Origin of the sequence: Streptomyces sp. NPDC102437 (assembly GCF_044765565.1) — a bacterium.
GTDB lineage: Bacteria > Actinomycetota > Actinomycetes > Streptomycetales > Streptomycetaceae > Streptomyces.
The window spans coordinates 1-50335 of sequence record NZ_JBIWKI010000041.1; the positions used below are offsets into that span (position 1 = coordinate 1).

Below are 50335 nucleotides of genomic sequence, written 5' to 3' on the forward strand. Positions count from 1 at the left end.
CGACCGAGAACCTTGCTCACACAAGCGGTTTGGACGTGAGCTCAGTGATCAGCGTGAGCGTGTCGTCGAGCCGCCCCCGCAGTCGCTCGACGAGCAGGATTAACCCTGGTTCGCCGAGGGCGGCCAGATCCGCAGTGCGCGCCTCGTCGAGGTCGCGGTAGGCGAAATCTCGGCGGGAGTTCTGCGCGGGGGTGAGCGTGATCGGATCGGGGGGCACTCTTATCATCACCTGTCCGGGATGCTCGGCGATCCTGACTCGGGAGTCAGTCCGAGGCAGAAGCAGAACATGAGGAACGTTCGGTATACAAGCGATAAGCCGCGACGTCACTCGAACGTATGGACGAATGAACATCGGGTTCCGGTTCCCCGGGAAGTACGGTAACTCGGCCACGTCAGCACCCGGACCGATCGGCTGATTCGCATCGCGGCGGCACTCGGCATGCCACTCGCAGAGCTCGTACAGGAATGAGCGCCCGGTGGGAGCGAAAGGCCCGCTTGGCCCCGGGCCGCCGACGGCTTCGGGGACAAGCGGGAGTAGGACCCGCCCGCGGCTGGTCGGCGCGATGAGCAGCCGCGAGCGGGAGATCAGGGCCGGCCGCTCGGCTCCGGCTCGGCCGGCCACCGCGTGCCGGGGCGATCCCACGACGGCCGGTGGTACGGGTCGTAGTGGTCGCCTCTATGCCCAGGTTCCCTCGTGCACCGGGCGTTCGTCTGAGGGTGCACGTCCCAGCAGTAACAGGGGATGATGTCCGACGACTCGTCCCTCACCGGCGTGCCTCCCGCCATGCGCGGGTGAGGCGAACTGCGGTCGGGCAAGGGGCGTGACGGCAGGATGCGCATTCGTAGGTGTGGCCCACCAGGGTTCGGTACGCCTCGTCGCCCGGCGTCCGGGCGAGATTCGTGAGGGTGATCATCGTGTCCCCCTCGACGAGCCCATGACCGCGATGGCGGACGCATACGCGCCGTACAAGTCGGCGGCGTCGGCGAGCCGCGGTTCGATCCGGGGGGCGACGATCCACGTTCGCGAATCCTGCGTGTGAGGTGCGACGACGCTCGGGTTCGGGACGAGCAGCACCTCGCCCGGACCGAGCACGCTCGCGTTCGGCAGGTCCCAGTCATTCGCCGCGTCGACCGCAACAAAGAAGTGGACGCCCATGGGGGTGTGCAGCAGCACGGGTCCGAGCGGCGACTCGATCGTGTCCATGTGCCGCACAACCTCCCACCCTTCCTGGCAGGGCAGGCGTACGACGTCCCACGCGCGGCCGATGGGGAGCTCGGCGAGCTGTCCGGACTGCCACGCTCTGAGTGTCTCGCCGACGTCCGCGCCGCACGCGCGAACCCAGTCGACAGCGGGGTACGCATCGAAGCCGGACGCCGCGTCGGCGATGTTCGCGCGCCGGATGTGGTCGCCGACCGCGCGGGTTGGTGGCGCTGAGTCGCTCATGATCCGGCTCCGTCCGCTGCCGAAGGTACGGCGTGCGCGAGCAGCCGGCCGAGGTCGGCGTACAGGCTGCTTGCAGCGTCGTAGGTCAGGACGAGATCCCCCTCGCCCAGGCGCGCGCCGTTGTGCGCGACGAGCAACGGCAGCGCGATGCGCCCCGCTGCGGTCTGCCGTAACTCGCCCGATCGATCGATCCGTACGCCCTGCGTGGGGTTCGCCGTCACCATCGCCCCTCGCGCCCGTCGCTGAGTCATCGTCATGTGACGGACCGTAGAGGCGAAACGCCAAAGCGACCCGGAAAAATATTCCGGGTCGCCTCGGGTTCCGGGTCCGTCAACTACGCGAGAACCCCAACGTGTTCAGCAATCCGGTGCAGCTCAGAACGCATCTGCGGCCGCGGTCGCTTCATGAGCGCCTGCACCGTCTCGCGGACGAGCGGAAAGTACTTGATCTCTTCGGGTGACGCCTGCATGACCTGTTGCAGCATCCACATGGCGCCGAAGTCGTCCCCAGCGAGGCGGTGCGCGTGCATCACCTCAACTTGATACCGGGTCGTACGCTCCAACGGCAGCACGCCGCCAGGCTCGGGGACCGTGACGTCATCGGCGAGGCGCAGCGCTTCGTGAGTGTCGCCCTCCTCGGCAGCGAGGTGCACGCCGTGCATGGCGACGTTCGTCGGGCCGAAGCTCGTATGGAAGTGGTTGTGGTCGGAGCCGAGCCGGTTGGCAACCGTGCCGGCCGCGTTCAGAAGGTCCCATGCCGTCGGCGCCTTGCTGTCGCGGACTGCGGCAATGACGCCGGATAGGTGCAGCGCACCGTACGCCGACAGATGCTCGGGCGACGCGTCGTCGTCCGGCCGGCACCGAGCCATCGTCTGTCGGGCGAGGTCGAGCGAATCGGCTACCTCGCCCGAGCTCGTGAGGATGCCACAGACGTTCCAGACGGATGCGGCGATCAGTGCAGGGTCGCCGGTCTCATCCGCGATCTGCATCGCTCGGTCGGCAGCGCGTAGCGAGAGCCGCCGCTCGCCGATGCGCCGCAGGAACAGCTGATGCAGATGCAGCAGCGAGACAAGCGCGCGGGTCGCGTCGAGCTCGGCCTCGCCGGTCGACTGCCTGATCGTCGAGTACGCCTCGGCGAGCAGGCCGGGCAGCATGTCGCCGACCGGGGCGTACCGGGTTGTCTGTGTCTCGTAGATGTTCCACGCCTCGACGACCCGCTCGCCGAGCTGCGCGGCCGTGAGGGGGTCGCCGGGCAAACCGAGCCCGAGGTGCGATGGGGGCGTGTTCAGCGCTCGTCGGATACCGGGGACCGACGGGTGTTCGGGGCCGACGAGACTCAAGTCGACGGCCGGCCCGATGAGATCGCCGACGTTGTCGAGCCCGAGCTCGCGCGCGAGGCGGATGAACATGTTGACCGAGTCGACCACGATGATGTTGCGCTCGACCTTGGATAGCCAGTCCTCGGAGCGGCCGACAAGTCCGGCGAGGGCTGCCTGCGACTTGCCGGTCTTGAGGCGGTAGTACCTGATCCGCTCCCCGCTGGTCATGGCAGTTGGGTTGATCATGGGTTCCCCTTGATGGGTGAGAGCACTCAAATCCCAGAGTACGGCCCACGGTTCGAGACAGTGTCGGTCATACTGGGAACTGCCCCGTATGGGAGCACTCGCGACCCCCGCCGCACCCCCGTCGGCGGGGGTTGCTCCGTTCTCAGGCACACAAAAACCGCCCCCTGCACCGGCCGAAGCCAGGCAGGGGGCGTGTCATGGGGGCGCATCGGTCAGGAACGGCGGCGTTCGGCTGGTAGACCGGCGACGGTCGGCGACGGCGAGGAGTCCGGGTTGCTCGGTGCGCTGTCACGGCGGCATACCAGTGCATCCGGGTCACCCGGCGGCGGCTGCAGGCTGTACCCGGCCGGGCACGTCTGGCCGTCCCGACCATCCTTGCCGTCCGTGCCATCCTTCCCGTTCGCGCCGTCCTTCCCGTTCGCGCCCGCCGGACCGGGCGGCCCGGTGACCGTCGCCCCGGGGGGACCGGTCACCGTGGCACCGGGAGGCCCCTGCGGGCCCGGAACGGCTGACGATGTCGGCGCGTCCTTGCCCGCGGGCCCCGTGGCGCCCCGCTCGCCCCGCGGACCGGCCGGGCCGGGTATCGGTACCGGAACCTGCGCCCGGTCCGGCAGATCCGCCACAGCACGGCCGGGATCCGGTGCCGCAGGTGTCTCACCCTTCGCTTTGATCTGCGCGCGCAGCACCCGCACGTCGCCCGCCAGTGTCGACACCGCCGACCCGCGCCGGTTCGCCTCGGTTGCAAGGTCGTCGGCACGGCGGTCTGCAGCGCCGATCCGCAGCCACACCAGGACAACCGCGCCGGACAGTACGAGCAGCGCGGCGGCGAGCGCGAACGATCGCCACTGCCGTATCAGGACATCGGGGAGACGGTGCATCACAACGGGGTTCCTCCCAGCTCGGCTATTCGCGCGTGCAGCCGGACGTTTTCGGCAGTGAGTTCGGTGATCTGCGCGAGCAACTCGGCTTTGGCTGTGCGCTCGCCGGCGAGCTCGGCGTACGCCGCGGCGAGGCGCAGCTCGTTCTCGGCGAGGCTCTGTTTTGCCTTGTCCCGCTCTTCCTGCAGGTTGTCGACGAGCGTCGAGTACCCGCCGAGCACAGCGCCCGACTGTGCGGCGCGGTTCTCGCCCCGCTTCCCGACGAGTGCGCCGATGGCTGCTGCGAGCCCGACAGCAATGGTTCCGACGGCGCCGAGCGTCGCAGCGTCCACGCGGGATACCTCCGGTCGTACAGATGGGACGGTCGCGCTACGCGGGGAAGGTGAGGTTCGGCGGTGTCGCCGGATCCTTGCCCGCCGGGAGCGTCGACGCGGTACCCGACCGGCCGACGAGCCGACCGGCGACCCAACCCTTTGCCGACGCGAGGACGAGCCCGATCGGGGCAGCCCACCACAGATCGATGCCTGCGACCTCGACGATCAGGATGCCGAGCGCAGCCTGCACACCGGTCCAGCCGGCGCGCTCCGCAGCGTCGGCGAGCAGCTTCGTGTTCATGACGTCTATCCCTTCGCGATCATGCGGTGACGGTGAAGCCGTGCGCCTTGCCGAGCCGGGTGAGCGTCGTCTTACCCGGCTTGCCGTCCGCGTCGCCGCCGGGCTGCGTCCCGTGGAACCCGAGCCGCTGCTGATAGAGGCTGTACGCGCTGAGCGTCGCCGTGCCCCAATGCCCATCCGCGTAGCCAGCACTGAGCAACTTCTCGGCGACGAGCGCCTGCTCGACGATCGCGACGCCCGCATACGAAACGGGCGTGCCCTTCTTGGGCGGGTCCACCTTCGCCGCCTGAATCAGCTTCGCGAGGGACACCTGCGGCCGCTTCGAGCCCGAGCTGCTACCCGCGGTCGGCGCAGCCGGCTTGTACTTCGGCCGGCCGAACCCGGCGATCTCGTGCACGGTGCGGACCCGTCGGGCGCACACGTTCGCCGTGTTGCCCTCAATCGTGTAGACGTAGCCGCCCGAGACTGACGTGACGATGCCGACGTGATCGATCTTGCCGATCTCGGACGAGCCGCCCCAGTCGAAGAACACGATGTCGCCGCGCCGGATCCCGCTCGCCTTGATCCCGTTCGTCATCGCCGTCCACTGCCCGGCCGCCTTGAACCGGGCAGCGTGCGCCACGGTGTACGCGTAGTCGGTGCCGAAGCACACGGCGTCGTGCTCGCCCGCCTCGACTGCAGCGCGCGTGATCGTCGCATCGCACCAAGGGAAGTTGTAGGCGTAGTCCCGGCCGTTGCGCTGCCGGTACCACTCCTGCACTGCGTTCGGCTCGCCGGTCCCTATCCAGCGCTCCATTGCCCTGATCATGCCGTCGACGCTCATACGGACTCGCCCCCGTCCCCGGTGTCGACTGCGGCCGAGTCGGCGACGTCGAGGGGCACCTCGGCGTCGTCCTGGTCGGCGAGCTCGGGCCCGGTGTAGTAGCCGGCCATATCGGGTGTGCCGTGCTGCGTGGCGAGCAGCGCCTGCTCGTCGTCGACGGTGGGCCCGTTGCCGGTGCGCGTGAGGTGCTGCGCCTGCTCGTACTGATCGCCGAGCCGGTCGGGGATCGGTCGTGCGGTGTCGCCCATGGGTGAGCCCCTTTCGTGGGCATGAAAAACACCCCGGCCGGTTGGCTCGGGGCGTGCGCGGTAGTGAGGTCAGATGCGGTTGTGGCCGGGGCTCGTCGTGCCGCCGGCCCAGTCGAGTACGGCACCGGACCCGGTGACGACCAGGGCGACCGCAGCCGTCCAGCCGTTCCCGCTCAGGTCGTTGCCCGTGATGACGGCGCCGGTCGCGGTTGGGGCGGCCGAAACCCCGTTCACCGTCGAACCGGTTCCCTTGCGGACCTTGTTGCCGGTCACGGTGCAGCGCACCGCGTTGTCTGAGAGCCGGATACCGGCCGACGCCGCAGCGACGACGTGATTGCCGGTGATCAGCGCGTCCCCCAGGGTGCCCACGAAGATGCCGTGGTTCGACGTCGTGGTGTCGACCTGGTTTCCGGTGACCGTGGCCCCGGCGCTGCTCGTGATGTTGATCCCGTTCGAGCCGACCGCCCGCACGGTGTTGCTTGCGAGCACAGCCCCGCTGCCGGCCTGTACAAAGATCCCTGTGCTGCTCGCCGTGTCGACCGTGTTCGCGGTGATGCTCGGGGAGGTGCAGTAGTCGCATCGAATGCCGGTGTTGCCGCTGCTTCGCACCACGTTGTCGGCGATCTTGACGCCGGACACCTGTGCGGTGGTGTACCCGAACACGGTGATCCCGGCATCGGTTGCCGGGGCGTCGATGGTGTTCCCGGTGATGACCAGCGAGTGCGGGGTGATCGAGAACCCGGCGGTGGCGGGGTTCGGGTGCGTCAGCCGGATACCGGTCGCACCTGTTCCACTGATCACGTTGTCCGCGATGACCGAGCGCCGCCAGCAATACCCGTGCACACCCTCGGCGGCCGCGCCCTCGACGCGGTTCCCAATGACCTGGATACCGTCGAAGTACACCCCGGCCGCAGCCGCGTGTGAGCCGACCGCGCGACCGAAGACGCCGAGCCGGTCGGACGGGCCGAAGTAGCAGCCCTGCACCAGGATGTTCTTCGCCGGGGTGTTGTCGAAGTCGCCGATGGAGCTGCTGCCGGCTTTGGCCATGTCGAGTTGGATTGCCTCGGACGTACCCCGATTCTGCTCGGGCGACGTGTCCTTGAACCCCAGGAAGCGGCAGTTGATTGCCCGGCCGCCGTCCACCGCGTTGAACTCCAACGCGTGTGCGCTGGAGGTGTTGGTCACGGTTGCGTCCCTGATCGTGATGTCCCGGGCGTGGATGAAGTTCAGCACGTCGGTGACCGCGGTTACGGTGCCGGACGCGCCGTCGGCCGCGTTGCCGTCCCACGTGCCGCCGAGGACCGTGATGTGAGAGTGCCCGCTGTAGCCCGCGAACGTCTCGGATGACAGGAAGTTGCGCAGCAGCCCGGCGCCGGTTCCGATCGCGCGGAGCGTCGCCCCGTACGCGTAGATCGTGGTGTTGTCGTAGACGACCAGGAACGTACCGACGCCGTACGTGCGCCCGGCGGGGATGACGACGGTGCCGCCCCCGGCCGTGTGGGCGGCGTCGAGTGCGGCCTGAATCCCTAGTCGATCGTCCGCGATGCCGTCGCCGACCGCGCCCTCGACGACGAACAGCCGGGCGGCGCCGAAGTCCGTCAGACCCGGGGCGGTGATCGGCTGACTGAAGACGACCGGCCCCTCAACCGTGCCGCCCGCGATCGTGTCGAGCTTGGTCGCGGTCGCGGTGAGAGCGTCTGTTGCCGCGGTGAGAGCGTCGGTCGTCAGTTCCCGGCCGTCCTGGTACCACCGCACCGGGGCGCCGGCCGCGTCGAGGTACTCGTATTCGATCGCTGGAATCTCGCACTTGAACGTGGGAATCGCGCCCGGCGCCGAACTGCCGACGGGGTTGCTGCGCAGCTCGCCAAGCGGGGTAACGCCATCCGGCTGGTAGAGCGCGGTGATGAGCTCGCCGGTTCCGGCGACCCGGACGAGCAGAGGCCAGTCGGGCACGACATCGCCCGTAGTCGTCGTGAGGACATCGGCGGGGGTGCCGCCGAAGGTGTAGAGCGCCACGGGTGCCCTTTCAGTCGAGCCAGTAGGAGCCGGTGATGTCGACCCACGTCGTGCCGGTGCCGTCCTGCGAGAACCACACGACCGAGCTTGCGGCCTCGATCCGGCATACCGCAGTGACGGGGTCGCCGGTCAGGGATTGCCCGCCTGCCCACGCACAGAGCTGCTGGGGGCGGGCGTCGGCCGGGACCGGGGCCAGGACCTGCCCGTCACCCACCAGCACCGTGTCATCCGCCTTCACGACCCGCCCTCGCATGTGGACCTGCTTGCCGACCACCTTGTACTGCGGCGTATTGCCGCCCGGGGCCATCCCGGACGCGAGCGGCAACGGCTTCCATGCCGGGGCCGGCTCCCACAGCGACACCCACGTGTTCGCGGCCGAGGTCTTGATCCACGTCTGCCCGTTGGCGGCGATGACCAGAGTCCGGGCCGGTGCGGTGGCGTACGTCGCATCCCGGTCCGCGACATCAGCACAGTGCTGCACCAGGTGCTCATCGATGACGGTCGCGATCGCGGCAAGTTGGGCGGGTCCGTCAGGGACGTCGCCGCCGGACGGGATGGGCCAGCCGGCGTATCCGAGCTGCATAGGGGCCTTTCCTTTCAGCTGAATGTGATGGTGAGTCGGCCGCCGGACACGCCCATGTAGTCCGTGCTACCAGAGGCGTAGATCGCCAGTCCCCGGGCGGAGCCGGAGGCGAGTTGGGTGCGCCAGGAAGCGGGCAGGGTCGCGGTCCCGGTGGCCCCGGCGGACAGCGACAGCAGATCGTCATTTCCGCTGCCGATCAGGTTGAGTTGCCCGCCCGGTGGGGACGTGTGGGCGTGCAGGTACAAGTGGAGCGGCCGTTTCGAGTTGCTGCCCGCACCGCGCGCCCGGGTGAACTGGACCTTCATGGACGCGGCGGATTTGCCCGCGCATGCGGCGGCGATGTTCGAACCGTAGAACCAACCGCCACGCAGGTTGCCGCGGCCGGTGTAATCCCCCTGGTAGGGCATGTTCCGGGTCTCGTCGGGCCGGCCGCTGCGCCAAGCCCCGGATGCCTGCGCACTAAGCGTGACGGGTTTCGGAGGGCGGGCCGGCGGCGGGCCGGGGGACGGGTCGGTGACCGTGCCCAGCTGTCCGTACAGCTCAACCTTGCCGTTGACCTGACGCATGTACAGGGCCTGCACGGTCTGCCAGCCTGGCCCGGTCGGCGCCGGGGTGCCCCACGTCGCCGCCCGTACTACCTGAGTGTCGAGGGCGACATCGGTAGCAATGTCGTGCACAACTGCCTCGTCGGCGCCGCCGGGGTCGGCACCCAGACGCCACATCACGACGGGGCGGGCCCCGGACCGGACGGCGACCCAGTCGCCCGCTGCGCGGCCGCGATAGCTGTCGGCGCACGGCACGTCGAGGATGAGTGAGCCGCCGATCATGACGTTAACGCCGGTATCGGTGACATCGACGACCTGCGCGGAGACGGTGCCGCCCCCTTGCGCGGGTGCGCTCGCCTGCGCGAGCAGCGCCCCGAGCTCCTGCGCGTTGTCCGGCATCAGAGCCTCCTTGCGCTCGTCCTGGTCGTGCACGACATGACAGCGGCGCCGAGCGTGTACGGGCAGGAGTCGATGATGTGGCGCTGCCACTCGCCCGGCCGCACCTCGACCTCGACGACGTCACCGGGCTCAAGCCCCGGATGGCACACCGCGGTGAACGACAAGCTCGACTGCACGCCGAGTGAATCGGCGAGCTTGGCCCGGCCGACGTCGGCGGCCTGCCCGGTCGTGGTGATCAGCGGGGACGAGTACCGGTCGACACGCACCCGTACCCCAGTCAGTCCGAGGCGCTGCGGGGCGAGCGGGTCGCCCACCGGATCCGGGCCCGCGTACGTCAGCGAGTTTGGGTCGTCGTCCCACACGTAGATGGGCCCGACCGCCGGGGAACCGTCCCCGCCGTCCCCGCTGATCGCCCAGACGTTGATCAGGCCCTCGGCGGACTGTTCCTCGGCGGGATCGACCAGGGCGACGCCGTACGGGATCCGCCAGACGACCGGGTCGTCGAGGGTGGGCACGGGGCCGATCGTCATCATGCCCCGAGCGTCCGCCCACACCTCCCCGCCCAGCGCCGCCGCAATCCCGGTCGACACCCCTGCAGTGTCCGTGCCGCCGGACAGAGCGGCCCACCGGTCATCGGCCGTGAATGCGGGTACGAAACTGGCCGGGTCGAGCCCCGGACGCCACGTCACCCCGACGCCCGGCCGGGCCTCGCCGACGAGGATGTCGGCGAGGGCCGCCGCGGTGTTCGGGCCGACCATCCGCGTCGCGGGGAACCTGGCCGCACGAATGGCGTCCTCGACGCCGAGCAGTTCAAGCCGGGCCCCGGTCCGGGTCCGTGAGAGCCGGTCGACGACGTAGCGGCCGGCCGGGATCCACTCGGGGACGTCCATCCGCGGCCCCTGCATCCCCTGGTACAGGCGCACTTCGGTGATCACGGTGTTGACCCCGGCGGCGCCGAGCGGCACGTCGACGAGCTCGGCGCTTCCGGAGTACCGGCATTCGGCGGTCCGGTCCGGGCGGATCTCCGCCGTCGCCACCTGCGCCGAATGCCACGTGGTGCCGCCGTCGTTGGACCACTCGGCGCGCTTAGGCCGCCGCGCCGGGCCGGTCACCGCTGCCAGGGCCGCGGCGGACATGCGCAGCATCTCAGACCAGTCCGTTCATCGCTGCCGACGCCCAGATGCTGTAAGACGCCGCCACCGCGTCCCACGTGCTGATCTGCTCGGCGAGGATGTCCCACGACCAGCCAGGCACGCGCAGCGGCTGCCCCTCGGTATCGGGGCGGGCAACCGGCTCAACCACCCAACTGAACTGGTATCCCTCGCTGCTGCCCAACCGTCCGGTCGGTGTCGGGCCGGTGATGTCCGCCGGCACGTGGTACGCGTCCGGCGTGATCACGTACCCGGGCCGGGTCTGAGCGAGGAGCACCCCGGACCGCAACAGCGCGCGCACCTGGTCGGCCTGCTCGGGCGGCACGTCGATGGTGACGGTGTACGACTCGGCGGCGTGCTCGTCGAACGCCACCACCCGGAACGGCGACCCGGGGACGTCGGCGACGGACTGCCGCCCCGCGCTGGCCGGCTCCGGACGGTCCACGAGCATCGCCCGCAGCGACAACGACGGGTCGTCGAGGCTCTTCAACCACAGGTCTCGCTCCTGCCCCGGGGCGGGCGCCGGCACCGTGACCGCAAGCGAGGATGCCGGGCCGGTGGACCCGTCCGCGTAGATCGGCGTCGCCGTGTAGATCACCGGAACGCCGAGCGGCGCCTCATGGTCGTAGGCAGTGCCGACACCAGCCACCGCCCACGCCGGGTCGGCGGACCGCACGGGGACAGGGGCGCCGCCGCCCGGGTCCTGGCGCACGATGCGAACCTTGATGATGTCGCCCGTTGTCGGGACCGCGGTGACTCGGTCGGACGGGGATGCGTGCGCGGCGCCCTCCCACACACACCCCGGCTGGTCGCCGTCGACGTACTCGCTCGGACCGTCGACCCCAGTCTCGATCATCATGCCGTCGGACAGCCACACCGTCCCCGCAGGCGCCGTATAGGCCACCGCAATGCGGTCGACCGTCACCCCCACGGGCACCGTGTACGTCGCCGTCATCCGCACCCAATCGTCCACCACGGGCGGGACACCCGCGGTCGCGGTGCCGTGCGTCGTCGTCGCGTTCCGGAAGCTGAAGAACACGGTCGTACCGGTGCCTGGCACCCGCACCCACGCCGAGACACGGATCGTGGCCCCCGCCGGGACCGCCTCGCACAGATACTGACTGCCCGAGGTCGTACCAGTCGCGGAGTGCTGGATACAGGCTGTGCCGTACCGGGCATCAGTGGTGATGCGATCCCGCGCAGACCCGGCATAAACCAGGGTGTTGGAGAGATCGACCTCGACACTCGGGTTCAGCGCCCGGTTCCGGGCGGCGGGCGGGGTGTTGCCGTTATACGACAGCGCCACCCCCGCCCACGGCTCATCCACGATGGCGCCCAGCCACCCATCCGGGGACACCACCCGATCCGGCGGTGTCACCTGCGGCGCGGTCGGATCCACAATCAGCGGCACCGGTTACCTCCCCTTCGTGCCCGCCCGCGCGCTGCGGCGGACAGCACTCAGCCGCGCATCCACGCGGGTATCGAAATGAGCAGCCAGCTTCTGACCGTCGTCAAGAACTAGGGCGACGGACATCCCATCGAGCTGCGCGAGCGGATCGGACCCCGCCCGCTGTGAGGTCACCGGGACTACCGCGGCGGCCGGCACTGCGTTCTCGCCCAACCGGGCAGCCTGCGCGGCGACCGCGGGCGCCATCGCCGCCATGCCCGCGACGACTCCGGCCCCGACATCGGTGCCGGCCTGCGCGCCCTTCCGCGAGGGCGAGTGGGCGTCGATGCCCTTCTTCGACCGGATCGCCTTGATCGCCGAGTTGCCGAGCTTGGTCATCGCGTTTTGGATGTCCTTCTGCTGGCCAAGCAGGCCGGCCAGGAACCCGCGCGAGGCATCCTTGCCCGCGTCGTACATCGCGTCAGCCATCGACCGGCCGTAGGACGTTGAGAGCGAACTGCCGGACTTCACCAAAGCGTTGAGTTGCTTCATATCGGCAGCCGAGGCCCCAGACACGAGACCGGCCAGCTTTGATTCCGGACCCATCTCAATCAACTGACTGATCAGATCCTTGGACGCGCCGCGCTTCTGCGCCGTGGCGATCGCGGACTGGAAGCCCTTTACGGTCGCCTGCCGCTCTCGCATGCCGGTGATCAGGTCACCGACCGACTGCGCGTCGCCGAGGTTGGATACGGCGAGGTAGTCGGCGGCGGTCTTGCTCTTGTCGGACGCGTACCCATGCGCAGCGTTGATCTTCGAGGTGATGGCGTCGCGCTGCTTCGCCATCGCCTGCAGCTTGGCCGACGCCTTCTCAGTCGACTTGACCAGCGACCGCCCTGCCCTGCCCGCCGCGCCGAGATCCTTCGTCAGCCGCTTCGCCGCCGACGCGATCGTCGACGCCGAGCCCGTCAGGCTCTTCTTAAATACATCCAGGTCGGTGCCGATCTCGCCCGGCTTCTTCACCTTGGCGGTGCCCTTGGCGAACCCGCGCACGGGACCGAGGCCAGCCGCCATCCGCCGGGACTCGGCGTTGGAGTAGATAACCTCCCCGCCCCGGAACCGCATCAGCTCCGGCCCGTTCTCGCCGACCCACGCGATCTCGCCCGGCCTCGGCGAACCGCCGTCGGCGTACCCCTTGAAGCCATAGGTGTCGGTGAACAGCGGGTCATGGTAGCTACGTGCGCGGCTACCGATCACGACGCCATCACCACCGCGGCTCTCAACATTGGTGCCGTTGATCGTGCCCGCGGTGTGACCAACACCGGCATTCGTGACGCCGATCATGTATGGGGAGCGGGCGTTACGAACCCATCCTGCCGGTGCGGTCGCCCCACTGAATGACCCAGTCGCCCAACGGCGGTGCGGGCGCTCGCCCCTGATCACGGACTCAATCGCGGACACAAGACCCGAGCAGTCCCAGCTCGGGTTGCCGTTGCCGCCCCACTGGTAGGGCTTGCCGTTCTGCGTGCGCGCCCAGGACAGCGCGGCCTTGTAGCCCTTGCCGCCGACACCGGCTTTCTCCATCTCGGTATCGGCCTTGCCGGAGTACCCGAGGATGCTCTCGATCATCTTCTTCGGGATGCCAGTGATCATGTCCTTGTACAGCGACGCGCTGCCCGAGATCTTGTTGATCAGCGGCTTGACCACGCTGTTGAGCCCGGCCTCGGCACTAGCCTTGACGCCGTCCTTCAACCAGCCGACTCCGGACTTTGCGAGGTCGACCCCCTTCGACGCGGTCGACTTGACCCAGCCGAAGATGCCGCCCTTCGCGAACCCCTGCCCGTCACGGAACGCCGACAGGGAACGCCCTTGCATCGCGGCCCGGTTGACCGCGTGCAGGCGCGCCCGCTCGTACGGGTCTTTCATCGCTTCGGAGACATAGACACCTTCGCCGCGGCGCATCGGGACGAGTTGGTCATCGCCATTCCGCCAAGACGACTGGCCCGGCAGGATCCCGCCGCCTGCGAAGCCCTTGAACGCGGGTAGCTTCGGGGCCCCGAACGCGCCCGCAATCTGGTTCCAGACGCCTCGGATGCCCCTGTTGTAAACGGTATCGATCACGAACGCGACGGGCCTCTTCGCGATCGATTCAAGCTTGTCCCACTGAGTCTTGATCGCGTCTTTGGCTTTCCCGAAAGAATCGGCCACAGCCTTGACGCCCAATTTCAGCGCATCGAATGCAGGCTTCGTAGCCTTGTTCCACAGCCATGATGCCTTGTCGCCGATCCATTGAAATACGGGCTTGGCTTTGGTTTCCCACAGGTCTTTCAACTTGGCGCCGAGCAGCCCGATCCCGATTTTCATCAGGTCCCATGCGGGCTTGATCCGGTTGTTCCACAGCGAGACGGCCTTATCGCCAATCCAGCCCAGAACCGGTGAAAATACGTTCTTCCACAGCCACGACGCGACCGCGCCAACCGCCTTGACCTGCGCGACGATGGAGTTGAACGCGGGCTTGATCGCCACGTTCCACAACCAAATTGCCTTGTCCGCGATCCACCCGAAAACGGGTCCGAGGACCGTCGACCACAGCCACGAACCCACCGCCGCGAGCACCTTGAACGCGGCGACGATCGGGAAGATCGCCACGACGAGCAGGATCTTGGCGGCCGTGCCGATGAACGAGAACACCGGGGCGAGGATCGTGTTCCACAGCCACGACGCGGCTGTACCGATCGCCCGCAGCCCCGTCATGAAGCCGTCCACGACGGGCTTGATCGCGCTGTTCCATGCCACCGAGGCCGCAGCCTGAATGCCGGTCCACGCGCCCTGAACGATGCTCCGGAATGTGTCGCTCTTCTTGTACGCGACGACGAGCAGCGCCGCGAGGGCTGCAATACCCGTGATGATCAACCCGATCGGGTTTGCGTTCATCACCGCGTTGAGGACCCCTTGCGCAACGGCATACCCGCGGGTGACTGCAGCCGTAGCAAGGATCACCCCGCGATAGATCGAGAACGTTGCCGTCGCCGCACCGGTCGCGATCGCCGAGGCGCCCATCGTGAGAGCGAGACCCCCGACGGCGACGCCGAGCGGCAGTAGCCACGCCCCGTAGTCCTGCACCCACTGAGCACCAGCGGCGAACGCCGACGCTGTACCCGTCACGGCGGGGACGAGCGTGCTGATCATCACTGCGCCGACCATTTTGGTAGGTGGCAGTACGTCGTCTCGGAGGAACCGCCCGAGCCGCGCGACGGCGGGCAGCGCGTACTTGTCCGCGACGGTCGCGAGGCCCTGCAGCGCCTGCCGTTTGAACACCTCGATGTCATTCGTCGCGGTGTCGTGCAGAGACTTGCCCATCTTGTCGGCTGCACCGCCGACTTGTCCGAGGCCGACGGCCGCCGTTGAGGGGTCCATCGCGAGCAAACTCGCTCCGAGGTCCTCGGCTTGGGTACCGAACAGCGAGACAGCGATCTGTGACTGCTTGACCGGATCCTTGATCCCGCGCAGCTTGTCAAGGGTGAGATCGAGGACTCCGTTTGCGGCTTTCCCGCCGCGGGCGAACTTCGCCGCCATGTCGTCGGCGTTGAGCCCGAGTGCCTTGAACCCGCTTGCGGTTGAGTCGCTGCCGTCGACTGCAAGGATCGAGAATTCCTTGATCGCGTCAGCTGCGACATCCCCGTCGCGGGCGCCCTCCTTGAGGGCTTGATTGATCATCCCGATCCCGGTCGCCCCGTCGATCCCGGCCTTACGCCACTGAGTCGAATATTCGTTGACCGTGTCGAGCAGATCGCCCGCCTTGTCGGCGCCCGACTGGAAACCCTTGGTCAGCAGATCGAACGCCTGCTTGCCGTTCTTGGCGAGTCCCGTTCTGATGAGCTGCCCGGCAGCTTTCGCCGAGTCGCCGACGTCGGCGTCGAACGTCTCGGCGAGATTCAGCGCCGCCTTGCTGAGCTCGGCCAGATCCTTCTTCGGCGCAGTGACCGCAGCGACACCGTTCTGTGCGAGCGCCTTGAGTGAGTCGCTGATCTGGTCGATCGACTCGCCGTACCCCTTTGCGTACACCGACCCGGCGATCTTCCCGAGCCGCGCCGACTCCTTCGAACTCAGCCCGAGTTGGGCGCCGAGCTTCGCAGTCGCCTTGTTCTGCTCGACCGCCTTCGCAAACCCGGCCGCGAACAACACCCCGGCGCCGGCCGCGACCCCGGCAACGCCTGCTTTCAGGACTCCGCCGATCCCGGACAGGAACCCGCTGCCCGACTCACGGCCGGCACGCTGCCCCGCGTCGCCGGACGGCCCCGTGATCTGCCGCTGCAGCTCGGTACCGAACCCCCGCGTCGACGGAACGACGGACACATATCCGACACCGACCTCGACCGGCACGACGGATCACCCCCCGGGAAGTACCTGCGAATTGATTCGGTCGTACGCGGCGCGAGCCTGCGCGTGCTTCTCAGCCTCGGCCGCCGTCGTGTCCTCAGGCAGCGGGTCGCCCGGCCGCCACGCCTGCTCGGGCCATGGCATCGGCGGCTTCTTCGGGTCGCGGTTGGCGTTCATGAACGCGGTGAGCAGCAGCGCGAGGAGATCCTGCGAGTCGGCCGCCGCCCAGTCGGCATGTGTCCAGTGGTGGCCGGCCACCGCGCGAGCGGCCGCGCCGTCAGGCGGCAGCCCCTCGACCATGACGCGCAGCAGCCGCAGCGTGATCTCGCCCCGCCAGAACGCGGCGAGCGGACCGCCGGGCCCGTAGCCGGGGTAGTGGTGCGCGAGGTCGGCCTCGACCGCCTCGGGATGCTCGCCGAGGACGTCGAGCACGTTGTACTCGACGAGCTGCTCGACGTCCTCGGAGCCGCCGCCGGTTACTGCCTCGGCGGCCGGTGCTTTCCCATCGTGTCCTGCATCTCTGCACGGACCGCGAGGAAGACGAGCATGATGCCGTTCGCATCGCCGCCGCTCTTCACGTACGCGTCCCACTGGTCGCCGAGCAGCGCTCGCGCCTTGCCGGCGTCGCCCTCCGCAGCATCGATCGCCTTGTTCGTCTCGTCGTCGGCGAACAGCGGGTGCGGGAACGTGTAGGTCTTCCCGTCGTCGGTCTCGACCTCGACCTGATCGCCGCCGACTGCCTCGGAGTACGACGCCTTGACGGCGGACAGACGGTAACGGGCCTTACCGGGCTTGCTCATGATCAGTTCCTCGTTCCTTGGGTGAGCTGCGGGTGAGCGTTGGAGAGCGAGGGGCGGTGGGGCTCACCCAGAACCGCCGCCCCTCGCCCGATCAGGGGCGGGTCACGGCGTGTCGGGAGCGAACGCACGCCACCCCGGGCCGTCGACCCAGTTCCGGCACGACGTGCCGAGCACCGAGTCGCGGAACGCGTTGAACGTCACCGGACGCTGCGTCTCCGTCGAGCGGGCCCACTGCTCGTCGTCGCGGCTTGTGAGCCTCGCGCGGGGGAAGAACTTGACGATGTAGATCTCGGCGCCGGAGTCGTCGTAGTCCAGACCGATGAACAGCAGCCGCCGGTACGGGTTTTTCGGCGTCGCCGCCCGGTCCCACTGCCACGCCGTACCCACAGCGGGCAGCGCCCCCGTCCCGGACAGCGGGAGCCCCTCGTACAGGGCGAGCGTTGCCGCGTTCGTCTCCTGCGGGGCGAACTGCGCGCTGAGCACGTCCGACTCGACGTCGGACCGGGTCGGTTCGACCGACTGCGAGCTCGTAACGTCCGTCATCGACAGATCGCCCGTGAACGTCAGACCGTCATCGGTGGTGTACCCGACGGCGACGTATCCGGCCGGGATCGGGTTCAGGGCGCCATCGGCCGTGGCGAACGGAGCGGTGACAGCTGCTGCGGTGTAGTCCGCGGCGTACACCGCCTGTACGAGCTGCTTGCGGATGAATTCGTTGTGCAGACCGGTCTCAAGCGAGACCGGCTCGGTCGGGGTACCCATGGGCTTACCTCCATAAAGAAACCCCCGGCCGATGGCGCGGGGGCGTGCGGTCAACGGCGGGTGAGCCGGTCAGACAGTGAGGGTCGCCCCTCGAATGGAGAGCTCGACGGCGAACGCGTACCGAGGCGACGACGTTGCCCCGTCGGGTAGTAGGTTCGGGCCCCCGACCTCGACGACGTCGTACACCACGGTGCCCCGCCATCCCGGCATAGCGAGCGTGAGCGCCCGTACGACCGTCACCAAATCGGCGGCGTCCGCCTCGGTCGCGCCCCAGCAGTGCACATCGAGCCGCGGCCGGTCAGTAACGACGTCGAGCTGCACGCCGCCGATCCGCTCGGCTCGGACGAGCCGGGGTGGCCGGGGATTCGGCACGCGGGTACCGACGTGCACCGGGTCGCCGCGGGCGACCAGTCGCTCGCGCAGGTACCGCGAGTACACCTCGGCCGCGTCCGGGAACGCGATCGCCTCGGGCATCAGTCCGTCCCCCTCGCCGCGTCGAGGCCGCGCAGGAGTGCCGCCCGAGACACCTCGGGGTCGTCGGTCGAGTAGTCGCCTATGACCGCGCCGCGCACACGGTGGTCATCGACCTCAACATCGGTTCGGAACTGCCCGCCGGCCGTGCTCGCCGAGGCTGCGCCCCGCTCGGCCGCACGGGTCTTCCGTTCGATCAGCGCTCGCGTGCCAGGCGACTTGAGGAACCCGGCGATGTTGCGCCGGTTCGGGACCACCCGCATCCGGGCCATGCGTTCACCCCTCGACTGTCTTGAGCCTGATCTCGTAGTGATGGAGCTCGGCCGGCTCGAACGCCGGACCGGGCGGGGCGATCACCTCGAACTGCGTTCCGTTCCAGTGGACTCGGGCCGAGCCGTGCACCGCGAGCCGCGCGCCGCCAGTGGTCCACGGGTTGCACATCAGCAGCCACTCGCCGATCTGTGCGTCGCGTTGGTTGGTGTCCTCGGCCCCGGTGGTCTGTTGCATCCACCCCTGCACTGCAACGCGTGTGGACGTCGACCAGTCGTCGACGACGTTGCCGTACCGGTCCGTTGTGCGGCCCGGGTGTTCGACGTCCAGGAGGTGAGGCAGCAAATCGTCGGGGATCACAGCAGCCGCCGACAGATGTCGGCGGGATCATCACGCCACCTGCCGTGGTCGACGAGCACGACGGAGTATGCGGCGTCGGCGTCCGGGTCGGTCGTGTCCTCGGGCTGCAGCTGCTCGATCTCGTCCTCGGTGAGGTAGAGACCGCCGTTCTCGCCGAGCGTCTCGGAGTACTGGCCGATCGTCCTTTGCCTGTAGCCGCCGCCGTTCGCGATGGCCCGGCGGGTCACCGCGACCGCGATCGCCCGCGTCGTCTCCGGGGCCGGGGTGTACCCCGTCGGGATATGCCGCCGCATCAGCGCCGACGCATCGTCGAGGTACGCCGCAACTTGATCGCGCTTCGCCCCGGCGAGGGTGACGGCGGCGCGCTTCTCGTAGTCCTCGACCGTCGCATACGCCGCCATCCCCGTTACTCCTCTCGCTCGACGACGTCGGCCGCCTCGCACGCCGCGATGATGTCCTCGCGGCTCGCGGCGGCGGCGACCTCGACGTCGTGCTGCTCGGCGAACGCCCGCCATGCCTCGACGCCAGAGCCGCGGCCGGACCGAGGCGGCGCCTCGACGTCGCCGCCCGAGCCGTCGCCGCTGTCGTCCTGGTCGTCGGCGTCGGCGAACGCATGGTCGCCGATCTTCCGCAGTGCGGCCGCCGGGATCCTGTCGTCGGGCCCGTAGGCGACGCCGTCGACGTGTACGTATGCGATCAGTCGTCGGCTCATGCGAGTACCTGCGCCTTGAACGTGAGGTTCGGCTCGCGCAGAACCGGGATGCCGACCGCGGCCGCGTGCGTCCAGACCCTGACCGGGTCCTTCGTCTTCCACTGCGCGGCAACGATGCCGGGCTGCTCGCCGGGCTGCAGCGCGTATTCCTCTTCGAGCGACTCGGCGGTCGTGCCGAGCAGCGTCGCCCCGAGGTCGGTCGGCGCGGCCGCCGAGGTGGCGCCGGGCTCGGGCAGCAGCGCGATCGCGTTGCCCGGGGTGATCCGGGTCGCGACGCCGTCGACCTTTACCCGGGCGTCGTACACCTCGATCGGCGGCAGCCCCATCGAAGCGAGCACGGCGTTCACCTGATCGTTCGTCGCCATCGGTGCGACGCCCGCGGGCGCGAGCGGGTACACCTGCCGAATCACCTGATCGCACTGCGTCATGTGCTGCAGTACAGCCTTCGGCATGAGGATCACGGCCGGCGTCTCGCCGTTCGTGTCCTCATAGGTGGCGATCCACGACGGGAGATCAGTGAGCGGCTTCGCGTTCGCGTGATCCGACCACAGCACCGCGGCAACGACCGAGTGCGAAGCGATCCGCCCGAAATCAACGGTCGTCTTCAGCTCGGGAACCGGCACGGCGGCACCGACGAGCGCAGCGCCGCGGCCGACCTCGAAACGCGCGGCGATGTTCGCCGCGATGCGGTTCGCATCCCGGGCGATGAACGGGAGCGCATCCGTGCGGGCGAGCTTCCGCTGCCGCAGCCGGTCGTACTCGTTGAACGGGATCTTCTCGCTGATGGGCGGCAGCTCGCCCATCACCTTGCCGATTCCCTCGCGGCGGCCGATCTTGCTCTCGGTGTCCCACGACCGGTACGACGCAGTCTCGGCGAGACCGCCGCCGCCCTTGACGAACTCGTACACGATGTCGTCGACCTCGACGTTCGGCAGCCATCGCGACAGGGTGAACTTGTTCACCTGCAGATCGGCGAGCGCCGCACGAATGAGCCCGGTGAGCGCCGTCGGCTCGATGAATTCGGTATCCAGGGTCCAGCTCATCTAGACCACTCCTCTCAGACGAACCGGATCGAGCCGGCAACGTCGGTCTTTCCTGCCGCGTCGACGGCGACAGGCAGGCGCGACTCGCGCACCTTGCCATGCGTGAACAGCGCGCCGGCCGGGTCGATGGTGTTGACCGTCGGCGCCCCGACGGCGGAGTACAGGAACCCGACGAGCGTCTGCCGCCCGTCGGTCGCCGTGTCGTTGTACGGCCCGTACTTCCCGCCGGCCGCGATCTGCCCGAGCGGGATACCCGACTTGAAATATCCGTCGGGGTAGTGGGTCGCGGGCGTGAACAGCGACGTATCGAGCACGATCGTTTCGGTCGCCTGCGTCCCGTGCTCAGATCCGAGCCACGACTGATCGTCGGTGCCGAACCATTCGGTCGTCTGTGCAAGGTTCATCGTGATCCCTCCCGGATCATCAGGTCTTGTTGCCGCCGCCGAGCAGCGACTTGTAGAGCTCGGCGCCCTCGGCGAGCGAACTGCCACCGTTGCCGCCGCTGCTGCCGCGCTGCCGCGTGCCCTGGTAGCCCCCGCTGCGGGATCGGCGGCGCGTGTCGCGCTCGTCGCCCTGGCCGTCGTCCTTGTCGGACTTCTTCGGCGCGAGCCTGTCGACCAGTTCGGCAATGGCGTCGTCGTCGACCTCGCCGTCGTCGTTGACGTAGCGGCGCAGGTTGATGTCGTCGAGGACGTCTTTCGCCTCGTCGATCCGCCCCTTTGCCGCGGCGAGGAACGCGGACTTGGCGACGCGTTCGCCGGCCTTGGTGCGTTCCTCGGCTCGGGCAGCGGCGACCGCTTCGTCGACCTTCTTGTCGATGTCGCTCATTCCCTCGCGCTTGACCCGCGCGAGTTCCTTCGCCGCCGCGGCGTTCTCCTTCGCCCGTGCTTCGTGCTTGCGCGCCTGCGCCTTCCACTTCTCGGCGTCGGCCTTGTGGTCGACCGTGTCGTCGTCGCCCTTGTCGGACTCGTCGGCGTCGGCGTCCCGGTCGTCGTCGTCCAGGTCCCCGGTATCGCCGTCGCCGCCGTCGTCCGGGGCGCCGCCGAGGATCGGCCACACCGGGTACAGCTCGGCCGGGTCCTCGTCGGGGCGCGGCTTGCGCCAGCCAATGGCGAGCTGCCCGGTCCGGGCGTGACGGGGCAGAGTACGCGTGCGCATGGTGATGTCTCCCGTGTCGGGTAGGGGTGAGCAGTGGTGTGCGCCGTGTCGGCGCCCGGGTCACGACGGGATGTCGCGGGGCCCGGTGAAGTTCTGCCGACGTACGGCCAGCAATGGGCCGATCTCGCCGTGCTCGCGCGTAATGATCACGTCGCGATAGTCGGGGGCGCGGCCGCCGCGGTCGGACTTGCCGAGGTCACGCGCGATCGCGTCGTGCGCCTCCTTCAGCAGCCGCTCGTCGATGACGTGCCCCGGGTCGCGGCTGCCGGGCAGCGGCTCGGGCTTGCAGTGGCAGCCCGGATGGATCGGCATCAGCTTCTCGACCCGGTACCGCTGCGTCGACGCGATCGTGCACAGCGCGCAGTTCTTCCCGCTGCTGAGACGACGACGGAAGTACCGGGCGCCGCCCCGCTGCATCGACTGCTGCGCGGCATGGGTGCGGGCGAGCTGCAGGTCGGTCTCGGTGATGCTGAGCAGCCGCGTACGCCCCTGCCCGATCGCGTCGACGGCGTCGTGCCCTCGCGCAAGAGCTGTCCACGTCTGCACGAACGGACGCCGGTACACCTCGGCCGGCGGGGTGCCGCGCAGCGCCTCGCCGAGCTGCACGCCCGCCGGGGCGGCTGCGCCGCCGAGCATGTCGGCGATCACCGCCGACAGGTAGGCGTCGGTAATCTGCCCCATTTGCTGCTGCGTCGCGAGCACGACCGGCAGCACACGCTCGATGAACACGGCGGCGTCGGCATCCCGGTAGCTACCGAGACCGTCGAACGCGGCCAGAACGAACCCGATCAGCCGGTCGCGCAGCGAACCCGACAGAGCGTCGTACCGGTCGCTGAGTGCCGCCTGCAGCGCCTCACCCACCGAGCACCCCACCGTCGTCGGCCGAGACGTTGCCCGCCGTCGGCGCCGCTGCCGGTGCAGGCAGCAGCGACGCGGCGAGCAGCGCCTGAGATGCAGCGCCCGCCGTGATGCGCCGCACCTGCGCCGGCGTCTCGCCCATCTCCTCGGCGACGACGTCGAGCGGGTACCCGATGCTCTTGAGCTTCGTCGCAGCGTCGGCCTTGACCGCGAGACTCGCGTGCGCCGGGTTCGCCCATCGCACCTCGGCCTCGGTGTAGTCCTCGGGCACGCCTGCCTGTGCGGCACACAGCGACATGACCGTTTCGATCCCCTCGCCGAACGCGGCGATGTGCTCGCGGATCTTGGCCACGTGCAGGATGTCGAGTGCCCCGATCGTGTCCGCGCTGATGTTCACCAGGTCGCCCCCGTAGTAGTAGACGGGGGTCTGCGACAAGATCAGCATGTCGCGCACATCGCTCTCGTGTTCCTTGAGGAACCCCGACAGATCGGCGGCCGACAGCTGCCCGAACTGCGCGTTGTCGCCCTCGCTCGCCCACACCACACCCGGACCGGGGATGAAAGGCTGCTCGACCGTGGTGATCCCGGTCGCCGGATCCTTCTTCTTCGCGAACCGGTGCCCCTTGATCCACTTCTGCGGGAAACCCGAGTTCCTGCTCGCCGCCATGCGGTTCAAGATCCCCATGTTCACGCGATCTTGAATGTCCAGCACTCCAGCAAACTCGGGCTCGGGGTCCTCGCCGAGATCGGGCATGCGGGCGAACTCGACGAGCGGCAGCATCCCGAGGTCGTGCGGCTCGCCGTCGTCCTGGTCACCGACGTACACCCACGAATCGGGCCCCCACGGCAACCGCCGCGCGCACCGCTCCGCAGTCCGGTACGGAAACGACCGGTCGTCGAAGAAGATCCGCGCGTGCCCGTAGCCGTCGACATCGTCGTGCCACGCCTTGAGCCCGACATACGGCTCGCCCGTCTCCGGGTCACATTCGACGATGCACTCGCGCGGGTGCTCAGCAGTGATCAGCGGCGACGGCCGGCCGTTCTCCTCGGTCCGGGTCGGGTGCGCACCGACGAGCATGTACCCGACCGACTGCGACATTGCGACCCGCCACACGAGTTTCTGCCGGCTGTCGAGCCGGTTCTGCTGCCACCACCGCGACGCCCGATCGTCCGGCTCGCCGTCAGGCCCGGTGACGCCGAGCGCGGTAAGCCGGTGTACGGATGCGTTGCTGATGACCTGACAGAAGTTCGTGCGGCTCTTGCGCTGGAAGTCTATGAACGCCTGCTGCGCGTTCGGCGGCAGCTCGGGAAGCGGCGGCCGACCGCGGTAGTACCGCCACCACTCGTCGAGCACCCGCTCGCGCTTGCGCATCTGCCGGCCGAGGCGCAGCAGCCAGAAGTCGGGGTTACCGATCTCCGGTGTCTCGTCGAGCACGTCGCCCCCTCTCGGGCTGTCAGAAGGTGAAGCCGCCCATTTCCTCGACCTCGACAGCGAGGCCGGCAGCGATCGCGTCAAGGCGGCACTGCCACGCGAGGACCGCGGCGACCGCGGCGTCGATCTTGTTGGGGCTGTCGGGGTTGGCCTTCATGATCTGGATCCCCGACCGGGTCTTGCGGCGGCGGGAGTTAAGCAGATGCCGCACCAGCGCCGACGACCCGTCGTGCGTCAACTCGCGCTCCGTCAAGGCCGTGTGGAACTTCTCCAGGGCCCGCACGATCAACGTGCTGCGGCCGCCGGTCATCCACCATTCGATGGGATGGTTCCGAGTCGACTGCACTTGCAGGCGCGGCCCGTACGCCGCTTCCCAGTCCGCGACATGCGATTCCCATTTCGCGGGGTCGGCGTACATGCCGACAACGTCGTACCGGTCGAACACCTCGGCGACCGTGGCGAGCACCTCGACGACCGGGACTTGCCAGCCCTCGCCGGGCTCGCCCGTCGGCGGCTTCCACCCCTTCGGCTGCTCCCATACTCCGATCTCGAAGAGGTGCCCATCGGACAGCCGGCACCCGATCAGCGCCGTCGCGTCAGTGACGCCGCGCGACCGCTTCCGCGAACCGTCGAACCCGAGCACGATCCGGTCGCCCGGCAACACCTCGCGGTCGAGGTCGGACGCCGCCCGCACCTCGGGCGCCGACAGCCACGCGTCGGATGCATGGGTGATCTGGTTCAAAAAGTCGGCGCGCAAGTCCTGGACGTCGTTCGACGTGTCCCAAAACGCCTCGGTGATCCCCTCGATCGGCGACCAGCCGGGCGCGCACGGCGGGTCGTGCAGCACGCACCCGTCGGGATGGTCGCTGCTGTCCCCGTACGCGTACCGCAGCCCGGCCGTGAGCGACCGCACATCGGTCATGTCCGTCTCGGGCAGCGCCTCGCGGTGGTCGACCAGGATGCCGCGCGCCCGCGACCGGCCGTCGATGATCGCCTGATAGTCGGCGGCGCTGTTCTCGGCGACGCTGCCCTCGCCGGGCGTGAACGCGTTCGGCGTCTCGATGATGCTGCCGCCGAGCTTGGTCGCGTTGAACCGCAGCGTCTTCGCGAGCTTGATCCCGCCGTTGGACTCCGTCCACTCTTCCGTCTGGTCGAGCGACGCAAAGCACGCCGGGTCACCCTTGACCGAAGTTGCCGACGACGTGATCGGGGAGATCTTCCCGCGCGGCAGATAGATCACGGTGTCGAGCACGTCGAGCCCATAGTCGGTCGACAGCGACCCTCCCCGCGCCATCTCCAGCAGCGGGAGCCACGTGTTGTCGGTCTGCGCCTCGGTCACCGCGGCGATGCGTACGAGCGGCGTCCGGATCGAGTGCCACGGCCGGCCCACCGGCTCGCCGTACGCATCCCATCCGTCCGGCACGACGTCGGCGCACGCCTCGGCGAGCGCAATCGCCCCGACGAACGGACTCTTGCCCCACCCGCGCGGCCGCGACAGCAGCGCCCGGTGAATGATCCGCTTCCCGGTCACCGGGTGCAGCTCGTAGTACCCGCACAAGAACTCTGCCTGCTCCTGCGTCGGAACGAACGGCTCGCCGTCGTCGCGGCCGGGCTGTGCAAGGTTCTGCATCATCCAGTCGAGGACGTACCAACCCAGCGTGGGGCGCTCGCCCTCGAACTCAGGGCCACGCCACGGCATGCCGCCCCCTACTCGTCGCCGGTCGAGGACTTCCCGCCCGGAAGCGAACGCAGCTTTGCCGCCCCGTACCGCTCGCGCGCGGACGGGCCGCCCGAGCTACCGCGGCCCTGGTCGGCGCCGTCCGCCTCGGCGAACACCATGCGCAGCCGCGCCCGGTCCGCCGGGGTCGCGCCGAACGCGGCAACGCGCAGCCGCAGTTCGCCGGCGGCCGACAGATCGCCGCGCCACAGCCGGGCGTGAATCAGCGCAGTGTCGAGCAGGTACTGCCAGTCGGACGACCCGAAGTGCTCGGCCTGCGGGCTGTCGATCCACGTCTGCCACCACTCGCGGGTGCGCTCCGGCCACACGAACTCAACGAGCTGTCCGTCACGTTCGACGCGGAAATCGGGAAGTTCGGGCGCCTCGGCCTGCTCCCACCGCAAGACCGTCTGCGGGATCGCGTCGGCGTTCCTGCGCGCCTTCCGTCCGGCCGGCTTCGGCGCCGGGCCCATGCCTGCCATTACTCGCCCCCCATCGCCGCGTGGTCCACCATCTGCCGAACTTCGGCGATCGCGGCCGCGACCTGGTCGCGGAACCCGTCGAGGTCGGCCTCGAACCGCAGCCGTACCGGGTAGCCGTCAGGGCCGACCGGTACCTCGTTCGCCGGAATCTCAACCGTCTCGGCCGTGACGATCACGCCCCGCGCGCCGATCTCATCGGCGACCACGTGCCAGTAGCTCTGTATCGGCGCCTGGTCCATGCCGAGCACGATGCGCTGCGGCGGACACTGGTCGACAACGAGCACGAACTGCGGCCGCTCGTCGTCCGCACCTTCGGGCAGTTCAAGGATCTGCAGTCGCGGCATGGCTGTACCTCCCGTGTCGGGTGCGCCGCAGCGCGCCCGTGTCGGGGCGCTACAGCAGTGCGTCGATTACGTGCTGCAGGTCGCCGAGCCGCCGCGGCTTGTCGCCGAACGTCCGCCCCGTGACTGCCATGTACCGGCCCGTCGCGTACAACTCGACCGAGCCGCCGTGGAATGTGATGCGCCTGCCGTGTTCCAGCGCACCGCGCCCCCACACGTGCAGTCCCTCGCCGGACCGGGACACCTCGACCCACGTGTCGCCGGCGGCATCGAGGATCGTCTGCGCCCACGGAAGCGGGGCGCCGTCCTGGTCGAGGCAGTGGTCGAGGTCAAGGCACACGAGCCCGTCCCCGTTGAGAACGAACCCGAGCCCGACGCCCGCCGTCGAGCGGTCGGCGTCGCGGTAGCGCGACCACGTCGACGGGTCGGTGCTGCTCGCCACCGAGCCGCCGATCGTGAGCGGCACCTTACGAGCGGTGTGCCGGATCCATCGCGGCCGGCTCGTCAGCTCGGTCGGAATCGTCCGCCGGGCACGAGCAGCGGCAGCGCGACACCGCGGCGCGCAGAACCGCGCGTGCCGCCGAGCCGTGATCGGCATCGGTCCGTCGCAGTGCTCGCAGCAGCGGCTCGTAGTCATGTGTCCAGTCTACAGCCGCGTACGCTTTTAACGCTCTGACCTGCATGTATCAGGTGCGTATCGGGACCACGGCAGGCTGAGAGGCGATCTGCGGGCCCTCGACCGCGCGCCATCAGATCAGCCTGCCGCACCCCTGCCCGCCCGCCAGCGGACCGCCCACGTGTCGCCACGTGGCCGTTTTCCCCAGACCCGTACACAATCCGAGCCGCAGCACCTCCCGAGCGCCGTGAGGGGCGGGGAGGGGGAGTCACCCCCCAGGGGGGCGGGGTTCAGATTTTCGGGTCGGGCTGTTCGGTTTCAGATCAGACCGGGATGCCGTTCGGGCGGTCGTTTCGCGGTCTCGCGCCATCGGGCTGCGTTGCCCTCGCGGCTGCTCTTGACTGCGTGGTGGTGTGCGCAGAGCGCCTGCAGGTTCTCGTACCGGTGGTCGTTGCCGGGCACGATGTGGTCGACCTGGTTGGCGTGGTGTCCGCACACGACGCGCCCCTCGCGCCATCGGCATCGGTGTTCGTCGCGGTGCAGGACGTAGGGCCGGATGACGGTGTACCAGTCGGCCGGCAGCTCGTCGCGTCGAGTGCTGTCTGCCCACTGCCCGCTCATGGTGTGTTGTCCTCGGGTTCGTCGTAGTGCTCGGGCTCGGTCTGATCGGCTCGCTCGGTCGTCGAGTCGAGTGAGACGCGGTCGAGGTCGAGTGCGGTGAATCCGATCGGTGTGCGGTGCTGCTCGTCGGCCGGCTCGGAGTCGAGTGCGGTGAGCAGCCGTATGGCTGTGGCCTCGATCTGTTCGAGGGTGGTCTGCTCGCCGGGGTTGGTGCTGATGTCGATCTCGCGTGTCCCGTCGGTGAGGCGTACGCGCATGGCGGGGGCCTCTCTCGGGCGGGGGGGTGAGGGGCGGGGAGTATGACGACGGTCCCGGGGTGGTGGTCCGGGGCCGGGGTGGCGATGTCTGGGGCGGGGCCTATTCGTTGGCGGTGGTGATGCCGGTCGCCTCGCCGTTGACGAGTGTGGCGAACACTCGGGCTTGCGGTTCTTTCTTCGCGGCGACGGGGTACAGGATCACGCCGTCAGGGTGCTCGATGGTGATGTACAGCTTCGTCTCATCCTTCTTGAGCCACAGCGCGAAAATGCCGGCCAAGGCGACGCGGGTCGCGGTGATGCGTTTCCGTGCGGTCTCGCCGAGTTCGATCGTGACGCGTGATCCCTCGACGGGAATTGGTCTTTGCCCGGCTTGGTGGAACTTCGCTCCGATCACGGTCACGCCTGCCGCGGCCGCTGCGACGCGAATGTTCGCGAGGTGCTTTGCGGCCTGCTTCTCTGCGTCGGTCTTCTTACTGCCGAACATTGTGAACCCCCATGGTTCCGGGTGAGGTTCCATGGTGACGGGTGGGGCGTTCGGGGGGAAGCGAACAGCCCCCGCGGTGTGGGCGGGGGCTGTCGGGTGGTTTCTGATTCCGGGCATGCGGAACTGCGGCCAATCTTGCGACACGTGATCGTCTGTCGTCAAGCGGGGTGATGGTGAGAGAGAGCGGGTGTGCGCTCGCGCGCTACTACCTGTGGATGCTCTCTCTGATCAGCCCCCCATATGTAGCTGGAGTGGAGTGGAGTGGACCCCGCGCGCGCGAGTCCCGGGGGAGTCCCCCGGGGACAGAACGCGTTGACCTGGGGATATGTGGAAAAGTAGACGGAGAATCGATCGCGTTTCTTCTTCGATTCGTGTGAGAAACGTCTGCGATTCTTCTTCGATTCTGTGAAGAAACGCGAGCAGAAACGGCCCCGTCTGTGGTGTTCGGACGGGGCAGGGGCGGTTTGCTGAATCTGCGTTTGGGGCGGGTCCGGCCGTGTCAGTTGCGGGGCTTGAACCAGCCGCCGCGGCTGCTCTGGTAGGTCGTGACGTGGCCCTTGGTGCGCGGGTCGTCGGGGTGGATGCGGGCCTGCGTGGTCAGGGCCAGTTTGCCGACCGGCTTTGAGGTCTCGGTGTTCTCGGCGGTGTCGCTCTTGCGGCCGAAGAGGCGCATGATCGTGTCCTGTCTCTGTGATGGGGATGGGACCGGGGCGGCCGATGTCTTGGCGGATGGCGGCCGTCCCGGGCTGTGCGTGCGGACCCGTGCTGTGCCGGCTCCCCTCGACTCCGCCCGTACGTGACGGGCGGAGCGGGCAACCGTCAGCCTCAGCTCTCCTCGAAGCGGGCGACCGCGCACGGGTGGCAGAGCGTCATCTGCTCGTGATCCGTTCGCTCCGGTTCGAGTGCCTCGGCCATCGGGTCCGGCATCGTCTGCACTGTCTCGTCGCGCGTGCCGCAGGTTTGGCACGTCTGTTTCGTTTTCTTCGGCATGGGGCCTCTTTCATCGGTCGGGTGGTGGACATGTGAGCGGGCGGGGTTGTTTGGGTCGTCGGTCACCTCGAAGGGGTACGGAGAGAGGCTGTTGCCGACGTTGTTGTTGTTGCTCTGACCTGCGGCAACATCGCCAACAACGGTCGGTGCAGGATCGGGTGGGGGGATGGGCGGGAAGTCGTCCCGGTGCACCCCCTCGCGGCCACCCTTGGGCGGCACCCGGACGCCATCCCGTACGCGCACCCCGTGCCGGGTCAGAAGAGCGCGCACATCGCGGGTGGCCCAGGGGGCGGCAGGGTGGCCCATGTACGGGGTCCGGTCGAGGTGTTCGGCGAGGGCGGCGAGGTGTACGCCGGAGCCCTCGGTGTAGACGGTGGTGAGCAGCAGTGCGACGTCGCCGAGGGTGAGGGTTTCGGAGGGGTGCGGCTGGTCGGCCGGCGGGGCCTCGGCGGGGGTGTCCTGCTGCTCGTCGGCGGCCGGTTCGGGCTTGTCGGGGAGGGTGGCGGCGTAGCCGAGGACAAGCGCAGTGACGATCCAGACCGCGGCGAGCGTGATGGTGATCGCGGTCGTGTACGGCAGGGTCTTCGCGACCACGGCGGCGAGCATGACCATGCACCAGCGAAGGAGCGCCGAGCCCTCGCCTTGGTCGGCCGGCTTCTTCTCCGGCGTCTTCTTGGTCTTCTTCGGCGCCTTGGGCTGCTGCTCCCCCGTGTCCGGCTCCGGCTGCTCGTCGGACTCCCCTGTGTCTGTCTCGGGCTTCTTCGGGGCCTTGGCGGCCTCGGGCTGGGCGTTGCACAGCCAGTCGACGAGCCGTCGGGTGATCTTCTCGGAGCCGACCCACAGGGCCGTCCAGAACGCGAGCCAGGCATCCATGGTCAGCCGCCGATCATCATGAAGAGGGCGGCGACGAACTGCCCGGGGACGGCCCAGATGCTGCCGTCTCCGGCGGCGGGCCAGGTAAACGCGGCGACCATGCAGAGCACCGAGGCCCGCACGGGGTTGAGCGGGGCCACGAACATCAAGATCGCGAGCAGCGTGCACGCCGCGCCGATCCCGATCTCTCCGAAAGGCCCGGCCGCGCCGCCGACGCCGAGGCCGGTCCAGCCCTGCTCGACGACCTGCTGCGGGGAGTCCCAGATTTTCCCGGCGGCGGTGTACGCGGTACCCGCGAGCAGCGCCACGACGCCCGCTTTGCCGGTAGTGAGCTTGACTTTTCCCCTGCCGATCACGCCGAAGACGAGCAGGGCGGTGAGGCAGAGGGCGACGCCACCGGAGCCCATGAAGCCGAGGGCGGCGCCGCCGCTGTTGGGTGCTGCGAGGTACATGGGGATGGGCTCCTAGAAGATCTGGTTGGGGGCGTTGAGACACAAGGCAAGGGCGGCGGTGCAGACAGGGATCCGGGCGGCCCAGACCATGACGGGCCGCAGCGCGGGCGGCATGTAGCGCAGGCCGGGCAGGTACGACGCGACGATGTACGTCACGAGTCCGAGGGCGACGCCGGCCGCCGGGGCAGCGGGTCCGGCGTCGACGAGGAGGTCGGCCATGAGGTCGGCGAGGCCGGTGTACCAGCCGACCGCGGCGGCGCTGCCGTGGTAGGCGAGCCACAGTTGGCGGCGGCGCCGCCGTTCCTGGGCGGCGGTGTCCTCGGGCGGCGGCGCCCACTGTTGCGGGGGCGGTTGATTGACGGTGACGTGGATTCCGGGCGCGGCCGCAAGGGTCTCCTGCGGGGTTGGCTCGGGTTCCGGGGGGCGGCGGCGGGTACCGAACGGGCCGGGCAGCACGTACCACCACGGCTGATCGGGCTCCGGCTGCTCCTGGTCCTCGTCGTCCTCGTCGGCTTCCGATTCGGCGGCGGGCGCTGCCGGTTCGGGGATGACGTGCACCTCGACGAGCGGGGGCTGCGTGTCCTCGGTGTCGTCGTCGGGGCCGTCGATCTTGCTGCGCAGCCAGTTGCGAATGCGCTGCTCGCCGTCGTCGTCGAGCTTGGTCATGAGTGCGCTCCGGATGCGGTTGCGGTGGGTTGCGGCTGCGCGGCTGCGGCTGCGCGGATGCGGGTTTCGGCTGCGGGGATGATTCGCTGTGCCCGGCGCTGCCCGATGTGCAGCTCGGATTGCACTCGGCGCAGCGACAGCGGCCCGGTGCGGGCGAGTTCGACGGCGGCGACGATCAGGGGCTCGTCGGACGTGCGCGCATTCGGTGGTGGCGGTGGCGGCTGCGGTGGGTCGGGCGGCTGCGCAGTCGTGGTGACCTCGGGAATCGCCGGGGCCATGGGGGCGAGGTCGAGGACGAACAGGCGCGGCCGGGCGCCTGGCCGCGGATTTGCAGTCGGCTGCGCGGGTGCGGGTGCATCCGCATCCGGCTGCTCTTCCGTATCCGGGTCCGCATCCGGCTGCGCGGGTGCGGGGTCGAGTGCGGCTACGGCTACGGCTGCGGGCGGGGGTGCGAGTGCAAGAGCCTCGGCTGCGGCCACGTCGAACGCGTCGAGCGCATCCGCATCCGGGTCCAGCCGTTCAGCCTCGGCCGGGTCCGACTGCGCATCCGATCCGGGCAGCGGCCGGCCGTACCGGGCGAGGCGCAGGGGCAGCAGCTGCTCGACGGGTGCAGTCCGCCTCCACCGCCGCCCGTACTTCGCCCGCAGCCGCGCCTTGTAGATCAGCCGGTCTTGTTCGAGCTTGATGACCTGCTCGTAACTGCGGAGCTCCCAGAGCTTCATGCGGCGCCACAGACGGAACGTGGGTGCGGGGGAAAGTAGCCAACGCGACAGGCGCACGGGTTCGATGTGCCGGTCGGCGGTGATGTCCGCGAGCCGGCCGACAGCGTTGCGCGCCGCCTCGACCACGACGACGAACAGCACCGGGATCACGGCATGCATGCCGACGCCGAGCGGGTCGGGCCAGGCTGCGGCGGCATTGAAAGCGATCGTCGCCGCGGTGAGCAGCCATGCGGTGTGGCGCAGCAGCGGGAACGGCATGCGCAGCCAGGCGAGCAGCAGGTCGAGGGCGAGCAGGACGATGATCCCGGCGTCGATCCCGATCGGGAAGACGAGCGCGAACGTGCCGAAGTGCTTCTGTTCGGCAAGCTTGCGTACGGCGGCGTATGAGCCGGCGAACCCGATCGAAGCGATCAGTACGGCGCCGCCAGCCACGGTGTAGACGAGCCGGCGCTGCGTTGCGGTGAGGGCGGGACGTTGCACGGTGGTGACTCCCGGGAGGTGACCGGCCCCTGCAGCGCGCGGGGGCCGGTCAGTGGAGGGGTGATCAGGCGGCGTCGTCCGGGTTGGTCGGCTTGTTGCCGGCGTAGTCCTCGGCGGCGCGCTGCAGCAGCTCGGCCTCGGTGGCGTGGGCGTCGTCGACGACGTCTGTCTGCTGCGCGGCCATCAGACGGTTTCCGCGGTGGCGCGCAGGGCGAGGGCCCATTCGCCGCGGGTGCGGGCGCTGTCCCACATGCCGGGGGACAGTGCGCGCATGGCGCGGCGGCCGGCGTGCTGCGCGACGATCTGCGGGTAGCCGCTGAGCACGCGGGCGTCGGCGAGGGCGAGGGCGCGGCCCCACCCGGCGACGGTGAGCTCGGCGTCGGGCTTGTGCTTGGTGAGGTAGTCGGCGGCCGCAGTGAGGACCTGCGAGGCGAGGCTCGGCAGGGCGAGTACGCCCTGCAGCAGCGCCGTCTCGGGCAGGTTGTTGCGGGTGGGGGCGTTGTTGAGCGGGCCCCGGATACGATCGTTCATGTCGGGCTCTCCTGTTGTGGCAGGGGGTCGGGCATCCCGTCGGGTGTGTCAGCACCTGTCGGGGCGCGGCCGGGTCCGGTGTTGTCAGCGCCGGGTTCGGCCGTCTTGCGGTACCGCCGTGTGTCAGCATTGGCGGTGGTGAGCGTTCAGGCGGCGTAGCACTCTTCACACGTGACGGCGCGCTGTTCCTCGTGTTCGGGGCAGATGATCGCGACCTCGTACGTCGTGTCGCCGTCGTCCTCGGCCGCGTAGCGCGCGGCGTCGTTCGCTGCCCGTACGGCGCAGTCGGCTCGGTCGATCGGTCCCTCGTCGCCGAATACGCCGTACTCGTGGCCAAACTCGCAGCGGATCGAAAGCTTCGCTCCGGGGCGCAGCCGAAACCCGTGCTTGCACGGCTCGCCGGGCGCTGCTGCCGCAAGCAACTCGTTGCGCAGGCGGTTCTCGTAGAGTGCGGCGCTGTGCAACTCGTCAAGCTCGGGCGCCTGCACGGTAAGCAGCGCGGGCGAGACGTAGCGGACCGTACCTGTCTGGTCGCCGTCATCCACGACACCCACCTGCCCCGCGTCGTTCGTGCGTCGGGTGACCGTGGCGTTCACCGTGCGGCGTCCGACCGCGTACGTGACGCGCTCACCTACGCGGGGGCTTTCCAGCAGAGCGACAAGCGAGAGTTCGTCGACGAACGGGCGACTGCGTCGGTTGGCGCCCATGTCGCCCTTGATCGCGTCCCAGTTGACGCCGACGTACTCGCGGCCGTAGTTGGAGTGCCCCGGCAGGGTGACGCGCCCGATGTCGACCCCGTTGACGGTCCCGAGCCGCCCCTCGGGGGACATGACGCGGGTGCCCTTCGGGAAGTCGGCGGCGGTTCGTGTGGTGAGGGCGTCGACCTTCGCGCCCCACTCGGCGATCTCGGTCCGCAACTTGTTGGCCTCGGAGCCCAGCACGCGCATGTCGGCGTGCAACTCGTCGGCGTCGGCGTTCATCTGCGCAACGTCGTCGGTGAGCTTGTCGAGCTGCGCTGTCTTGGCCTGCGGGGTGTCGACGATCACGGCTACTGCTGCGGTGCGGGTGTCCTTGCCTGAAACCACGGTGGTCCGCTTTTTGCCGTCGATCAGGTCGACGTTCCAGGCGCCGGCGCCGGACGCGAAGCGGTTCGCTTCGTAGGTCTTGCCGTTCAACTCGAAGCGGTAGGCGGGGTGTCCGTCAGTGGTGATCTTCCGGAACTTCGGCATCTGCATTGGTCCCTCCTGGGGGTGCCCTTGAGTCGTAATGTACATCGAGCCCTTATGTACATCAAGTCTATTGGTTAAAGTAGTCGCCATGGACGCCAACGCCACCGACCACCCGATCGCCGAAGCGCGCGCAAACCTCTCCGAGCTGCTCGCCTCGGTCCGGCTGCTGCGGCGTACGTACTTCCTCACCAGCCGCGGGAAGCGGCAGGCAGCCGTCGTACCGGCCGAACTCGGCGAACTGATCGAGCAAGCCGGCGGCGCCGACGCCGCGGCCGCGATCCTGTCCGCCCACATCACCAAGTAGCCGCCCGCCCAACTGCATTGACGCCGAGCCGCTGCCGCCCCGTCGGGCGACAGCGGCGTTCGTATGTCTGGGCTACGCCGCGGCGGCCCTGCCCTTGGCGGCGGCCCGCTGCCGGCGACGATCCTCGGTACGGCGTGCACGGCGCTCCGCCTCGGCCCGCTTCTGCTCGGCCGCGTCGAGGGCCCGCTGCAGCGCCGCGAGTTGCTCGACCGACGACCACACTCGCGCCCGCAGGTCGACGTCGAAGGCGACGGGCGCGTTGCAGTCGATCAGTCCTGTCGAGCACGTCACGCTCATGACCGTGCCTGCCTCGGTGTGCATCACCAGGTCGCCGCCGCACCACGGGCACGGCACCCCCGGCAGGTGCGCCGACCGCCGGCCGATGCCGAGCACTCGGTCGAGACGGGCGGCCGCCTCGCGCGCGTACTCGGTGATCTGGGCACGGTCCTTGTCGTGCGTCGGGCAGCACTGGCCGTCGACGTCGAGCCGGGTGAGCAGCCACCGCGCGGCGGCCGGCGCGGTCCGCTGCTCGCGGTCGGCGCCGTACCAGTCCGCGGGGTCAGCGGCGTCGCGGGCCGCGATCGAGTCGGCGAGTGCGACGAGCGCGATCTCGATCGCCCGGCAGGCATCGACGATGTGCAGCCGGACCGGCACCGGCCGCTCGCCGAGCTGCGCCGGGTCGCGGTCCTCGCGTACGGGGTGCGGCAGCCCCTCGCCGACGTGCTCACAGAATGCGCACGCGTAGTAGAGCTGTCCGGTGTGGTGCCGGGTGGTGATGAGCCGCTGCGGGTGGTCGATGGCGTGCGCGATCGCGGCGGCGAGGGACTGCTCGGCGGACACCTCGGCGGCGTCCTGGTCGTCGAGTGCGCGCAGGTACTCGGCGCCCGGCCGGGCCGGGGGCCATGTGGTGCCGGGGCCGGTGGTGTCGAGGGCGGCACGCAGGTGCTCCCAGTGGTCGACGATGTGCTGCAGGTTCTCGGCAGGGGTGCGGGCGGGGCGGGCGGTGTGGTTCATGGCGGGTGTCTCCTGCGGTGCGTAGGGTTGTTCTCACCGCGTAGGGGCGCCCTCGATTTGCTGGCAGGCAGGGGGCGCCTCGTCGTGTCAGGACTGGTTCGGGGTCGGTCGGTAGTCGTCTATGGCGCGCAGGGTGTCGAGGCCGCGACGCGGGTCGAGCGGGTGGGGCGCGCGGTTCGCGGGGCGCCCGTATCCGGCGAGCAGCAGCAGCGGCTCGGGATCGTCGTCGTCCTGGTCGAAGAGCTCGGCGAGTTCGTCGTCGCTCATGTCGTCGAGGGTTTCCTCGTCGAGGTCGGCAGGGTCGTACACGAACGTCATGCCGCGCCCTCCGTCGCCCACGGCGCGACCGCCGCGAGGATCGCGTCAACGCGTCCCTCGTGCCGGGCCCGTCCGCACGGGCATGCCATCGTCCGGCCGCAGTCCGGGCAGGCGACCGGCGCGACGAGCGCCCGGTCGATGGCACGGCGCAGCGCGAGGGGGGTTGGCCCGTTCGGGACCGGGGCGGCCGGCCCGTCGGCCGTGTCGAGGAACACGACCTTGGTCGCCCCGCCGTGCCCGTGAATGAGCTCGACGGACGTGCGGCCGCGGTCCCAGAACACCGAACTCGGGTGCTCGCCGCGCCACCGTACGGACGCTGTGCCGTCCGGCCACAGCACGCCGTCGGCGACGGATCCCTCGCCACTGATACCGGTCACGTCCGCGTGACGGCGCAGCACGAACCGCAGCGGCCGCCGGTCCTGGTCACGGTGCACAACGGTCCGCCCTGTGAGCTCGGCTGTGACGTCGTCGAGTAGCCGCTGCACGGTCGGCCCGTCGGCGCTGCGCAGCGCGAGGGCGCGCAGCATGTCGAGGGCGGTCTGCGAAGGTTGGGCGTCGGTCATCGGTTCTTGCTCCAATCGGGGTCGCGGGTCGGCGCCGGGACGCGCCGGGGATCGTCGTGCCAGGCACGCCAGTTGCGCCGGGATTCGATCGGGTGCGCGCCGAGCTGCCACACGAGCTCGACCGCCATGACTGCGCTGGATGGCCACCGATACCGGCGCTGCGCCCACCGCTTATCGACGCAGCGGTTCCACGCGGCCCAATCCGATGCCCGGTGCCCGAGCCGCAGCCGGCCGGTGGCGTAGCCGACGAGCAGAACGGCGACCGTGGCGAGATAACTCATCGGCGGTTGCCTTTCTTCAGTGCTCGGCGGGCAGCGCGGCGCGCGGCTCGGTTCGGGGGCGGTTCGGGGTCGGGTGCGTCGTCGTCGACGACCCGCTCGTCGGTCGTGCTGATCACCTGCCAACGGGCGCCAGGGGTACCGGCTCGCTCGCCGCGCGGGTTGCTGCTCGGGCCGGTCATCGGTCGACCTCAGACGCCCGCACAGGGGCACACCGCACCTTGTGACCGAGGTGCCAATTCCAGCCCTCTTCGGACAGCGCCTCAACGGCGAGCCGGCCGATCGCGTCGGGACCGGCGTCCGGGTGTTCCTCGATCACGGCGGCGACGACCGCGGCGACGGCGGCCGGGATCCGCGACCGCTCGGTGCTCGGGTACGTCATGACGCCACCTGCTGTTCGTCGCCCGACTCGACCCGGGCGGCGCGGCACTGCTCACGCGCCGCGAGGTACTCGGCGGTCGGCTGCCCAGCACTCGCAGGAACCGCCGAACCGGCCATGATCGCCCGCAGTTCGAGGGGCGCCTCGCACCCGGTACGGACAGCGTCACGCTCGGCGCGCAGCGCGGCCCGGTACCCGGCGATGTCGTCGGGGTCGAGGTACGAGTGCGCGGTGGGCTCGAACGTGCCGACATGCCGGTCGAGTCGGCGTCGGGACTCCGCTCGCCACCGGGCGGCGATGTCCTTCGGCATGACGGGCCACGCCGACTCGGCGTAGTGGCGGCCGACGGCCTCACCAGCGAACTGCGGTGGCACGTCACGCAGCACCATGGCCCAAAGCGTGAGCTGCGCAGCCTGTTCGGTCTCGTCGGACTTTACGACCCGGTCATCGATGAGCGAGATCTGATCGAGCAGATCCAGCGTTTCCGTCATGTTCATGCGCCGCTTCCTTCCTGCAGGCGCTCACGCAGCGCGGCCAGTCCGGCCCGCTGCTGCTGTCCCTTGGTCTGCTGAGCGCCCCCGGCGAACGGGACGACGACGCCGCCCGCGGCAGGCTGCTGCTCGATGCGCTCGTTCTCGGCCCACTGCCGCCACCTGCCGCCCCACGCCGCGGCGGTGCGTCCGTCGTCGGTCATCCGGCGGACGAACTTGCGGGTGACGACGTCGAGCTGCTGCGGGGTGAGCTGCTCGCGGCCGCTGTCGAGGCGAGCGAGCTGCGCGGCGCGCACGTCGTCGGTGCTCGGGGCCCAGTCGGCGGGGATCAGAGAGAGAGCCGGTTCGTGCGCTCGCGCGCCACTACCTGCAGATCCCTCTCTCTCCTCAGCCCCCTCTTTAAGGAGTGGAGTGGAGTGGAGTGGAACGCGCGCGCGTGAGGTCCCGGAGGAGTCCCCCAGGGACACATCGCCGTGACCTGCGGAGTCGTCCGAATCCTGATCCGGATTCGCATCAGTTTCTTCGTCGAATCCATCGCGATTCGCCGAAGATTCCTCGTCGAAAAGCGAAGGATTCTCAGTAGAACCCGAACCGGTCTGCGCGGCGCGCTGCTTCGCCTTCTTGTCCGCGGCGCGCTTACGCCGGGCGAGCACCTCGGCCCGGGACGGGTTCCCGCTCTCGCGGTAGTCGTGCATGAAGTAGTCGCCCGGCCGGACGGCGGGGCAGCGCGTGCAGGTGTGGCCGTGTTCGTGCCACAGCCCGACCGCGAGCAGCTTCGAGATCTGCGGGGTGCTGCCGTACATCGTGGCGACCGGACCGGGCACGTGCCCGTCAGTCAGGTGCTGTGCCACGTACGAGCCGACGCGCATCCACAGCCCGACAGCCGCGTTCTTCGCGCGCATCATTTTCGGGTGACTGTGTGCCCCATCGTCTACGACGAAGAACGGCATCCGTATCTCCTGTGCTCAGAGCGTGAGTTGCCCGGCCGGAGCCGGGGGTGTGCGGCGTGCCCTGGTTCGGGCCGGGACGGGCGCCGCAAGGGCGGTGCATTCGTGGTCGACGACGTGCTCGTGCGGGCACGTCGCGGCGTGGTGGTGGCAGTCCGCCCACCGCAGGTCGGGCCCGTGCTTCGTGATGCGCAGGCACCAGTCGAGGCGGTTCGGCCGGCGCAGCCCCTCGGCGGCCGCCGCCGTGTACCGGGTGTCGTCCGCGGTGACGTCGAGCGCCGCGCGGCGGCCGACGAGCTGCCGGAGCACCGGGTACCCGCAGCGGGGGCAGGTCGTACGCCGCGCCCCGCTGCCGGCGGCTGCCGGGGGCCGTGTCATCCGTGCTGTTCGACCCGGCCGCGGCGGGCCTGCTGCCGTTCCTGGTAGACCTCGAACTCGGTCTCAGTCGGCATGTTCCCGAGCGCCTCGGAAACCGCAGCCTCGACGTCACGCGAGCCGTTGCCGAGCTCGTCCAACGTGCCGTTCATCTTGCGGTGACGCATCATCGCCCGCATGACCTCGGCGACCATCTGCGCCTGCTCGTTGTCCTGCGCGACCTCGGCGAGCGTGACGCGGATCTTCACCTGCGGCTGCTTGTCCTCGCCGTCGGCGTGGCCGGTGTACGCCTTGCTCGTGAGCTCGACCACGGCGAACACGCTCGTCCCGGGGTGCTCGAACAGCCCGCGGCGCTGCGGCTGCGTCGTGGTGGCCTGCAGGGGCCCGGCGGCGGCGTCGAGCTTGAGCTCGACCTCGGCGTCGTTGTGGAGCTTCGGCATGCTGATCACTTCCTCTTGCTGGGGTGCTTGCGGCGGTGGTCGCGCAGTGCGGCCGCCGTGCGTACGTCTTCGTTGGTGCAGGTGTCCCGGCGGTGCCGCTCGGCCCGGAGTACGAGTTGCTGCACCGCGTCGGGGCCGATGGCGTCTTCGGGCGGGGCGCCGCAGGCGCAAGACCAGTCGGCGGACACGAGCGACTTCGAGCCGTCGAACCTCACCCGCAGGCCAGGCCCCGGCCGCGGGTTGCCGATCGTCGGCCCGATGCCGCTCACAGCGGTGCGCCTGCCGCCTGCTCGATCTGCTCGAACAAGCACGTCTGTCGAGAGAGTGGCCGGTTCGACCACACGACCTCGACGCCGGCGGATCCGGTATGCCCTCGCCGGTTCGTCGTCGGGCGCTGCACCGTGACCTCGGCCCGGTCCCAATCGCCGTACAACTCGTCGTAGAGGGAAGAGTCATAGCCCGACAGCAGCACCGAGGAACGACACTCGTGTAGGACGTCAGCGAGCGCCCGGTGATCCGATTCCGTGTTCGTGTCGTGTGCATAGTCACCCTGCTTGTGCGCTCGCAGACCTGACCGCGTTGAGTCCAGGTACGGCGGGTCGCAATACAGAACGACATCAGGGGCGTCGTACAACGCGATCACGTCGGCTGCCGGCCGGTTCTCTATGACGACCGTCCGCAGACGTGCGGCTGCGGCGTACAACCGGTCAACGACGTCGGCGACGCCCGTCGCCTGCGAAGAACCGCGGCGCATCCCGTTGGACCAAGAAGCGCGCTTACTCGCTGCTGCACCAGCTGCGTTAAACGACTGTGTCGTGCGGACAAAAAACCGGCGGGCACGTTCGAGGTCGTCGATATCCGCCGAGGCGTTGAGGTCCGCCGTCCGGTACTCCTCGCGGCTGTACGGAGTGAGCGTGAGTGCCCGAACAAGCTCGGCCTCGCGGTCGCGCAACACCCGGAAGAACGTCACGACGTTGCCGTCGAGGTCGTTGAGTACCTCGTGTGCAGCCGGCCGCGGGCGTGCGAACAGCACGGCGGCGCTGCCGGCGAACGGCTCGACATACACGCGGTGTTCGCGCGGCATGTGCCCGACGAGCCACGGGGCGATACGCGCTTTCGCTCCGTAGTACGGGAAAGGTGGCTTCACAGTGCCACCCCCACGGCGGGCTTCGAGCGAACGGCGGTCGGCCAGTCAACTTTCTGTAGTCGGTCGCGCTGCGCCTGCGGCATCCCGAACAGCGGCTGCCCAAGCGCGTCGTGCCCAGCAGCGCGCAGCCACCATGCGTCGCACTGGTCGCCGCCCCGGTCGTCAACGAACTCGACGCCGGCCGCGAGGTACGCGGCCGCAGCCATCCGAGCCTTGTCCGCGTTGCCGTGGTCGCAGGCGTAGCTCTTGAGCGTTGCCGGGACGACGAGCGCATACGGCACCCCCGCGTCGAGCAACTCGGCCTTGACGACACCGTGCACATGCCCGGTCCGCCCGGCCGCCATGGCGTGTACGGGCAGATCCTCGACAACCGCGAGGTGCGCCCGGTGCTCGGCCAATGCCGCCCGGAGACTGTTGCGGATCACGAGCAGCCGCTTGTCGCCGTCCTTCTGCCGGGTCTTGATCCGGTACGTCGAGCCGTCCGGCAGTGCAACGCCGGTCGAGGTCAGCGACAGGTCGAGCCCGATGACCCGCAGCCCGCCAGGGGCGACGACCCGGTCGGCGGTCGGCGAAAGAGTGCCCGGGGCGATCAGCCCAGGAATGGCCGTCACAGCGCGTCCCCCTTCACGTCACCGCAGTGCGAGCAAACCCACGTGCCGTCGACCTGCGGGCGGTGCGGGTGCGTCATGTGCGCGCACCGCGGCATGTCGCAGCGCAGGTACCGCACACCGGGCTCGGGCTCGGCGAACACAGCGGTGTCCGTCGTGCGGGCGGTCGAGGCGAGCCGGGCGGCCCACGTGGCCGCAACGGCCCCGATCACCGCCACGGCGCCCAGGTACGGGGCGAGGCCGGCGCTCATGAGCGACCCCCGACCGAGGGTGAGATCGGCCCGTACAGGGCGCGCAGCACGTCAAGGGACTCGTACACCTCGGGCGAGCCGACCGCGCTCATCACGGGCGTACCGCGGTCGTCGAGCCGACCGCACCACTCCCACTCGCCGGGCGTCTCCGCAGCCGTCCACCGGCCGGACAGATCCCACACGTGCCCGGTGCCGTCCGTCCACACCTTCCGATCGGCGTCGAGGGTGCCGCCCTGTCCGAGCGGTTCGACGTGGTCGTGCTGCTCGGGCGCCGCGGCCGGATGGCACGGGTACGGCGGGTGCCCGGCGTCAAGCTGGTCGGCGATGCTCCGCAACATGTCGGCGGCCGCCGAGTCGCACATCCGCGGGGCTGCCACTATGGTGACGCCGTCGCGGTCGACGGTGACGACGAGCGCCTGCTCGTCGTAGTCGATCAGTCGAATGTTCACGCGTCCCCCCAGGGCTGCAGCGGCCATGACCCGTCGACGACGGCGGCCGGATCGGTTCGCCGGAACCACTCCTGCAGCCCGGCGGCCTGCTCGGCGGCCCAACCGATCTGCAGCGTGTGGAGCTCGGCGAGTTCGAGGTCTTTCAGGTGGTGGAGCTGCGCTTTCTTGTGGAACTTGATGCGCTCGGGCCACTCCATGCGCGGCATGTGCGCGAGCGTCCCGATCCGGTACAGGACTCGGGCCGCCATCAGCGCGTCATACGAGCAGCCATGAGCTTCGCTCTCCTGCCACGGAAGCTCGTAGACCTGCGCGAGCGTGATGAGCTGCCGCGCCCCCTGTGTCTCCGACGGACGCTTGCGGTACGGCAGCCCCTGTTGATCGAGCACCCGCGTGTCGAGGACTCGCAGCGGTGTCTCGCCGAGGCGGTCGAGCAGCGGCTCGACGTCGTGGCGGCGGCACTCGCGGTCGAGCAGCGTCATGTCGTACGTCACGTTGTGGCCTACGATCGGGTCGCCCATCCGCACATGGATCGCGAGCGACTCGGCGATCTGATCGACGACGTCGTGCGCCCGCTCACCGTGCTGCCGGGCGTGCTCGGTCGTGATGTGGTGCACGGCAGTCGCCTCGGCCGGGATCTCGATACCCGGGTCGGCGAGCCACTCGTTCGTTTCGGTCTGCCCGCCGCCGCCGAGCCCGATCACTGCGGCAGTGACGATGCGGTCGGCGTTGACGTCGACACCGGTCGTCTCAAGGTCGAACGCACACAGTCGGGTCTTGTGCCACATCAGCGGCCACCCCCGCCCGGCGCTGCGACCTCGGGCCAGCCGGCCGACGGGTACGCGGTCGGCGGTTCGTCGTCGCCCTGGTCGTCGATGACCTCGACGTCGTACACGCAGTCGTCGCCCTGCTCGCCGGTCTCGCCGGTCTGTGTGTCGACGCCGGCCGCGATGTCCTGCGCGATCTGTACGAGCCGCTGCGACAGTTCGTCGGTCCCCTTCGGGTCGACGTGCCCGGCACGGTTCGCCCGGTGCCAGACGGCGCGGGCGTCTTCGACGGTGCGGCACTGCCGGGCCTCGGCGACGTAGTCGGGCACGTCGGCCGGGGCCGCTGCGATTGCCGGGCGGTCGAGGCTGCTCGGGTCAAGCGCAGCCGCTGTTGAGATCGGCCCCGACAGGGCATGCCGCAGCTTCGGCAACGCGGGCACGAGCATGACGACTTGGAACTGCTTCGTCTTGCCCGCGCGGACCGCGGTGCGCTGCTCGATCCACGCCCGCACCGGCAGCAGACCGGTACCGCCCGTGGCCTGCAGCACGGTGTCGAGGCCGCCGGCGAGGACGTCGGCCGCGTAGTAGCTCTTCGTCTCCAGCCGCCACACACCGAGGTCGGGCAGGTCCGGAAGGAACATCCCGATGCGGGATGTCGGCCGGCAGACCTGCGTCGGCGGGCGCGTGTGCCAGTCCTCGCCGTACTTCGCCAGGCAGATGCACGGCCGGCGGCTGATTGATTCGGTGACGCCGTCGCAGCGCCGCTCACAGCCGCCGCCGGTCCACATCTCGTTTGCCTGGTTCAGAACGTCGCCGGCCGGGAGGATCGCCCGCAGTTCGCGCGCCTCGGTGATGACGCGCCACTGCGTAACGCTCTGCCGCTGCGGTGTCCACTGCTCGACCTTCCCGCCGTACAGATCGGCGGCTGCGGCCACGTAGTCGCGCGAGTGGCTGGTCAGTACGAAGGTTTTCGACTTGACCGGGATGTTGCCCTTCGTCGGGTCCGGGTTCGGCCGGCTGTACCCAGTACGGATACGGCCCAGCTCTGCGGCCTGCCGTTTCATCGTCAGAATTCGGCTACCCATGATCAGGCTGCCTTTCGGTCGGGGGATCCCGGTGCCCAGTCGGGCAGGATCGTCGGGTACGCGCTCGGCGCGGTGTGGAGATAGCGAGCGGTCCGCGTAGTGGCGAGGAACGCCCGGAACTGCGCCCGGCCGGACGGAACTTCGATCAGCCGATGCGACCGCGGCCGCAGATTCAGCAGCCCGGTACGGCGCACCTTGAACGCCGGGGCGTCGCTGTCATCCGGCAGCAGCAACACCGGGGCATGCCGCAGCGCAGCGAGCTGCAGCGGCTGCTCGTCGTACACCGTCGTCGACGGTTTGCGTGCGCTCGTCTTGTAGTCGATGAGCCACAACTGCCGCCGCTGGAACGGACCGGTCGGCAGCCACACCCACAGATCGCCGGTACCGGCGTACCCGTAGCGGCGGTGCAGCACAGTCGTCTCAATGGCCTCGATGTCGCGGTCGAAGTCGACGCGCCACAGTCGGAACCAGCGGGCGAGCTGGATCGCGTACGGCTCGACCTCGGGGTCGGCCGGGTACGGCGTGTTCAGGACGAGCGTCACCGCCCGCTCATGCACGCGGGTGCCGAGATCCTTCGCCCGGTCCGAGTTCCCGGTCGGCAGTGCGACGAGTTCGCGGCGCAGCCGGGTCGGCTCGGTGCGGGCCCGGCGGGCGGTGGCGATCGGGTCGGCGATGACGTGGTCGGCGACGAGTCCGGCGCCCCACGGCACCAGGGCGGGTTTCGCGATGCTGCCGAGGGCGTTCGTGACGCTGATCAGGTCGGGGCCCCCGGCGGGGTCGCGGTAGTAGCGACCCCGCTCGGTTGCCACGGCGTGGCGAGGATCCGTCACGCGGTACCGCCAAACCGGCACGACGATCGCCCGGCTCGGGCACCGGCTAGGAACGCAGCCGCTCGCATCGCCGGAGTGGACTCGCCCATGTGCGGCGCACGACCGCGGGTGTCCTTCCCCAGCACGGTCGGCTTTACGATCTGCGCGTATCCGGTGCCGTACCACGGGCAGCCGTCCCAACTGCAGAGCAGCTTTCCCGGGTGGTCAGGGCATCCGGTTCGAACCCCGTTGACCGCCGCGAGCAGCGACGGATGCGCCATGTCGACGAGCCCGAGACTGCCGGTGTGCGCGGGGTGCCCGTTCCACGTGCGAGCGACGGTGACACCGAGTACAGCTAGGTCGGCCTGCACCTCGTACAGCTCATGGGCGCCGATCGGGTTCGACGGGATCATGTCGCCGACGGCGTCGCTCATCCACTTAGGGCGGCGCACATCGACGACGACGACCGGGCGCTGATCGGCGCCGCACGGGACGAACCGGTACGTGCGGTCGGCGTCGACGAGCATCTCGCCGTGGTGCGACAGCAGCGCGTCGGCGGGCTGCTCGATGTTGTACAGCCACCGGAGCCCGGCGGACAGGATGTGAACGCGGCCAGTCATGCCGACTCACCGCCCTCGGCGTCGACATGGGCGTCGGCGTGCAGCAGCTCGACCAGGTACGCGCCGAGCACGTGGGAGTCGACCTCGACGACCGGATCGGGGCAGCAGCTATACACGGTCGGGTCGCCCGGCTCATGGTCGTCGTCGGTGCAGACCGGGCTGAACGCGTTCGGGTGCTCGTCGCCGTTGATCTCGGTGAAGGACTGCCGCCACGCCGGGCGGGCCTCACCGGTCTCGGCGAGCAGCAACTCGCGCACCTCCTGCCGGGCCGCGACGAGCGGCGACCGGTGCAGCGCCACCCAATGCGCCTGCATGCGGTCACGGCACGGCACGCAGATCACGGGCGCGTCCTGGTCGCCCGAGCCGAGCCGCACGAACTTGACGTCGGGGGCGCCGAGCTTGGTCGGGCACGTCGCGCAGCGCTCGGGCACAACCCACCGGAGGACCGGCCGGAGAAACCACACGTCGAAGGGAACATCGAAGTGCGTGAACCGGGCCCTGATCAGCCGCCCGTCGTCGTCGAGCTTCTGCCCGGACTGCTCGACGATCGGGCCGAGCAGCCGATACGCACCGGCCTCGCTGAGCGCGTCGCCATCGGTGTCGAGCTGCCCACTTACGATCCAGCGGTCGCCGTCCCGCGCGGTCTCCCAGTGATCCACCGGGGGCAGCCATGCGGGGGCGTCGTCGGTCAGCGCGGCGAGAGCGGCGGCGGCAGTGGATGCGCTCATGCGGCAGCACCACCATTCACCGCATCGGCAGCGGCCTTGACCGACTGCCATGCCTGCCATGCCTCGCCGGGCCAGTAGCCAACGGGCAGCGACTGCAGGGCATTGGTCCCGAGACGCTCGGCAAGGTCGAGACCTCGCGCGCCGTAGAGATGCGTGTACTTGCTCGCCTGCTCGCCGAGGTCCGCGACGAGTTCCTCGTACGGCATCCGGTGCTCCGGCAGTGCCCGCTCGTCCGGGTCCAGTTCGGCGAGCGCGACGAGCCGCTCGTACAGGTCGCTCGTGCGGTCCGTCGACAGCAGCGCGTCGAGGACGTCCTCGATCACGGTCTGCGCGAACGCTTCGAGGACGAGCCGGCTGCCGCCCGGGATACGCCGGACACCGACCGGGATCGGGGCCGAAATCGTCGTGTCGTCAGGCATGGTGGGCACCCTTCGGGCCGTAAACCTTTGCGAGCAGTGCAGGGACGCCGATACCGATCAGCCGGGCGCGCACGCCGTCGAGCTCGAACCGGCAGACCGTTGCCGGTCCGACGTTCGTCATCCGGTGCGTGTGGATGCCGAGTTCGGCCGTCCAGCGGGCCCAGTCGGTGAGCGACTGCGGGTGTACGACGAGCTGCACCTCGCCCCCTGCGGCGCTCGCCGCGGGCGGGGTCGGCATCTCCTCGAACCGGGCGGGCGCGGTGTCGGCGATGGTCTTCGCCTTACGGCACTGCGCGAGCAGAGCGAGGGCGGCCGGGGTCGGCGTCGGCCGGGTGCGGCCGGGCGTCTCGAACGGGTCGGCAAGCGTGGTCACTTGATCACCGCCCCGCGGATCTCGGCGAGGACGTCCTCACCGGACACGACCGGGACGTGCACCCGAATCCGAACAGTGGCGCCGTTCAGGCGCACCGGGGTCTCGGTGTGCAGCGTCCACAGCGACGCACCACTGATCTCGACGCCCCGACGGACCGTGCCGCCGAGGTGATACAGCCACTGCCCGAGGTCGTCGACGTCGGCGACGGTGACGTGCACAGCGTCCGGCCGAGCGACCAACGTCGGCGCCGGGAGCGCGAGATTGTCGATCACGACCTGCACGGCGAGACGGTTGTCACTGGTCACGGCATAGGTGTCGGGAGGGGTGTGTTCGATAGGCTGAGCGCTCATGGCGTCGGCCTCACTTTCTCTGAGAAGTGGGGTTGGTCGTCCGGGGTCGCTCGGGCCGGGAAGTCGGAGCGGCCCCGAAGTCGTTCATGCGGCCGCAGCGGGCCGCTCTTCACGAACCTCGTCGGCGCGGCCGGCCGGGTGGGCCAGGATTCGACGGAGATCGGAGATCAGTCCCTCGGGCGGGGCCGGTGCGTCGGCAACGCGGGCGCGGATCTGCTCGATCACGTCGTCGCCGAGCAGCCGGCGGCGCTCCTCGCGAGTCACGCGGCGCTCTCGGCGTCGTCGTCGGTGCGCTCCATGAGCTGCTCGACCCTGACGTCGTACGCGGCGGCGAGGCGCAGGGCCGAATCCAAGCCAGGCTGCGACTGTCCCGAAACGAATCGGTAGACGGAGGATTCCGCGATTCCGGTCCGCTTGTAGATCGCGTGAGCGGTGGTGTCGCCGAGCTTGCCCGCGGCTTCCCACAGCTTGTCGATGCGGAGTCGATGCATAGGTCGCCCCTTAGACGCAGATAGGAGGGCGTTTCTCCCTGACAAGGGAGACTCTGCCATATTCCTACCTCCCTAGCAAGGGAGGTATTCCGTGCGAGGGTGTCGCTCACGTGTTCGACAAAGGGAAATGCCCTGCAAGAACGACCAGGGTGGCCTAGTGCACACCCTTGCGGGCAAGGGATTTTGTGGATACTCCCTAGCTAGGGAAGTACGATCACGGCCATGACAGCCACCCCTACGCGCGCGCAGCGATTCGCCGCCATCGTCGCGCCCGCAGCCCAGCGAGCCGGTTACACCGGCCACGGCTCAAACGCGCGGCTCGCCCGAGATACGGGCATGTCAGAGAGCAGCGTTTCCCGCATGCTCAAGGGCCAGGCCATCCCAGACCTCAAATTTTTCGCCCCCGTTGCGGTGACCCTCGGTGTTAGCCTGCTTGACCTCCTTGCGGAACTTGGCGTACCACCTGAGTCGATTCAGCCACTGTCCGAGACCAAGCAGTCACAGGTAGGCTCGCGGTCGATCTCTCCAGTAGAGGCAGCCGATCGGCTCGGCCTTAAGGACCCGGTCGGGCGGGAAATGCTCATCGCAACCATCGAACGACTGAAGCGTCTAGAGAACGAGAGCGAAGATCAGCCCGGCGACGAGCGCGGGGGCACAGCAGCACAGATGTGACGGGGGCAGCTACACATGATGGACCTCACGGCGGGAACCCGGGCCACTGCGGTAGGAGCCGCGCTGATCATCGGCGCGGGACTATCCATCGTGCTGTACGGCATCATCGCCGATGACCTACCGCGCACCATCGGCGGCGCAATCGGCACCATGACCGCGCTGACCTTCATATGCCTCGTCGCAATCCGACGGTGGGTCACCAACACCGCCGCCGAGCGCAAGCGCCTCGGCGATGCCGTCCGAGACGCCGACGCAGACCGCATGCGCTACGTCGCCGCGCAGGCAGCCCTCGAAGCTGAGCGCGGCCGGCTCCAGCGCGACGCAGCCGCCGAGCGCCAACAGCTCACCGCCCGACTCCACACGGAACGCGCCGCCCTCGACGCGCGGTTCGAGGAAGAGCGGGCCAAGCTGATTTGCGAAACAACCGAGGCCGCATTCAGGCTCTTCCACGACGGCCGGCTCGACACCAGCGACGCAAACAGCGCCCGCATCATCGGGTTTCCGACCCCTGCGCATCACCAGCGCGCTGCGCAGGAATCGCACCGCGGCGCCACTCGCGGGTAAACCCGGGCTCCCCGACGAACGTCAACTGCACGCGGCCGGGCTCGATCTTCCGGACACCCCCGGCGCGGGCCGGGTGCAACAGGACGTTCACCACCATTCGGTAGATTGCCCGCCGCTGCTCAATATCCAGGTCAGCCCACGCAGCATCCACCACATCGCGCGGCCGGCCTACCAGGTTCGTCAACTGCGGCGGGATGCTCGGGACATCGGCAACACCCTGCCGTGCCTTGTCGATCAGGGGCTGCAACCGGGCCTCCATCGCCGCGAGCGACGCCACGGACAGACGGGGCTTTCCGTCGTCGTCGAAGTCGGCCGCCATCGTCCGGGCCTCGTCCAACTGGCCGCGCAGTGCTTCATACCGGGACCGGGCCTTAGCGGCTTTCTCATTGCCCTTTGACGGGTCGAACGCGGCGGCCGCTGCTTTCGAGCTGAGCCACTCCACCACGGCCTCTTGCACGTAAGCGTCGAGCTTTTCTGACCTGATCGACACGTCGGCTTTCGCCTTGCAGCTGTACGTCGACACGCCATCACTGGGGACGGAGCGCAGCGGCGGCGGCGGGTTTTCTTCGTCCGACGGACACCGGCCGCACCGTCCGATCCCCGCGAGCTCGTGCTGCACCGACCAATCGACGCTCGGCCGACCTTCCTCGTCGAGGATCGCCTGCGCTGCCTCGAACGTCGCCATCGGCACGATGCCGTCCCACAGCGCCGCCTTAAAGTCCTTGCCCTGGAACACCCGGCGGCCGGCGTAGCTCGGGTTCCGCAGGATCTCGTAGACGTGGTAGTACTGCCACTCGCGCTCGTCCGCGACGGGGTCGCGTACCAACTGCAGGTGTTTCCAGATCGAGTAGATCGTGCGTCGGGCTGCGAACTGCTCAAAGATCAACTCGATCGCGTCGGCGCGGTCCGGCCGGGGGAACTGGCCGAGCAGTTCCCCGCTCTTCGGGTCGTAGCGCCGCTCATATCCCCAGAGAATCCGGCCGTGCGGACCGCCTCGCTCGGCGTTCTGCCGGACGGTGCGCGAGTTCCGAATCTGGATCCCGTCGGCTTCGTCCTCGGCGTTGATCGCGTCCTGCGCAGTGGCTTTGCGGTCGCTGCGCTTGGATAGGTCGTAGACCGCACCGTCGTAGCAGAGCAGTACCCCGGACTCCATGCAGGCCCGGCGCAGCCGTACGTACGCCTCAAGGTCGCGGTAGTAGCGGGACGCCTCGAACGCGACGAGGATACGCGGAACACCGTTTTCGATGCCTTCGAGCATCTCTTCCCAGAGTTCTCGCGTCTTCTTGGCATAGCGGGATGCTGACCGGTCGACCTCGGGGAACTCGCGGATGATCGGCCAGTTGTTGGCCTCGCAGACTGACCGGCCCTCGGTGAGCTGCGACTCGACGCTGCGGCCCTTCTTCCCGGGGTCGCGGCTGGCACGTCCGTACAAGAATGCGTAGAAAGGCCCGTCATATGCGAGGTGAAGATGCTCCGGAGCGATCGGCATGAGCCGACTCTAGCTAAACCCCGTGTCTCAGATGTGATTACGACCGA

At 69.3% G+C, this 50335-nt stretch carries 70 protein-coding genes; 3 read left to right on the forward strand and 67 right to left on the reverse strand.

The genetic code is table 11. The features are described 5' to 3' along the window. Positions 1-16 precede the first annotated feature (16 nt). From ACIRJP_RS34050 to ACIRJP_RS34255, 42 genes are all read right to left on the reverse strand, one after another. Positions 17-217 carry a hypothetical protein gene (locus ACIRJP_RS34050; protein ID WP_404182771.1) on the reverse strand — a complete coding sequence of 67 codons (201 nt, stop codon included), beginning with the start codon at positions 215-217 and terminating at the stop codon, positions 17-19. 693 nt (positions 218-910) lie between these two features. Continuing rightward, entirely contained in the window at positions 911-1444 is a 534-nt protein-coding gene (locus ACIRJP_RS34055) for a hypothetical protein (RefSeq protein WP_404182774.1), read from the reverse strand. Then, the gene (locus tag ACIRJP_RS34060) at positions 1441-1701 is read right to left on the reverse strand and encodes a hypothetical protein (RefSeq protein ID WP_404182777.1); all 261 of its coding nucleotides are present in this window, start codon (positions 1699-1701) and stop codon (positions 1441-1443) included. Before ACIRJP_RS34060 ends, ACIRJP_RS34055 begins: the two co-directional genes overlap by 4 nt. A gap of 77 nt (positions 1702-1778) precedes the next feature. Next, the gene (locus tag ACIRJP_RS34065) at positions 1779-2990 is read right to left on the reverse strand and encodes a helix-turn-helix domain-containing protein (RefSeq protein ID WP_404182780.1); all 1212 of its coding nucleotides are present in this window, start codon (positions 2988-2990) and stop codon (positions 1779-1781) included. Positions 2991-3220: 230 nt separating this feature from the next. Beyond that, complete coding sequence (locus ACIRJP_RS34070; protein WP_404182782.1) at positions 3221-3886, reverse strand: collagen-like protein; 666 nt, start codon at positions 3884-3886, stop codon at positions 3221-3223. Continuing rightward, the gene (locus tag ACIRJP_RS34075; RefSeq protein WP_404182785.1) at positions 3886-4218 is read right to left on the reverse strand and encodes a hypothetical protein; all 333 of its coding nucleotides are present in this window, start codon (positions 4216-4218) and stop codon (positions 3886-3888) included. Before ACIRJP_RS34075 ends, ACIRJP_RS34070 begins: the two co-directional genes overlap by 1 nt. Before the next feature lie 37 nt (positions 4219-4255). Continuing rightward, a complete protein-coding gene (locus tag ACIRJP_RS34080) occupies positions 4256-4501 on the reverse strand; it encodes a hypothetical protein (RefSeq protein ID WP_404182788.1) in 246 nt (81 codons plus the stop codon). 19 nt (positions 4502-4520) lie between these two features. Beyond that, positions 4521-5324, reverse strand: a complete 804-nt coding sequence (locus ACIRJP_RS34085; RefSeq protein ID WP_404182791.1) for a CHAP domain-containing protein — start codon at positions 5322-5324, stop codon at positions 4521-4523. Beyond that, positions 5321-5572, reverse strand: a complete 252-nt coding sequence (locus ACIRJP_RS34090) for a hypothetical protein (protein ID WP_404182794.1) — start codon at positions 5570-5572, stop codon at positions 5321-5323. Before ACIRJP_RS34090 ends, ACIRJP_RS34085 begins: the two co-directional genes overlap by 4 nt. A 69-nt stretch (positions 5573-5641) precedes the next feature. Then, positions 5642-7588 (reverse strand): right-handed parallel beta-helix repeat-containing protein, encoded by a 1947-nt coding sequence (locus tag ACIRJP_RS34095; RefSeq protein ID WP_404182797.1) that lies wholly within the window; start codon positions 7586-7588, stop codon positions 5642-5644. A 10-nt stretch (positions 7589-7598) separates the two neighbouring features. Then, a complete protein-coding gene (locus ACIRJP_RS34100) occupies positions 7599-8171 on the reverse strand; it encodes a hypothetical protein (protein ID WP_404182800.1) in 573 nt (190 codons plus the stop codon). Between the two features lie 14 nt (positions 8172-8185). Continuing rightward, positions 8186-9115, reverse strand: a complete 930-nt coding sequence (locus tag ACIRJP_RS34105) for a hypothetical protein (protein WP_404182803.1) — start codon at positions 9113-9115, stop codon at positions 8186-8188. Next, on the reverse strand, positions 9115-10251 hold the full coding sequence (locus ACIRJP_RS34110) for a phage tail protein (protein WP_404182805.1): 1137 nt from the start codon (positions 10249-10251) through the stop codon (positions 9115-9117). The genes ACIRJP_RS34105 and ACIRJP_RS34110 overlap by 1 nt, the downstream gene beginning before the upstream one ends. A 10-nt stretch (positions 10252-10261) precedes the next feature. Continuing rightward, on the reverse strand, positions 10262-11677 hold the full coding sequence (locus ACIRJP_RS34115) for a hypothetical protein (protein WP_404182808.1): 1416 nt from the start codon (positions 11675-11677) through the stop codon (positions 10262-10264). 3 nt (positions 11678-11680) lie between these two features. Further along, the gene (locus ACIRJP_RS34120; RefSeq protein WP_404182811.1) at positions 11681-16036 is read right to left on the reverse strand and encodes a phage tail tape measure protein; all 4356 of its coding nucleotides are present in this window, start codon (positions 16034-16036) and stop codon (positions 11681-11683) included. A 6-nt stretch (positions 16037-16042) separates the two neighbouring features. After that, positions 16043-16465: a hypothetical protein gene (locus ACIRJP_RS34125; protein WP_404182814.1), complete on the reverse strand. Its 423-nt coding sequence runs from the start codon at positions 16463-16465 to the stop codon at positions 16043-16045. 44 nt (positions 16466-16509) lie between these two features. Then, entirely contained in the window at positions 16510-16833 is a 324-nt protein-coding gene (locus ACIRJP_RS34130) for a hypothetical protein (protein ID WP_404182817.1), read from the reverse strand. Between the two features lie 102 nt (positions 16834-16935). Then, positions 16936-17595 (reverse strand): phage tail protein, encoded by a 660-nt coding sequence (locus ACIRJP_RS34135; protein ID WP_404182820.1) that lies wholly within the window; start codon positions 17593-17595, stop codon positions 16936-16938. Between the two features lie 69 nt (positions 17596-17664). Then, complete coding sequence (locus ACIRJP_RS34140) at positions 17665-18069, reverse strand: hypothetical protein (protein ID WP_404182823.1); 405 nt, start codon at positions 18067-18069, stop codon at positions 17665-17667. Then, positions 18069-18338, reverse strand: coding sequence for a hypothetical protein (locus ACIRJP_RS34145; protein ID WP_404182826.1), 270 nt, complete (start codon positions 18336-18338; stop codon positions 18069-18071). Before ACIRJP_RS34145 ends, ACIRJP_RS34140 begins: the two co-directional genes overlap by 1 nt. A 4-nt stretch (positions 18339-18342) precedes the next feature. Continuing rightward, positions 18343-18573 (reverse strand): hypothetical protein, encoded by a 231-nt coding sequence (locus ACIRJP_RS34150; protein WP_404182828.1) that lies wholly within the window; start codon positions 18571-18573, stop codon positions 18343-18345. Positions 18574-18692: 119 nt separating this feature from the next. Beyond that, positions 18693-19097, reverse strand: coding sequence for a hypothetical protein (locus tag ACIRJP_RS34155; RefSeq protein ID WP_404182831.1), 405 nt, complete (start codon positions 19095-19097; stop codon positions 18693-18695). 5 nt (positions 19098-19102) lie between these two features. After that, entirely contained in the window at positions 19103-19408 is a 306-nt protein-coding gene (locus ACIRJP_RS34160; RefSeq protein ID WP_404182834.1) for a hypothetical protein, read from the reverse strand. Beyond that, positions 19405-20451 (reverse strand): major capsid protein, encoded by a 1047-nt coding sequence (locus tag ACIRJP_RS34165; RefSeq protein ID WP_404182837.1) that lies wholly within the window; start codon positions 20449-20451, stop codon positions 19405-19407. Before ACIRJP_RS34165 ends, ACIRJP_RS34160 begins: the two co-directional genes overlap by 4 nt. A gap of 14 nt (positions 20452-20465) precedes the next feature. Beyond that, a complete protein-coding gene (locus ACIRJP_RS34170; RefSeq protein ID WP_376423139.1) occupies positions 20466-20855 on the reverse strand; it encodes a head decoration protein in 390 nt (129 codons plus the stop codon). Between the two features lie 19 nt (positions 20856-20874). Further along, positions 20875-21609, reverse strand: a complete 735-nt coding sequence (locus ACIRJP_RS34175) for a hypothetical protein (protein WP_404182841.1) — start codon at positions 21607-21609, stop codon at positions 20875-20877. Positions 21610-21669: 60 nt separating this feature from the next. Then, positions 21670-22470, reverse strand: coding sequence for a hypothetical protein (locus ACIRJP_RS34180; RefSeq protein ID WP_404182844.1), 801 nt, complete (start codon positions 22468-22470; stop codon positions 21670-21672). Beyond that, entirely contained in the window at positions 22463-23839 is a 1377-nt protein-coding gene (locus ACIRJP_RS34185; RefSeq protein WP_404182847.1) for a phage portal protein, read from the reverse strand. Before ACIRJP_RS34185 ends, ACIRJP_RS34180 begins: the two co-directional genes overlap by 8 nt. Before the next feature lie 82 nt (positions 23840-23921). Beyond that, positions 23922-25598: a terminase gene (locus ACIRJP_RS34190; protein ID WP_404182850.1), complete on the reverse strand. Its 1677-nt coding sequence runs from the start codon at positions 25596-25598 to the stop codon at positions 23922-23924. An 8-nt stretch (positions 25599-25606) separates the two neighbouring features. After that, positions 25607-26098 (reverse strand): hypothetical protein, encoded by a 492-nt coding sequence (locus ACIRJP_RS34195; RefSeq protein WP_404182853.1) that lies wholly within the window; start codon positions 26096-26098, stop codon positions 25607-25609. Beyond that, a complete protein-coding gene (locus ACIRJP_RS34200; RefSeq protein ID WP_404182856.1) occupies positions 26098-26442 on the reverse strand; it encodes a hypothetical protein in 345 nt (114 codons plus the stop codon). Before ACIRJP_RS34200 ends, ACIRJP_RS34195 begins: the two co-directional genes overlap by 1 nt. 49 nt (positions 26443-26491) lie before the next feature. Beyond that, entirely contained in the window at positions 26492-26905 is a 414-nt protein-coding gene (locus ACIRJP_RS34205) for a hypothetical protein (protein WP_404182859.1), read from the reverse strand. 468 nt (positions 26906-27373) lie between these two features. Then, on the reverse strand, positions 27374-27676 hold the full coding sequence (locus tag ACIRJP_RS34210) for an HNH endonuclease (protein WP_404182862.1): 303 nt from the start codon (positions 27674-27676) through the stop codon (positions 27374-27376). Beyond that, positions 27673-27933 carry a hypothetical protein gene (locus tag ACIRJP_RS34215; protein ID WP_404182865.1) on the reverse strand — a complete coding sequence of 87 codons (261 nt, stop codon included), beginning with the start codon at positions 27931-27933 and terminating at the stop codon, positions 27673-27675. The genes ACIRJP_RS34210 and ACIRJP_RS34215 overlap by 4 nt, the downstream gene beginning before the upstream one ends. 100 nt (positions 27934-28033) lie before the next feature. Then, positions 28034-28417: a hypothetical protein gene (locus tag ACIRJP_RS34220; RefSeq protein ID WP_404182868.1), complete on the reverse strand. Its 384-nt coding sequence runs from the start codon at positions 28415-28417 to the stop codon at positions 28034-28036. Between the two features lie 499 nt (positions 28418-28916). Further along, a complete protein-coding gene (locus ACIRJP_RS34225; protein ID WP_404182871.1) occupies positions 28917-29090 on the reverse strand; it encodes a hypothetical protein in 174 nt (57 codons plus the stop codon). A gap of 152 nt (positions 29091-29242) precedes the next feature. After that, positions 29243-30280, reverse strand: a complete 1038-nt coding sequence (locus ACIRJP_RS34230; protein WP_404182874.1) for a hypothetical protein — start codon at positions 30278-30280, stop codon at positions 29243-29245. A 2-nt stretch (positions 30281-30282) separates the two neighbouring features. After that, positions 30283-30732: a hypothetical protein gene (locus ACIRJP_RS34235; protein WP_404182877.1), complete on the reverse strand. Its 450-nt coding sequence runs from the start codon at positions 30730-30732 to the stop codon at positions 30283-30285. 12 nt (positions 30733-30744) lie between these two features. Continuing rightward, positions 30745-31398 (reverse strand): hypothetical protein, encoded by a 654-nt coding sequence (locus ACIRJP_RS34240; RefSeq protein WP_404182879.1) that lies wholly within the window; start codon positions 31396-31398, stop codon positions 30745-30747. After that, positions 31395-32600, reverse strand: coding sequence for a DUF2637 domain-containing protein (locus ACIRJP_RS34245; protein ID WP_404182882.1), 1206 nt, complete (start codon positions 32598-32600; stop codon positions 31395-31397). The genes ACIRJP_RS34240 and ACIRJP_RS34245 overlap by 4 nt, the downstream gene beginning before the upstream one ends. A 183-nt stretch (positions 32601-32783) precedes the next feature. Next, positions 32784-33131 (reverse strand): hypothetical protein, encoded by a 348-nt coding sequence (locus ACIRJP_RS34250; RefSeq protein ID WP_404182884.1) that lies wholly within the window; start codon positions 33129-33131, stop codon positions 32784-32786. A 146-nt stretch (positions 33132-33277) separates the two neighbouring features. Beyond that, on the reverse strand, positions 33278-34366 hold the full coding sequence (locus ACIRJP_RS34255; RefSeq protein WP_404182887.1) for a hypothetical protein: 1089 nt from the start codon (positions 34364-34366) through the stop codon (positions 33278-33280). 82 nt (positions 34367-34448) lie between these two features. Between ACIRJP_RS34255 and ACIRJP_RS34260 the strand changes: the two genes are divergently transcribed. Next, entirely contained in the window at positions 34449-34664 is a 216-nt protein-coding gene (locus ACIRJP_RS34260) for a type II toxin-antitoxin system prevent-host-death family antitoxin (protein WP_404182890.1), read from the forward strand. Between the two features lie 72 nt (positions 34665-34736). On the opposite strand, the gene ACIRJP_RS34265 is transcribed toward ACIRJP_RS34260, so the two are convergent. From ACIRJP_RS34265 to ACIRJP_RS34380, 24 genes are all read right to left on the reverse strand, one after another. Continuing rightward, complete coding sequence (locus ACIRJP_RS34265) at positions 34737-35678, reverse strand: hypothetical protein (protein ID WP_404182893.1); 942 nt, start codon at positions 35676-35678, stop codon at positions 34737-34739. An 87-nt stretch (positions 35679-35765) separates the two neighbouring features. After that, positions 35766-35996, reverse strand: coding sequence for a hypothetical protein (locus tag ACIRJP_RS34270; RefSeq protein ID WP_404182896.1), 231 nt, complete (start codon positions 35994-35996; stop codon positions 35766-35768). Next, complete coding sequence (locus ACIRJP_RS34275; RefSeq protein ID WP_404182899.1) at positions 35993-36559, reverse strand: hypothetical protein; 567 nt, start codon at positions 36557-36559, stop codon at positions 35993-35995. Before ACIRJP_RS34275 ends, ACIRJP_RS34270 begins: the two co-directional genes overlap by 4 nt. After that, the gene (locus ACIRJP_RS34280; protein ID WP_404182903.1) at positions 36556-36840 is read right to left on the reverse strand and encodes a hypothetical protein; all 285 of its coding nucleotides are present in this window, start codon (positions 36838-36840) and stop codon (positions 36556-36558) included. The genes ACIRJP_RS34275 and ACIRJP_RS34280 overlap by 4 nt, the downstream gene beginning before the upstream one ends. Positions 36841-37015: 175 nt before the next feature. Continuing rightward, the gene (locus tag ACIRJP_RS34285; RefSeq protein ID WP_404182906.1) at positions 37016-37219 is read right to left on the reverse strand and encodes a hypothetical protein; all 204 of its coding nucleotides are present in this window, start codon (positions 37217-37219) and stop codon (positions 37016-37018) included. Beyond that, positions 37216-37713 (reverse strand): hypothetical protein, encoded by a 498-nt coding sequence (locus ACIRJP_RS34290; protein ID WP_404182909.1) that lies wholly within the window; start codon positions 37711-37713, stop codon positions 37216-37218. The genes ACIRJP_RS34285 and ACIRJP_RS34290 overlap by 4 nt, the downstream gene beginning before the upstream one ends. After that, on the reverse strand, positions 37710-38612 hold the full coding sequence (locus ACIRJP_RS34295; RefSeq protein ID WP_404182912.1) for a hypothetical protein: 903 nt from the start codon (positions 38610-38612) through the stop codon (positions 37710-37712). The genes ACIRJP_RS34290 and ACIRJP_RS34295 overlap by 4 nt, the downstream gene beginning before the upstream one ends. Before the next feature lie 60 nt (positions 38613-38672). Next, positions 38673-39032 (reverse strand): hypothetical protein, encoded by a 360-nt coding sequence (locus ACIRJP_RS34300; protein WP_404182915.1) that lies wholly within the window; start codon positions 39030-39032, stop codon positions 38673-38675. Further along, positions 39029-39469, reverse strand: a complete 441-nt coding sequence (locus tag ACIRJP_RS34305) for a hypothetical protein (protein WP_404182918.1) — start codon at positions 39467-39469, stop codon at positions 39029-39031. Before ACIRJP_RS34305 ends, ACIRJP_RS34300 begins: the two co-directional genes overlap by 4 nt. A 5-nt stretch (positions 39470-39474) precedes the next feature. Next, positions 39475-39738 (reverse strand): hypothetical protein, encoded by a 264-nt coding sequence (locus ACIRJP_RS34310; protein ID WP_404182921.1) that lies wholly within the window; start codon positions 39736-39738, stop codon positions 39475-39477. Next, entirely contained in the window at positions 39735-40616 is an 882-nt protein-coding gene (locus ACIRJP_RS34315) for a DNA adenine methylase (RefSeq protein WP_404182924.1), read from the reverse strand. The genes ACIRJP_RS34310 and ACIRJP_RS34315 overlap by 4 nt, the downstream gene beginning before the upstream one ends. Further along, the gene (locus tag ACIRJP_RS34320) at positions 40613-41227 is read right to left on the reverse strand and encodes a hypothetical protein (RefSeq protein WP_404182927.1); all 615 of its coding nucleotides are present in this window, start codon (positions 41225-41227) and stop codon (positions 40613-40615) included. Before ACIRJP_RS34320 ends, ACIRJP_RS34315 begins: the two co-directional genes overlap by 4 nt. Beyond that, positions 41224-41475 carry a hypothetical protein gene (locus ACIRJP_RS34325; protein WP_404182930.1) on the reverse strand — a complete coding sequence of 84 codons (252 nt, stop codon included), beginning with the start codon at positions 41473-41475 and terminating at the stop codon, positions 41224-41226. Before ACIRJP_RS34325 ends, ACIRJP_RS34320 begins: the two co-directional genes overlap by 4 nt. Then, positions 41472-41924 carry a phiSA1p31-related protein gene (locus tag ACIRJP_RS34330; RefSeq protein WP_404182933.1) on the reverse strand — a complete coding sequence of 151 codons (453 nt, stop codon included), beginning with the start codon at positions 41922-41924 and terminating at the stop codon, positions 41472-41474. Before ACIRJP_RS34330 ends, ACIRJP_RS34325 begins: the two co-directional genes overlap by 4 nt. Then, entirely contained in the window at positions 41921-42712 is a 792-nt protein-coding gene (locus tag ACIRJP_RS34335) for an exonuclease domain-containing protein (RefSeq protein WP_404182969.1), read from the reverse strand. The genes ACIRJP_RS34330 and ACIRJP_RS34335 overlap by 4 nt, the downstream gene beginning before the upstream one ends. After that, positions 42709-43773 carry a hypothetical protein gene (locus ACIRJP_RS34340; protein ID WP_404182936.1) on the reverse strand — a complete coding sequence of 355 codons (1065 nt, stop codon included), beginning with the start codon at positions 43771-43773 and terminating at the stop codon, positions 42709-42711. The genes ACIRJP_RS34335 and ACIRJP_RS34340 overlap by 4 nt, the downstream gene beginning before the upstream one ends. A gap of 2 nt (positions 43774-43775) precedes the next feature. Then, positions 43776-44582: a hypothetical protein gene (locus ACIRJP_RS34345; protein WP_404182939.1), complete on the reverse strand. Its 807-nt coding sequence runs from the start codon at positions 44580-44582 to the stop codon at positions 43776-43778. Positions 44583-44599: 17 nt separating this feature from the next. Continuing rightward, positions 44600-45202, reverse strand: a complete 603-nt coding sequence (locus tag ACIRJP_RS34350; RefSeq protein ID WP_404182941.1) for a hypothetical protein — start codon at positions 45200-45202, stop codon at positions 44600-44602. Beyond that, positions 45199-45930: a hypothetical protein gene (locus ACIRJP_RS34355; protein WP_404182943.1), complete on the reverse strand. Its 732-nt coding sequence runs from the start codon at positions 45928-45930 to the stop codon at positions 45199-45201. The genes ACIRJP_RS34350 and ACIRJP_RS34355 overlap by 4 nt, the downstream gene beginning before the upstream one ends. Next, a complete protein-coding gene (locus tag ACIRJP_RS34360; RefSeq protein WP_404182946.1) occupies positions 45927-46349 on the reverse strand; it encodes a hypothetical protein in 423 nt (140 codons plus the stop codon). The genes ACIRJP_RS34355 and ACIRJP_RS34360 overlap by 4 nt, the downstream gene beginning before the upstream one ends. Further along, complete coding sequence (locus tag ACIRJP_RS34365) at positions 46342-46722, reverse strand: hypothetical protein (protein ID WP_404182948.1); 381 nt, start codon at positions 46720-46722, stop codon at positions 46342-46344. Before ACIRJP_RS34365 ends, ACIRJP_RS34360 begins: the two co-directional genes overlap by 8 nt. After that, the gene (locus tag ACIRJP_RS34370) at positions 46719-47072 is read right to left on the reverse strand and encodes a hypothetical protein (RefSeq protein ID WP_404182951.1); all 354 of its coding nucleotides are present in this window, start codon (positions 47070-47072) and stop codon (positions 46719-46721) included. The genes ACIRJP_RS34365 and ACIRJP_RS34370 overlap by 4 nt, the downstream gene beginning before the upstream one ends. An 84-nt stretch (positions 47073-47156) precedes the next feature. Next, a complete protein-coding gene (locus ACIRJP_RS34375; protein WP_404182954.1) occupies positions 47157-47336 on the reverse strand; it encodes a hypothetical protein in 180 nt (59 codons plus the stop codon). Then, complete coding sequence (locus tag ACIRJP_RS34380; RefSeq protein ID WP_404182957.1) at positions 47333-47563, reverse strand: helix-turn-helix domain-containing protein; 231 nt, start codon at positions 47561-47563, stop codon at positions 47333-47335. The genes ACIRJP_RS34375 and ACIRJP_RS34380 overlap by 4 nt, the downstream gene beginning before the upstream one ends. 222 nt (positions 47564-47785) lie before the next feature. Here ACIRJP_RS34380 and ACIRJP_RS34385 point away from each other — a divergent pair, with 222 nt between their 5' ends. Both ACIRJP_RS34385 and ACIRJP_RS34390 read left to right on the forward strand, forming a co-directional pair. Next, positions 47786-48235, forward strand: a complete 450-nt coding sequence (locus ACIRJP_RS34385; protein ID WP_404182960.1) for a multiprotein-bridging factor 1 family protein — start codon at positions 47786-47788, stop codon at positions 48233-48235. A gap of 15 nt (positions 48236-48250) precedes the next feature. Continuing rightward, on the forward strand, positions 48251-48799 hold the full coding sequence (locus tag ACIRJP_RS34390; RefSeq protein WP_404182963.1) for a hypothetical protein: 549 nt from the start codon (positions 48251-48253) through the stop codon (positions 48797-48799). On the opposite strand, the gene ACIRJP_RS34395 is transcribed toward ACIRJP_RS34390, so the two are convergent. Next, complete coding sequence (locus ACIRJP_RS34395) at positions 48726-50288, reverse strand: recombinase family protein (protein WP_404182966.1); 1563 nt, start codon at positions 50286-50288, stop codon at positions 48726-48728. The genes ACIRJP_RS34390 and ACIRJP_RS34395 overlap by 74 nt on opposite strands. Positions 50289-50335: the final 47 nt, after the last annotated feature.

Bases quoted from the DNA above. Each gene is read 5' to 3' on its own strand.
- ACIRJP_RS34055 (WP_404182774.1), bottom strand. From the start codon at position 1,444: ATGAGCGACTCAGCGCCACCAACCCGCGCGGTCGGCGACCACATCCGG.
- ACIRJP_RS34060 (WP_404182777.1), bottom strand. From the start codon at position 1,701: ATGACGATGACTCAGCGACGGGCGCGAGGGGCGATGGTGACGGCGAAC.
- ACIRJP_RS34065 (WP_404182780.1), bottom strand. From the start codon at position 2,990: ATGACCAGCGGGGAGCGGATCAGGTACTACCGCCTCAAGACCGGCAAG.
- ACIRJP_RS34070 (WP_404182782.1), bottom strand. From the start codon at position 3,886: ATGCACCGTCTCCCCGATGTCCTGATACGGCAGTGGCGATCGTTCGCG.
- ACIRJP_RS34080 (WP_404182788.1), bottom strand. From the start codon at position 4,501: ATGAACACGAAGCTGCTCGCCGACGCTGCGGAGCGCGCCGGCTGGACC.
- ACIRJP_RS34085 (WP_404182791.1), bottom strand. From the start codon at position 5,324: ATGAGCGTCGACGGCATGATCAGGGCAATGGAGCGCTGGATAGGGACC.
- ACIRJP_RS34090 (WP_404182794.1), bottom strand. From the start codon at position 5,572: ATGGGCGACACCGCACGACCGATCCCCGACCGGCTCGGCGATCAGTAC.
- ACIRJP_RS34100 (WP_404182800.1), bottom strand. From the start codon at position 8,171: ATGCAGCTCGGATACGCCGGCTGGCCCATCCCGTCCGGCGGCGACGTC.
- ACIRJP_RS34105 (WP_404182803.1), bottom strand. From the start codon at position 9,115: ATGCCGGACAACGCGCAGGAGCTCGGGGCGCTGCTCGCGCAGGCGAGC.
- ACIRJP_RS34110 (WP_404182805.1), bottom strand. From the start codon at position 10,251: ATGTCCGCCGCGGCCCTGGCAGCGGTGACCGGCCCGGCGCGGCGGCCT.
- ACIRJP_RS34130 (WP_404182817.1), bottom strand. From the start codon at position 16,833: ATGAGCAAGCCCGGTAAGGCCCGTTACCGTCTGTCCGCCGTCAAGGCG.
- ACIRJP_RS34135 (WP_404182820.1), bottom strand. From the start codon at position 17,595: ATGGGTACCCCGACCGAGCCGGTCTCGCTTGAGACCGGTCTGCACAAC.
- ACIRJP_RS34140 (WP_404182823.1), bottom strand. From the start codon at position 18,069: ATGCCCGAGGCGATCGCGTTCCCGGACGCGGCCGAGGTGTACTCGCGG.
- ACIRJP_RS34145 (WP_404182826.1), bottom strand. From the start codon at position 18,338: ATGGCCCGGATGCGGGTGGTCCCGAACCGGCGCAACATCGCCGGGTTC.
- ACIRJP_RS34150 (WP_404182828.1), bottom strand. From the start codon at position 18,573: ATGCAACAGACCACCGGGGCCGAGGACACCAACCAACGCGACGCACAG.
- ACIRJP_RS34155 (WP_404182831.1), bottom strand. From the start codon at position 19,097: ATGGCGGCGTATGCGACGGTCGAGGACTACGAGAAGCGCGCCGCCGTC.
- ACIRJP_RS34160 (WP_404182834.1), bottom strand. From the start codon at position 19,408: ATGAGCCGACGACTGATCGCATACGTACACGTCGACGGCGTCGCCTAC.
- ACIRJP_RS34165 (WP_404182837.1), bottom strand. From the start codon at position 20,451: ATGAGCTGGACCCTGGATACCGAATTCATCGAGCCGACGGCGCTCACC.
- ACIRJP_RS34170 (WP_376423139.1), bottom strand. From the start codon at position 20,855: ATGAACCTTGCACAGACGACCGAATGGTTCGGCACCGACGATCAGTCG.
- ACIRJP_RS34175 (WP_404182841.1), bottom strand. From the start codon at position 21,609: ATGCGCACGCGTACTCTGCCCCGTCACGCCCGGACCGGGCAGCTCGCC.
- ACIRJP_RS34185 (WP_404182847.1), bottom strand. From the start codon at position 23,839: ATGCGCAAGCGCGAGCGGGTGCTCGACGAGTGGTGGCGGTACTACCGC.
- ACIRJP_RS34190 (WP_404182850.1), bottom strand. From the start codon at position 25,598: ATGCCGTGGCGTGGCCCTGAGTTCGAGGGCGAGCGCCCCACGCTGGGT.
- ACIRJP_RS34195 (WP_404182853.1), bottom strand. From the start codon at position 26,098: ATGGCAGGCATGGGCCCGGCGCCGAAGCCGGCCGGACGGAAGGCGCGC.
- ACIRJP_RS34200 (WP_404182856.1), bottom strand. From the start codon at position 26,442: ATGCCGCGACTGCAGATCCTTGAACTGCCCGAAGGTGCGGACGACGAG.
- ACIRJP_RS34210 (WP_404182862.1), bottom strand. From the start codon at position 27,676: ATGAGCGGGCAGTGGGCAGACAGCACTCGACGCGACGAGCTGCCGGCC.
- ACIRJP_RS34215 (WP_404182865.1), bottom strand. From the start codon at position 27,933: ATGCGCGTACGCCTCACCGACGGGACACGCGAGATCGACATCAGCACC.
- ACIRJP_RS34220 (WP_404182868.1), bottom strand. From the start codon at position 28,417: ATGTTCGGCAGTAAGAAGACCGACGCAGAGAAGCAGGCCGCAAAGCAC.
- ACIRJP_RS34225 (WP_404182871.1), bottom strand. From the start codon at position 29,090: ATGCGCCTCTTCGGCCGCAAGAGCGACACCGCCGAGAACACCGAGACC.
- ACIRJP_RS34230 (WP_404182874.1), bottom strand. From the start codon at position 30,280: ATGGATGCCTGGCTCGCGTTCTGGACGGCCCTGTGGGTCGGCTCCGAG.
- ACIRJP_RS34235 (WP_404182877.1), bottom strand. From the start codon at position 30,732: ATGTACCTCGCAGCACCCAACAGCGGCGGCGCCGCCCTCGGCTTCATG.
- ACIRJP_RS34240 (WP_404182879.1), bottom strand. From the start codon at position 31,398: ATGACCAAGCTCGACGACGACGGCGAGCAGCGCATTCGCAACTGGCTG.
- ACIRJP_RS34250 (WP_404182884.1), bottom strand. From the start codon at position 33,131: ATGAACGATCGTATCCGGGGCCCGCTCAACAACGCCCCCACCCGCAAC.
- ACIRJP_RS34255 (WP_404182887.1), bottom strand. From the start codon at position 34,366: ATGCAGATGCCGAAGTTCCGGAAGATCACCACTGACGGACACCCCGCC.
- ACIRJP_RS34260 (WP_404182890.1), top strand. From the start codon at position 34,449: ATGGACGCCAACGCCACCGACCACCCGATCGCCGAAGCGCGCGCAAAC.
- ACIRJP_RS34265 (WP_404182893.1), bottom strand. From the start codon at position 35,678: ATGAACCACACCGCCCGCCCCGCCCGCACCCCTGCCGAGAACCTGCAG.
- ACIRJP_RS34270 (WP_404182896.1), bottom strand. From the start codon at position 35,996: ATGACGTTCGTGTACGACCCTGCCGACCTCGACGAGGAAACCCTCGAC.
- ACIRJP_RS34275 (WP_404182899.1), bottom strand. From the start codon at position 36,559: ATGACCGACGCCCAACCTTCGCAGACCGCCCTCGACATGCTGCGCGCC.
- ACIRJP_RS34280 (WP_404182903.1), bottom strand. From the start codon at position 36,840: ATGAGTTATCTCGCCACGGTCGCCGTTCTGCTCGTCGGCTACGCCACC.
- ACIRJP_RS34285 (WP_404182906.1), bottom strand. From the start codon at position 37,219: ATGACGTACCCGAGCACCGAGCGGTCGCGGATCCCGGCCGCCGTCGCC.
- ACIRJP_RS34290 (WP_404182909.1), bottom strand. From the start codon at position 37,713: ATGAACATGACGGAAACGCTGGATCTGCTCGATCAGATCTCGCTCATC.
- ACIRJP_RS34295 (WP_404182912.1), bottom strand. From the start codon at position 38,612: ATGATGCGCGCGAAGAACGCGGCTGTCGGGCTGTGGATGCGCGTCGGC.
- ACIRJP_RS34300 (WP_404182915.1), bottom strand. From the start codon at position 39,032: ATGACACGGCCCCCGGCAGCCGCCGGCAGCGGGGCGCGGCGTACGACC.
- ACIRJP_RS34305 (WP_404182918.1), bottom strand. From the start codon at position 39,469: ATGCCGAAGCTCCACAACGACGCCGAGGTCGAGCTCAAGCTCGACGCC.
- ACIRJP_RS34325 (WP_404182930.1), bottom strand. From the start codon at position 41,475: ATGAGCGCCGGCCTCGCCCCGTACCTGGGCGCCGTGGCGGTGATCGGG.
- ACIRJP_RS34340 (WP_404182936.1), bottom strand. From the start codon at position 43,773: ATGGGTAGCCGAATTCTGACGATGAAACGGCAGGCCGCAGAGCTGGGC.
- ACIRJP_RS34350 (WP_404182941.1), bottom strand. From the start codon at position 45,202: ATGACTGGCCGCGTTCACATCCTGTCCGCCGGGCTCCGGTGGCTGTAC.
- ACIRJP_RS34355 (WP_404182943.1), bottom strand. From the start codon at position 45,930: ATGAGCGCATCCACTGCCGCCGCCGCTCTCGCCGCGCTGACCGACGAC.
- ACIRJP_RS34360 (WP_404182946.1), bottom strand. From the start codon at position 46,349: ATGCCTGACGACACGACGATTTCGGCCCCGATCCCGGTCGGTGTCCGG.
- ACIRJP_RS34370 (WP_404182951.1), bottom strand. From the start codon at position 47,072: ATGAGCGCTCAGCCTATCGAACACACCCCTCCCGACACCTATGCCGTG.
- ACIRJP_RS34380 (WP_404182957.1), bottom strand. From the start codon at position 47,563: ATGCATCGACTCCGCATCGACAAGCTGTGGGAAGCCGCGGGCAAGCTC.
- ACIRJP_RS34385 (WP_404182960.1), top strand. From the start codon at position 47,786: ATGACAGCCACCCCTACGCGCGCGCAGCGATTCGCCGCCATCGTCGCG.
- ACIRJP_RS34390 (WP_404182963.1), top strand. From the start codon at position 48,251: ATGATGGACCTCACGGCGGGAACCCGGGCCACTGCGGTAGGAGCCGCG.
- ACIRJP_RS34395 (WP_404182966.1), bottom strand. From the start codon at position 50,288: ATGCCGATCGCTCCGGAGCATCTTCACCTCGCATATGACGGGCCTTTC.